Annotated in this window: 51 protein-coding genes and 4 tRNA genes (2 of these 55 only partly in view); 35 read left to right on the top strand and 20 right to left on the bottom strand. The window is 60.4% G+C overall.

The features are described from left to right. Nucleotides 1-387, top strand: partial view of a hypothetical protein gene (locus tag PQT43_RS19735; protein WP_375538621.1) — the 3' portion only. It extends 342 nt beyond the left edge of the window; only the last 387 of its 729 coding nucleotides appear in the window; its start codon lies off the left edge, out of view; the stop codon is at nt 385-387. A 16-nt stretch (nt 388-403) separates the two neighbouring features. Here PQT43_RS19735 and PQT43_RS19730 read toward each other — a convergent pair whose 3' ends face one another. Next, nucleotides 404-772, bottom strand: coding sequence for a PilZ domain-containing protein (locus tag PQT43_RS19730; RefSeq protein WP_267268943.1), 369 nt, complete (start codon nt 770-772; stop codon nt 404-406). A gap of 286 nt (nt 773-1058) precedes the next feature. Here PQT43_RS19730 and PQT43_RS19725 point away from each other — a divergent pair, with 286 nt between their 5' ends. The 3 genes from PQT43_RS19725 to yjiA all read left to right on the top strand — a co-directional run bounded on the left by PQT43_RS19725 (nt 1059) and on the right by yjiA (nt 4425). After that, nucleotides 1059-3125 carry a carbon starvation CstA family protein gene (locus PQT43_RS19725; RefSeq protein ID WP_102882272.1) on the top strand — a complete coding sequence of 689 codons (2067 nt, stop codon included), beginning with the start codon at nt 1059-1061 and terminating at the stop codon, nt 3123-3125. 16 nt (nt 3126-3141) lie between these two features. Continuing rightward, nucleotides 3142-3339, top strand: coding sequence for a YbdD/YjiX family protein (locus PQT43_RS19720; protein ID WP_007937254.1), 198 nt, complete (start codon nt 3142-3144; stop codon nt 3337-3339). A 114-nt stretch (nt 3340-3453) separates the two neighbouring features. After that, nucleotides 3454-4425, top strand: coding sequence for a GTPase (gene yjiA / locus PQT43_RS19715; protein ID WP_102865429.1), 972 nt, complete (start codon nt 3454-3456; stop codon nt 4423-4425). 23 nt (nt 4426-4448) lie between these two features. On the opposite strand, the gene PQT43_RS19710 is transcribed toward yjiA, so the two are convergent. The 5 genes from PQT43_RS19710 to PQT43_RS19690 all read right to left on the bottom strand — a co-directional run bounded on the left by PQT43_RS19710 (nt 4449) and on the right by PQT43_RS19690 (nt 12933). Then, a complete protein-coding gene (locus PQT43_RS19710; RefSeq protein WP_102865430.1) occupies nt 4449-5156 on the bottom strand; it encodes a GntR family transcriptional regulator in 708 nt (235 codons plus the stop codon). 37 nt (nt 5157-5193) lie between these two features. Continuing rightward, nucleotides 5194-5907: a FadR/GntR family transcriptional regulator gene (locus tag PQT43_RS19705; protein ID WP_102882271.1), complete on the bottom strand. Its 714-nt coding sequence runs from the start codon at nt 5905-5907 to the stop codon at nt 5194-5196. A gap of 79 nt (nt 5908-5986) precedes the next feature. After that, nucleotides 5987-7300, bottom strand: coding sequence for a C4-dicarboxylate transporter DctA (locus PQT43_RS19700; protein ID WP_102882270.1), 1314 nt, complete (start codon nt 7298-7300; stop codon nt 5987-5989). Nucleotides 7301-7652: 352 nt separating this feature from the next. Continuing rightward, complete coding sequence (gene glyA / locus PQT43_RS19695) at nt 7653-8906, bottom strand: serine hydroxymethyltransferase (protein ID WP_102882269.1); 1254 nt, start codon at nt 8904-8906, stop codon at nt 7653-7655. Nucleotides 8907-9084: 178 nt separating this feature from the next. Further along, nucleotides 9085-12933: a sensor domain-containing protein gene (locus PQT43_RS19690; protein WP_102882268.1), complete on the bottom strand. Its 3849-nt coding sequence runs from the start codon at nt 12931-12933 to the stop codon at nt 9085-9087. Nucleotides 12934-13215: 282 nt separating this feature from the next. Here PQT43_RS19690 and ettA point away from each other — a divergent pair, with 282 nt between their 5' ends. Next, the gene (gene ettA, locus PQT43_RS19685) at nt 13216-14880 is read left to right on the top strand and encodes an energy-dependent translational throttle protein EttA (protein ID WP_092309880.1); all 1665 of its coding nucleotides are present in this window, start codon (nt 13216-13218) and stop codon (nt 14878-14880) included. Between the two features lie 322 nt (nt 14881-15202). Beyond that, nucleotides 15203-16540 (top strand): NADP-specific glutamate dehydrogenase, encoded by a 1338-nt coding sequence (gdhA, locus tag PQT43_RS19680; protein WP_102882267.1) that lies wholly within the window; start codon nt 15203-15205, stop codon nt 16538-16540. A gap of 6 nt (nt 16541-16546) precedes the next feature. Here the strand turns inward: gdhA and PQT43_RS19675 are convergent, their stop codons facing one another. The 4 genes from PQT43_RS19675 to PQT43_RS19660 all read right to left on the bottom strand — a co-directional run bounded on the left by PQT43_RS19675 (nt 16547) and on the right by PQT43_RS19660 (nt 19778). Continuing rightward, nucleotides 16547-17038 carry a GreA/GreB family elongation factor gene (locus PQT43_RS19675; RefSeq protein WP_102882266.1) on the bottom strand — a complete coding sequence of 164 codons (492 nt, stop codon included), beginning with the start codon at nt 17036-17038 and terminating at the stop codon, nt 16547-16549. Nucleotides 17039-17110: 72 nt separating this feature from the next. After that, the gene (locus PQT43_RS19670; RefSeq protein ID WP_262925055.1) at nt 17111-17242 is read right to left on the bottom strand and encodes a hypothetical protein; all 132 of its coding nucleotides are present in this window, start codon (nt 17240-17242) and stop codon (nt 17111-17113) included. 101 nt (nt 17243-17343) lie between these two features. Further along, complete coding sequence (locus tag PQT43_RS19665) at nt 17344-19197, bottom strand: Lnb N-terminal periplasmic domain-containing protein (RefSeq protein WP_102882264.1); 1854 nt, start codon at nt 19195-19197, stop codon at nt 17344-17346. A gap of 92 nt (nt 19198-19289) precedes the next feature. Beyond that, on the bottom strand, nt 19290-19778 hold the full coding sequence (locus tag PQT43_RS19660) for a DUF3015 domain-containing protein (RefSeq protein ID WP_011063564.1): 489 nt from the start codon (nt 19776-19778) through the stop codon (nt 19290-19292). A gap of 276 nt (nt 19779-20054) precedes the next feature. On the opposite strand from PQT43_RS19660, the gene PQT43_RS19655 reads away from it, so the two are divergent. Then, the gene (locus PQT43_RS19655; protein ID WP_102865439.1) at nt 20055-22493 is read left to right on the top strand and encodes a Lon protease family protein; all 2439 of its coding nucleotides are present in this window, start codon (nt 20055-20057) and stop codon (nt 22491-22493) included. Between the two features lie 213 nt (nt 22494-22706). Continuing rightward, a complete protein-coding gene (locus tag PQT43_RS19650) occupies nt 22707-23048 on the top strand; it encodes a PA4575 family protein (RefSeq protein WP_102865440.1) in 342 nt (113 codons plus the stop codon). Between the two features lie 3 nt (nt 23049-23051). Here PQT43_RS19650 and PQT43_RS19645 read toward each other — a convergent pair whose 3' ends face one another. After that, complete coding sequence (locus PQT43_RS19645; protein ID WP_102882263.1) at nt 23052-24881, bottom strand: hypothetical protein; 1830 nt, start codon at nt 24879-24881, stop codon at nt 23052-23054. Between the two features lie 161 nt (nt 24882-25042). Between PQT43_RS19645 and PQT43_RS19640 the strand changes: the two genes are divergently transcribed. From PQT43_RS19640 to PQT43_RS19630, 3 genes are all read left to right on the top strand, one after another. Beyond that, nucleotides 25043-25531: a TIGR00645 family protein gene (locus PQT43_RS19640; protein WP_102882262.1), complete on the top strand. Its 489-nt coding sequence runs from the start codon at nt 25043-25045 to the stop codon at nt 25529-25531. Nucleotides 25532-25664: 133 nt separating this feature from the next. Next, entirely contained in the window at nt 25665-25970 is a 306-nt protein-coding gene (locus tag PQT43_RS19635) for a DUF6482 family protein (protein ID WP_102882261.1), read from the top strand. Nucleotides 25971-26096: 126 nt separating this feature from the next. Next, the gene (locus PQT43_RS19630) at nt 26097-26714 is read left to right on the top strand and encodes an FKBP-type peptidyl-prolyl cis-trans isomerase (protein WP_044465159.1); all 618 of its coding nucleotides are present in this window, start codon (nt 26097-26099) and stop codon (nt 26712-26714) included. A gap of 89 nt (nt 26715-26803) precedes the next feature. Here the strand turns inward: PQT43_RS19630 and PQT43_RS19625 are convergent, their stop codons facing one another. The 3 genes from PQT43_RS19625 to PQT43_RS19615 all read right to left on the bottom strand — a co-directional run bounded on the left by PQT43_RS19625 (nt 26804) and on the right by PQT43_RS19615 (nt 28703). Next, a complete protein-coding gene (locus PQT43_RS19625) occupies nt 26804-27073 on the bottom strand; it encodes a PA4570 family protein (protein WP_102865444.1) in 270 nt (89 codons plus the stop codon). A 205-nt stretch (nt 27074-27278) separates the two neighbouring features. Continuing rightward, complete coding sequence (locus PQT43_RS19620; RefSeq protein ID WP_016967028.1) at nt 27279-27620, bottom strand: zinc ribbon domain-containing protein YjdM; 342 nt, start codon at nt 27618-27620, stop codon at nt 27279-27281. A 114-nt stretch (nt 27621-27734) separates the two neighbouring features. Continuing rightward, nucleotides 27735-28703 (bottom strand): polyprenyl synthetase family protein, encoded by a 969-nt coding sequence (locus PQT43_RS19615; RefSeq protein WP_016967027.1) that lies wholly within the window; start codon nt 28701-28703, stop codon nt 27735-27737. Between the two features lie 263 nt (nt 28704-28966). On the opposite strand from PQT43_RS19615, the gene rplU reads away from it, so the two are divergent. From rplU to PQT43_RS19590, 5 genes are all read left to right on the top strand, one after another. Then, a complete protein-coding gene (rplU, locus tag PQT43_RS19610) occupies nt 28967-29278 on the top strand; it encodes a 50S ribosomal protein L21 (RefSeq protein WP_007924746.1) in 312 nt (103 codons plus the stop codon). Between the two features lie 35 nt (nt 29279-29313). Further along, nucleotides 29314-29571, top strand: coding sequence for a 50S ribosomal protein L27 (gene rpmA, locus PQT43_RS19605; RefSeq protein WP_003228360.1), 258 nt, complete (start codon nt 29314-29316; stop codon nt 29569-29571). Nucleotides 29572-29765: 194 nt separating this feature from the next. After that, complete coding sequence (gene cgtA, locus PQT43_RS19600; RefSeq protein ID WP_110596205.1) at nt 29766-30989, top strand: Obg family GTPase CgtA; 1224 nt, start codon at nt 29766-29768, stop codon at nt 30987-30989. Nucleotides 30990-31172: 183 nt separating this feature from the next. Then, complete coding sequence (proB, locus tag PQT43_RS19595) at nt 31173-32291, top strand: glutamate 5-kinase (RefSeq protein ID WP_047289314.1); 1119 nt, start codon at nt 31173-31175, stop codon at nt 32289-32291. A 19-nt stretch (nt 32292-32310) separates the two neighbouring features. Beyond that, a complete protein-coding gene (locus PQT43_RS19590) occupies nt 32311-32772 on the top strand; it encodes a CreA family protein (protein ID WP_102882259.1) in 462 nt (153 codons plus the stop codon). Nucleotides 32773-32882: 110 nt separating this feature from the next. Here PQT43_RS19590 and rpsT read toward each other — a convergent pair whose 3' ends face one another. Then, a complete protein-coding gene (rpsT, locus tag PQT43_RS19585; RefSeq protein ID WP_016967023.1) occupies nt 32883-33161 on the bottom strand; it encodes a 30S ribosomal protein S20 in 279 nt (92 codons plus the stop codon). A gap of 251 nt (nt 33162-33412) precedes the next feature. On the opposite strand from rpsT, the gene murJ reads away from it, so the two are divergent. The 6 genes from murJ to ispH all read left to right on the top strand — a co-directional run bounded on the left by murJ (nt 33413) and on the right by ispH (nt 40871). Then, nucleotides 33413-34951: a murein biosynthesis integral membrane protein MurJ gene (murJ, locus tag PQT43_RS19580; protein ID WP_102882258.1), complete on the top strand. Its 1539-nt coding sequence runs from the start codon at nt 33413-33415 to the stop codon at nt 34949-34951. A 129-nt stretch (nt 34952-35080) separates the two neighbouring features. Then, nucleotides 35081-36025 (top strand): bifunctional riboflavin kinase/FAD synthetase, encoded by a 945-nt coding sequence (gene ribF, locus PQT43_RS19575; RefSeq protein ID WP_272754452.1) that lies wholly within the window; start codon nt 35081-35083, stop codon nt 36023-36025. Nucleotides 36026-36038: 13 nt separating this feature from the next. Next, nucleotides 36039-38870, top strand: coding sequence for an isoleucine--tRNA ligase (ileS, locus tag PQT43_RS19570; RefSeq protein ID WP_102882257.1), 2832 nt, complete (start codon nt 36039-36041; stop codon nt 38868-38870). Beyond that, complete coding sequence (gene lspA, locus PQT43_RS19565; RefSeq protein ID WP_110652081.1) at nt 38863-39375, top strand: signal peptidase II; 513 nt, start codon at nt 38863-38865, stop codon at nt 39373-39375. Before ileS ends, lspA begins: the two co-directional genes overlap by 8 nt. Continuing rightward, nucleotides 39368-39820 carry an FKBP-type peptidyl-prolyl cis-trans isomerase gene (gene fkpB / locus PQT43_RS19560; RefSeq protein WP_102865451.1) on the top strand — a complete coding sequence of 151 codons (453 nt, stop codon included), beginning with the start codon at nt 39368-39370 and terminating at the stop codon, nt 39818-39820. The genes lspA and fkpB overlap by 8 nt, the downstream gene beginning before the upstream one ends. A gap of 103 nt (nt 39821-39923) precedes the next feature. Continuing rightward, the gene (ispH, locus tag PQT43_RS19555; protein ID WP_272754451.1) at nt 39924-40871 is read left to right on the top strand and encodes a 4-hydroxy-3-methylbut-2-enyl diphosphate reductase; all 948 of its coding nucleotides are present in this window, start codon (nt 39924-39926) and stop codon (nt 40869-40871) included. Here ispH and PQT43_RS19550 read toward each other — a convergent pair whose 3' ends face one another. Continuing rightward, a complete protein-coding gene (locus tag PQT43_RS19550; RefSeq protein WP_102865453.1) occupies nt 40872-41396 on the bottom strand; it encodes a GspH/FimT family protein in 525 nt (174 codons plus the stop codon). A gap of 390 nt (nt 41397-41786) precedes the next feature. Between PQT43_RS19550 and pilV the strand changes: the two genes are divergently transcribed. The 6 genes from pilV to thiO are packed head-to-tail and all read left to right on the top strand — an operon-like array spanning nt 41787 to nt 45486. Further along, nucleotides 41787-42218, top strand: a complete 432-nt coding sequence (gene pilV / locus PQT43_RS19545; protein WP_267268941.1) for a type IV pilus modification protein PilV — start codon at nt 41787-41789, stop codon at nt 42216-42218. A gap of 8 nt (nt 42219-42226) precedes the next feature. Continuing rightward, entirely contained in the window at nt 42227-42937 is a 711-nt protein-coding gene (locus PQT43_RS19540; protein ID WP_267268940.1) for a PilW family protein, read from the top strand. A 41-nt stretch (nt 42938-42978) separates the two neighbouring features. After that, nucleotides 42979-43419 (top strand): pilus assembly PilX family protein, encoded by a 441-nt coding sequence (locus PQT43_RS19535; RefSeq protein ID WP_110652084.1) that lies wholly within the window; start codon nt 42979-42981, stop codon nt 43417-43419. Next, the gene (locus PQT43_RS19530; protein ID WP_267268939.1) at nt 43406-43912 is read left to right on the top strand and encodes a hypothetical protein; all 507 of its coding nucleotides are present in this window, start codon (nt 43406-43408) and stop codon (nt 43910-43912) included. The genes PQT43_RS19535 and PQT43_RS19530 overlap by 14 nt, the downstream gene beginning before the upstream one ends. Before the next feature lie 15 nt (nt 43913-43927). Beyond that, nucleotides 43928-44329, top strand: coding sequence for a type IV pilin protein (locus PQT43_RS19525; protein ID WP_102882252.1), 402 nt, complete (start codon nt 43928-43930; stop codon nt 44327-44329). Nucleotides 44330-44385: 56 nt separating this feature from the next. Further along, a complete protein-coding gene (gene thiO, locus PQT43_RS19520; protein WP_110652086.1) occupies nt 44386-45486 on the top strand; it encodes a glycine oxidase ThiO in 1101 nt (366 codons plus the stop codon). Here thiO and PQT43_RS19515 read toward each other — a convergent pair. The 3 genes from PQT43_RS19515 to PQT43_RS19505 all read right to left on the bottom strand — a co-directional run bounded on the left by PQT43_RS19515 (nt 45483) and on the right by PQT43_RS19505 (nt 48342). Then, complete coding sequence (locus tag PQT43_RS19515; RefSeq protein WP_253085112.1) at nt 45483-46811, bottom strand: sigma-54-dependent transcriptional regulator; 1329 nt, start codon at nt 46809-46811, stop codon at nt 45483-45485. The two genes, thiO and PQT43_RS19515, sit on opposite strands and share 4 nt — an antisense overlap. A gap of 150 nt (nt 46812-46961) precedes the next feature. Further along, complete coding sequence (locus PQT43_RS19510) at nt 46962-47195, bottom strand: PP0621 family protein (protein WP_253085051.1); 234 nt, start codon at nt 47193-47195, stop codon at nt 46962-46964. 124 nt (nt 47196-47319) lie between these two features. Next, nucleotides 47320-48342 carry an outer membrane protein assembly factor BamD gene (locus PQT43_RS19505; RefSeq protein WP_102882249.1) on the bottom strand — a complete coding sequence of 341 codons (1023 nt, stop codon included), beginning with the start codon at nt 48340-48342 and terminating at the stop codon, nt 47320-47322. A gap of 150 nt (nt 48343-48492) precedes the next feature. On the opposite strand from PQT43_RS19505, the gene rluD reads away from it, so the two are divergent. From rluD to PQT43_RS19470, 7 genes are all read left to right on the top strand, one after another. Next, nucleotides 48493-49455, top strand: a complete 963-nt coding sequence (rluD, locus tag PQT43_RS19500) for a 23S rRNA pseudouridine(1911/1915/1917) synthase RluD (RefSeq protein WP_102865461.1) — start codon at nt 48493-48495, stop codon at nt 49453-49455. Continuing rightward, on the top strand, nt 49452-50177 hold the full coding sequence (gene pgeF / locus PQT43_RS19495; RefSeq protein WP_267268938.1) for a peptidoglycan editing factor PgeF: 726 nt from the start codon (nt 49452-49454) through the stop codon (nt 50175-50177). The genes rluD and pgeF overlap by 4 nt, the downstream gene beginning before the upstream one ends. Nucleotides 50178-50307: 130 nt before the next feature. Continuing rightward, complete coding sequence (gene clpB, locus PQT43_RS19490; protein ID WP_267268937.1) at nt 50308-52872, top strand: ATP-dependent chaperone ClpB; 2565 nt, start codon at nt 50308-50310, stop codon at nt 52870-52872. A 295-nt stretch (nt 52873-53167) separates the two neighbouring features. Beyond that, nucleotides 53168-53243 (top strand) — tRNA-Asn (locus PQT43_RS19485). A gap of 9 nt (nt 53244-53252) precedes the next feature. Next, a tRNA-Pro gene (locus PQT43_RS19480) sits at nt 53253-53329 on the top strand. Nucleotides 53330-53334: 5 nt separating this feature from the next. Beyond that, nucleotides 53335-53410: transfer RNA gene (locus PQT43_RS19475), tRNA-Lys, on the top strand. A gap of 93 nt (nt 53411-53503) precedes the next feature. Next, nucleotides 53504-53580 (top strand) — tRNA-Pro (locus PQT43_RS19470). Nucleotides 53581-53678: 98 nt separating this feature from the next. On the opposite strand, the gene PQT43_RS19465 is transcribed toward PQT43_RS19470, so the two are convergent. Next, nucleotides 53679-55452, bottom strand: the final stretch of a protein-coding gene (locus tag PQT43_RS19465; protein ID WP_336314624.1) for a transporter substrate-binding domain-containing protein. Its footprint extends 1874 nt past the window's final position; 1774 of the gene's 3648 nt are visible here — the last part of the coding sequence; its start codon lies off the right edge, out of view; it ends in the stop codon at nt 53679-53681.

The following is a 55452-nucleotide window of genomic DNA, read 5'->3' as shown; positions in this document are numbered from 1 at the left end:
CCGCTCAACGGCCTGCCATCGCCGGCGTTTTTCCTCACTGTCGACCAGACCGCCCCCATGGGCAGCTACAGCGGTCCGGCCACACAAGTGCTGATGCCGCAGCAGAGTCAGCTGGACTCGGTGCTCTATCTGGGGGAAGAAGGGGAAAGGCAGCCGCTGGTGTTCGCCCAGACTGGCAAGGCGGCGTGGCGGATCGTGCCGTCCCGGGAGGGGGGCACCGAAAGCATCCAGCAGGTGTCATCGGCGTCGTCGATGGAGAACGAAGAGTTCATCACCACCTATCGCACCTTCCGTTATGTCGACGGCCAATGGACAGTATCGTCACGGCAGCAAGCGGGTTACTGGGACATGGAAAGCGACTTTCCCGAACCCGCGCTGTTCCCCTGAATACTGGTGCCTTTGATCAAATACTGATCAGCGCACCCAGTTCCCGCTCCAACTCCTCGGGGTCCCCCAGGTTCAGCTCGATCAACCTCCTGAGGTGTTCGATGGACTCCAGGCCGATGTGCAGGCAGACGAAGCCCAACTGACCGTTATGGTCGTGGGCCAGTTGCACATTCATACGCACGTCGGCATCGAGGCCCAGGTGAATATCGGCTTCGAAGGGGCGGCTGGGATCTCCGAGCCAGGGATCGGGGCGTTCGATCAACAGTCCCTTGAGGGACAGGTCCAGCAGCCGCACCGGCCAGCGGTGGGTGCCTTGACTCAGTTCAGTCGTGGCATCGAAGGCGATGCGTTTGAAGCGTCGGCGTTCGGCGTGTTGCTCGCTCATGGGCTGGCCCTCTGCGTGGTGCACTGACTATAGACCCCGGTTTATTACTGTCGCTACAAAGCCATCGGACCGCAAAAAAAATGCAATGCCGCCGTGCTCGCGGCTTGCCGGACGAATGGGGCTGATTCAGGGTTTTGTGGCGGTGCGCCTGGCGCAGAAAAATTTCCAAAAAAATGCCGCTCATAAGATAAAAGAAGGCTCTAGACCAACGTGGGGGGTGGTCTTTGAGAACAGTAGCGCTACACTCGAAATGCTGTTTTTCTATCCCCCTGGCCGGAATAAAAAAATGAAAAATAATAATAGCCTGCTGCGCCATGTCCCTTGGCTGCTGCTGGCAATCGTAGGAGCGTGCGCCCTCGGCGTAGTTGCATTGCGTCGCGGCGAGGCGATCAACGCCTTGTGGATTGTGGTGGCCGCGGTGGCCATCTATCTGGTGGCGTACCGGTACTACAGTCTGTTCATTGCCAATAATGTGATGCAGCTGGACCCGCGTCGGGCCACTCCCGCCGTGCTCAACAATGACGGTCTGGACTATGTGCCGACCAACAAACACATTCTCTTCGGTCACCACTTCGCGGCCATTGCCGGCGCCGGCCCTTTGGTGGGCCCGGTCCTGGCGGCGCAGATGGGCTACCTGCCCGGCACCCTGTGGCTGATTGCCGGGGTGGTCCTGGCCGGTGCGGTTCAGGACTTCATGGTGCTGTTCCTGTCCACCCGGCGTAACGGCCGTTCCCTGGGCGACATGGTCCGTGAGGAAATGGGGCGTATTCCCGGCACCATTGCGCTGTTCGGCTGCTTCCTGATCATGATCATCATCCTCGCGGTGCTGGCGCTGATCGTGGTCAAGGCCCTGGCCGAGAGCCCGTGGGGCATCTTCACGGTGATGGCGACCATTCCGATCGCGGTGTTCATGGGCGTGTACATGCGCTACATCCGCCCGGGCCGCATCGGCGAGATTTCGTTGATCGGCGTTCTATTGCTGCTGGGTTCCATCTGGCTGGGGGGGCAGGTGGCCGCCGATCCGGTCTGGGGCAAGATGTTTACCTTCACCGGCATCCAGATCACCTGGATGCTGATCGGCTACGGTTTTGTCGCCGCGGTGCTGCCGGTGTGGCTGATCCTGGCGCCCCGTGACTATCTGTCGACCTTCCTCAAGATCGGTACCATCATCGCCCTGGCGATTGGCATCCTGATCACCATGCCCGAGCTGAAAATGCCGGCCCTGACCCAGTTCACCGATGGCACTGGCCCGGTATGGAAAGGCGGCCTGTTCCCGTTCCTGTTCATCACCATCGCTTGTGGCGCGGTGTCGGGCTTTCATGCGTTGATCTCCTCGGGGACCACGCCCAAGCTGCTGGATAACGAAACCAACGCCCGCTACATCGGCTACGGCGGCATGCTCATGGAGTCCTTCGTGGCGATCATGGCCATGGTCGCGGCTTCGGTGATCGAGCCTGGCGTTTACTTCGCCATGAACAGCCCGGCGGCCATCGTCGGCGGCGACGTGGTGGCCGTGGCCCAGACCGTCAGCAGCTGGGGCTTTGTCATCAGCCCGGAACAATTGCAGGCGGTGGCCAAGGACATCGGTGAAAACACCATCCTGGCCCGTGCCGGTGGGGCACCGACCCTGGCGGTGGGTATCGCGCAGATCCTCCACCAAGTACTGCCGGGTGAGAACACCATGGCGTTCTGGTACCACTTCGCGATCCTGTTCGAAGCCCTGTTCATTCTGACCGCTGTGGATGCCGGTACCCGTGCCGGTCGTTTCATGCTCCAGGATTTGCTGGGGTCTTTCGTTCCAGCGCTCAAACGCACTGAATCCTGGACCGCCAACCTGATTGCTACCGCCGGTTGCGTGTCCCTGTGGGGCTACCTGCTGTACCAGGGCGTGATCGATCCGCTGGGCGGCATCAACACCTTGTGGCCGCTGTTCGGCATCTCCAACCAGATGCTGGCCGGTATTGCCCTGATGCTGGGCACCGTGGTCCTGATCAAGATGAAGCGCCAGCGCTACATCTGGGTCACCCTGCTGCCGGCTGTCTGGCTGCTGATCTGCACCACGACTGCGGGCTTCATCAAGCTGTTCGACGCCAACCCGGCGATCGGCTTCCTGTCGCTGGCGAAGAAATACAGCGATGCGATGGCCAATGGTCAGATCCTCGCTCCGGCCAAGGACATCACGCAGATGCAGCACGTGATCTTCAACGCCTACACCAACGCGACCCTGACTGCCTTGTTCCTGCTGGTGGTGTTCAGCATCCTGTTCTACGCGCTCAAGGTCGGTATCGCGGCTTGGGGCAGCAAGGAGCGTACGGATAAAGAATCGCCCTACCAGGCTGTGCCTGACGCGTAACCCGAGGATTGCAACCATGTTCAATGACCTGAGTCGCCTCGGTAAATACCTCGGTCAGGCCGCGCGCCTGATGGTCGGCATGCCCGACTACGACAACTACGTCGAGCATATGCAAACCAAGCACCCGGACAAGCCAGTGATGTCGTACGAGGCGTTCTTCCGTGAACGCCAGGAAGCCCGGTACGGCGGCAAGGGCGGTCCGAAGTGCTGTTGAAGTACAGCGTGTAAGCCACACCCATGTAGGAGCCGGCTGCTCGGCGATAGCGCTCTGATTGACGCCATCGTCGGCCAGCCGGCTCCTACGTTTTTATGCGTGGGAGATCCTGTTTTGCAAAATCCTATTCCCGTCACCGTGCTCAGCGGTTTCCTCGGCGCCGGCAAGACCACTTTGCTGCGTCATCTGCTCAAGGCCGAGCACGGTTTGAAGATCGCCGTGATCGAGAATGAGTTCAGTGATGCCGGTATCGACACCCAGCTGCTGGGGGACGAGCCGGTCCAGGTCATGACCCTGTCCAATGGCTGTGTCTGCTGCACCATCCACACCGACCTGACCAAGGCCCTGTATCTGCTGCTGGAGCGCCTGGACAGTGGCGAGATCGCCTTTGATCGACTGGTGATCGAGTGCACCGGATTGGCCGACCCGGCTCCGGTGGCGCAGACCTTTTTCATTGATGAAGAGTTACGTGAGCGCTACATCCTCGACGGCATCATTACCCTGGTGGATGCCAAGCACGCCGAGTTCCACCTGACCCAGACCATCGCCCAGGCGCAGATCGGCTTTGCCGACCGGCTGCTGGTGAGCAAGCGCGACCTGGTGGATGAGCAGACCTTCGAGGCCCTCAGCCAGCGCCTGACGCGGATCAACCGCCGGGCGCCGATTCGCCTGGTGGAGCACGGCCGGATCGATCTGGCGGAACTGCTGGATGTGCGGGGCTTCAACTTGAATGCTGATCTGGGCGGCGGCATCAGCCTGCGTCCGGTGAGCCCGGCACCCTCGGTGGATCGGATTTCCAGCCTGGTGCTGCGCACTGAACAGGCCCTGGACCTGGATCGCCTCAGCGAGTTCATGAATGAGCTGCTGGAGGATCATGGCAAGCAATTGTTGCGTTACAAGGGCGTGCTGAACGTGATCGACGAGCCACGGCGCATGGTGTTCCAGGGCGTGCTCAAGCTTTACGGCTTTGACTGGGATACCGAATGGGCTGAGGGCGAGGCGCGGGAGAGTGTGATGGTGTTCATTGCCGACGATCTGCCGGAAGAGAAGATCCGGCAGGGCTTCGAGAAGATGCTGGGGGGCTGAAGTCCTCGCTGGCCAGTCGACTCCTACAGGTCGGCGGGCGCTGTGCCTAGCAGGCGTTGTTCCAGGTGATCCAGGTGGCGGTTCATCAGGGCTTCGGCCTTTTCTACATCAGCCGCCTGTAGCGCATCGATGATCGTCGCGTGCTCTTGCCAGGCGCAGCAGTGGCGGGCGCGGCCTTCAAACTGGGCGATGGCCAGGGAGGTCAGCGGCACCAGGCTGCCGAGAAACTGCGCCAGTGGGGCGTTGCCGGCCACTTCAGCCAGTTGCAGGTGGAACTCCCCGGACAGGCGAATGGCCGGGCCGCGTTGGTCGCGCTCAATGGCTTCACGTTCCCGGGCGATCAACTGTCGCAGGGACTGCAACTGGCGTCGGGGTTGCTGGCAGGCCAGGCGCACCAGGGTGATTTCCGTCAGGCGCCGGGCGTGCAGGATCTGCCGGGTCTGTTCCAGGTCAGGAGCCGCGACCTGGGGGCGGTAATTGGGCCGCAGGATCACCACTTGCTGGTGGGACAAGCGCGCCAGAACCTGGCGGATGATGCTGCGGCTGACGCCGAAGGCCTGCCCGAGGCTGTCTTCGGTGAAGCGGCTGCCGGGGGCGATGCGCTGCTCGAGAATGGCGTCGAAGATCTGCGGATAGACATCATCGACCAGCAGTTTTTTTTCGCCGCACTGACGCCGAGGCAGGCTGGCCACCAGGGTGAAGGGGTTGTTTTTCAGGGCGTAGCTGACCATGGCCTGTCTCCAGTCCAGTTGCTGACTCGGGGGTTGATTACAGGGCGTTGGAGCCCAGGTGATCGTCCGGAATATTCAGTTCGATGCCCATGCGCTGGCCTTCCTGGAGGATGTGCCGACGCATCTCGGCGCTGGCCAGGGCGCTGTTCTTGTTGCGGATCGCCCGCACCACGGCTTCATTCTCTTCCAGGCGTTCGGCCAGGTGCTCCGGCGAATTACGCAGGATCTGCGCACTTTGCTTGAGGGCATTGCTGGTCTGTTGCACCACGTTCTGGAAGATCGGGTTGCTGGTCAGGGTGAACAGTTCCTCGTGGAAGGCGATGTAGGCATTGACCCCGGCTTCGCTGTCATTGGCCTCTAGGGCTTCGCGCATGTCCATCAGGGTCAGGCGCAGCTGGCCGACTTCCTTGCTGCTGATGGATTGCGCCACCAGCCCGACGATGAAGGGCTCCAGGGTGTAGCGCAGTTGCAGCACGTCCTCGAGGCTGGCGCCGGCCACGCTGCGCTCGGCACCCTGGGCTTCGCCCTGGGGCGCATCCAGCACCACCACGCCCTTGCCAGGCATGGAGCGCACCAGGCCCAGGGTTTCCAGGACGATCACCGCTTCGCGCAGGCTGGGGCGGCTAATGCCCAGTTGCTCGGCCAATTCACGTTGCCCGGGCAGCATGTCGCCGGAGCGCCACTGGCCTCGGGCAAGGGCCGCCCGGAGCTTTTCTACCACTGAATTCACAACCGTTGACGAGCTGATCACTGTTGACTCCATGAGCTATCGGTAGCGCGCTGTTGCCGCGCTGATTGTTGTGCCTGCCGTCGGCAGGCACAAGGTTGGATCAAAATTCCTGCTGGTGGGCACCGGCCACCGGTTTTCGCGCCTGGAAGGTATAGCCCTGTTGACCACTGAGCACCTTGTTGGCCCGTTGCACGTCGATGTCCTTTTCCCAGCGGGCGATGGCCACGGTGGCCACGCAGTTGCCGATCAGGTTGGTCAGGGCGCGACCGATGCCCATGAACCAGTCCACTGCCAGCACCAGCACCAGGCCCACCACCGGAATTGCCGGGATCGCGGTCAGGGTCGCCGCCAGGATCACCAGGGCCGAACCGGGAATGCCATGGGCGCCCTTGGAGGTGATCAGCGACACCAGGAGGATGGTCAACAGGTCCGACATGGACAACGGCGTGCCGGTGGCATTGGCGATGAAGACGATGGCCAGGGTCAGGTAGATGGAGAAACCATCCAGGTTGAACGAGTAGCCGGTGGGAATCACCAGGCCCACGGTGGAGCTGCCAATGCCCAGGTGCTCCAGCTTGCGCATGATCTGCGGCAGGACGGCGTCGGAGGAGGCGGTGCCGAGAACGATCAGCAACTCTTCGCGCAGGTATTTGAGGAAGGGCAGCATGCGCAGGCCCGACAGACGCATGACCAGGCCGAGGATCAGCGCGACGAAGGCGACGCAAGTCAGGTAGAACAGGCCCACCAGGCTGCCCAGGTGCTGCAGCGAATCCAGACCGTATTTGCTGGTGGTGAAGGCGATGGCGCCGAACACACCGATGGGCGCCAGGCGCACGATCATGCCCATGATGCGGAAGATCACGTGGCTCAGTTCATTGATCAGCCGGGAGATGCCCGAGGCGGCTTCGCCTACCAGGTTCAGGGCACTGCCGAACAGCACCGAGAACAGCAGCACCTGGAGGATATTGTTCTCGGCAAAGGCACCGATCACCGAGGTGGGAATCAGGTCCATGAGGAACTGGGTGGTGGTGTGCATGTGCTGGCCGCGTTGGGCGATATCGCCCATGTCGGCGGTGGACAGCTGCTCCAGGTGAATATTGGCGCCGCTGCCGATGCCGGTGCTGAAGGCCATGACCAGGCCGATCACCAGGGCGATGGTGGTGAGTATTTCGAAGTAGATCACTGATTTGAGGCCGATGCGGCCGACCTTCTTCAGGTCGCCGGCGCCGGAGATGCCGCTGACCACCACGCAGAACACGATCAGGCCGATGAGCATCTTGATCAGCTTGATGAAGCCGTCGCCCAGTGGTTTGAGTTGTGAGGAGTATTCGGGGAGGGTGAGTCCGCACACGATGCCGAGCATCAGTCCGAGCACAACCTGGAGGAAAATCGAACGCGAGCACCATCTGAGCATGGGGAGGAATCCTGGTCGGTGTCCTGTCTGCCGTGTGCGGGGGAGCACAGCGGATGGAGGACTTAATTATTGTGGTCTTACCGGTATGTCCAGTGCAGGCGCAGTCTACGCTCGGGTTTTATGGGTTTACAAGATGCTGAACGAAAATTGGCTTTACCGGTCTGACCAGTGGTTTTTCCTCCCCAGGCCACTGTAGCCGCTGCCGTAGGCTGCGATCGGCCGGAACGGCCGCCCGAGTATCTTGCGTTCGCAAGACCTCGCAGGCTCCTTTCAGCGCCTGGTGCGGCGGCCATCCAGGCACAAAAAAGCCCGGCGCTGGGCCGGGCTTTTTCTGTTGCGGTCTGCGGGCTGATTAAGCGCCGTACACCGGCAGCTTCTTGCAGATGGCCTTGACCTTCTCACGCACGGCGTCGATCACCGCTTCGTTGTTCAGGTCCGCCAGGATGTCGCAGATCCAGCCGGCCAGTTCCTTGCACTCTGCTTCCTTGAAGCCACGGGTGGTCACAGCCGGAGTACCGAAGCGCAGGCCGGAGGTGACGAACGGGGAACGTGGATCGTTAGGCACGGAGTTCTTGTTCACGGTGATGAACGCTTTGCCCAGAGCGGCGTCGGCGTCTTTACCGGAGATGTCCTGCTTGATCAGCGACAGCAGGAACAGGTGGTTCTTGGTACCACCGGAAACCACGTCGAAACCGCGGGCGATGAACACTTCGGCCATGGCTTGGGCGTTCTTCACCACTTGTTCCTGGTAGGCCTTGAACTCAGGCTGCAGCGCTTCCTTGAAGCAGATCGCTTTAGCGGCGATCACGTGCTCCAGCGGGCCACCCTGGGCGCCCGGGAATACCGCGGAGTTCAGCTTCTTCTCGATGTCGGCGTTGGCGCGAGCCAGGATCAGGCCGCCACGTGGACCGCGCAGGGTCTTGTGGGTGGTGGTGGTGACCACGTCGGCGAATGGCACTGGGTTCGGGTAGACGCCAGCGGCGACCAGACCGGCCACGTGGGCCATGTCGACGAACAGGTAGGCACCGACCTTGTCAGCGATTTCGCGGAAACGCGGGAAGTCGAGGATCTGCGAGTAGGCGGAGAAACCGGCCACGATCATTTTCGGCTTGTGCTCGACGGCCAGGCGCTCGACTTCGTCGTAGTCGATCAGGCCGTTGGCGTCGATGCCGTACTGAACAGCGTTGTACAGCTTGCCGGAGGAGGAAACGGCAGCACCGTGGGTCAGGTGACCACCGTGGGCCAGGCTCATGCCCAGGATGGTGTCGCCGCCTTGCAGCAGGGCCAGGTAGACCGCTGCGTTGGCTTGGGAGCCGGCGTGTGGCTGGACGTTGGCGTAGTCGGCGCCGAACAGCTCCTTGGCGCGATCAATGGCCAGTTGCTCAACCACGTCGACGTATTCGCAACCGCCGTAGTAGCGCTTGCCTGGGTAGCCTTCGGCGTATTTGTTGGTCAGTACCGAGCCTTGAGCTTCCATCACCGCTGGGCTGGTGTAGTTTTCCGAAGCGATCAGCTCAATGTGCTCTTCCTGACGCTGAGCTTCTTGCTCCATGGCGGCAAAGAGATCGGCGTCGTACTTGGCAATAGTCAAATCACGGCTGAACATGGCGGTCCTCAAGGATCGGGGGGCAGAAAGGGGAGGCATTCTAACCCAATGGGTTTTAGATGGCATATGAAAGGACATCATGTCGCATAGAAGCAGCGTTCAAGTGACGAGCAGCAAGCCGCAAGCAGAAAACCGCCATGCTTTCTTGCCGCTGGTCGCTTGAAGCTTGCCACTGCTTCTAGTCGAACATGAACAGGGCGTCGTTGCTGAACTGCGCTTCGAAGCGGTTGGCTGGCATCGGCCGGCCGAACAGGTAGCCCTGGACCTCGTCGCAGCCGTGTTCGCGCAGGAACTCCAGCTGCTCGTGGGTTTCCACGCCCTCGGCGATTACCGCCAGGTTAAGGCTGTGGGCCATGGCGATAATGGCGCGGGCGATCTGCGCATCCTGCTCGCCGGACGGCAGGCCGTCGACGAAGGTGCGGTCGATCTTCAGCACGTCGATGGGGAACTGCTTGAGGTAGTTCAGCGATGAATAGCCGGTGCCGAAGTCGTCCACCGCGATGCTCAGGCCTAGATTCTTCAGGCCGTCGAGAATCTGCATCGCCTCGCTGACTTCGCGCATCAGGATACTTTCGGTGAGCTCCAGCTCCAGGCACGCCGGCGGCAGGCCGGTGTCCTTGAGGATGGTGGCGATGCGCATGCCCAGCTGGCCGTCGGAGAACTGCCGCGCGGAAATGTTCACCGAGACCTTCGGCACCCGCACCTTGGCCTGGTGCCAGGACTTGAGCTGGCGGCAGGCTTCGCTGATTACCCAGTCGCCCACATCCACCACCAGGCCCAGTTCTTCCAGGACCGGAATGAAATCGCCCGGCGGCACCAGCCCGCGGCGCGGATGACGCCAGCGCAGCAGCGCCTCGGCACCGGTCAGGCGTTTGCCGTCGCCGCTGAACTGCGGCTGGTAATAGAGCACGAACTCTTCCTGTTCCAGGGCGTGGCGCAGGTCGCTTTCCAGCTCCAGGCGCTCCAGGGCACTGGCGTTCATGTCGGCCTGGTAGAACTGGAAGTTGTTCTTGCCGCGCTCCTTGGCGTGGTACATCGCGGTGTCGGCGTTCTTCATCAGCTGGCTCAGTTCTTTGCCGTCCTGAGGGCTCAGGGCGATGCCGATACTGGCGGTGACGAAGAACTCCCGACCTTCGAGGACGAAGGGCTTGACCAGGCTGGCGAGGATCTTCTCGGCCACATTGATGGCCCGGTTCAGGGCGATCTCGCGGCTGGCGCGCGGTTGCAGGAGCAGGGTGAATTCGTCGCCACCCATGCGCGCCACGGTGTCGTCATCGTCGACGCAACCCAACAGGCGGGTGGCCATTTCCTTGAGCATGCGATCGCCCGCCGCGTGGCCCAGGGAGTCGTTGATCGGCTTGAAACGGTCCAGATCGAGGAACATCAGCACCACCCAGGACTTCTGCCGCTCCGCCGATTGCAGCGCGGTGTGCAGACGGTCCTGGAACAGGGTGCGGTTGGGCAGGTGGGTCAGGGCGTCGTAGTAGGCCAGGCGGTGAATCCGCTGTTCACTGGCCTTGCGCTCGCTGATGTCGCTGAAGAAGCATACGTAGCTGGCCAGGTCGCCTTCATCGTCGAGCACCGCAGTGATGCCGACCCAGGCCGGGTAGTGCTCGCCATTGCGGCGCTTGAGCCAGACTTCGCCTTCCCAACTGCTGTGCTGGTGCAACTGCTTGAGCACATAGCGCAGGTGGGCTTCCTGCTGGTCGTCGACGGTGAGCATGTTCGGCAACTGGTCAAGCACCTGGGACACCGCGTAGCCGCTGACCCGGCTGAAGGCTTCGTTGGCCTGGACGATGTAGCCGGCAGGGTCGGTGATCAGGATCGCCGAGGTCGAGTGCTCGAATACCGTGGCCGCCATGCGCAGGTCTTTTTCCGCCCGGCGTTGCTGGCTGATATCGCGGCCAACCCCGAGCACGCCCTCGAAGGCGCCGTGTTCGTCCCACACCAGGACCAGGCGCAGTTCGATGGGGATCTTGCGCCCATCGGCTCGCAGGCAGTCGAACAGGAACAGCTGGGTCTGCACCTGGCTGCGCAATTGCGCCAGTTGCTCGGGTTTGTCCAGGGCCTTGCTGACCCGGTCCATCAGGGTGTAAATGCCGGCCAGTTGCTGTGGGTTGGCGATGGTGGACTGCCAGCCATTCTGGAAGATCCACTCCACGTCGTAGCCGAGCACCGCATGCACCGAGGGGCTGACGTAGTTCAGCGACAGCTTGTTGTCAGTGGAGAAGATCACGTCGCTGATGCTTTCGGCGAGCATGCGGTAGCGCTGTTCGCTGTCACGCAGCGACTCGCTGGCCTCGATCTGGTCGGTGATGTCCTTGGCCACGCCGATGATTCGCGTCACCTGGTCGTAGCGATCCCGGGCCAGGGCCTGTTCGCGGATCTCGAAGCGCCGCCACTGGCCGCTGCGGTGGCGAAAGCGCAGTTGGCATTGCAGGAGCTGGGCGTAGGCCGAGTGGCGCTGTTCCTGGCGCAGGCGGTGATAGAGGTCGGCGTCTTCCGGGTGCAGGAGGATTTCCCAGAAGTACTCGCCCATCTGGTGCAGTTCGGTCTTGTTGTAGCCGAGGGTCTGGCCCAGGTGGTGGTTGCTGAAGATCATCCGTTGGCTGATCACGTCCTGCACATACAGGTGATCGGGCACGGTGCGCACCACGTCCGACCAGAAACCTTCGCGCTCCAGCAGCGACAGCTCGATCAGCTTGCGGCTGGTGATGTCGCTGATGCTGAGGATCACTGCGCTGTAATCCTCAGTCGCTTCCGGCAGGCGCAGCACCAGCCATAGATGCTGGTCATTGCCCTGGGCGTCGCTGAGCTTGATCTCCAGTTCCAACTGTTTCTGCTGGTTGACCACGGCTTCCAGTAACTGGCCGCCGATGGCGTTGCCGTTCTTCGGGCAGCCTTCGATCAGTAGCTGCCAGGCCTGGTCGCTGGATTCGACATTGAGCAGGCGCAGCGCCACCTGATTGACTTCGGTGATGCGCAATTCTTTCAGCAACTGGCGACGGTGGTCCGGATGGCTGGATTGCCAGCGCTTGAGCTGCTCGCTGTTGTGTAAATGGTGTTGGCCGAGCAGGTCCGGGAGCCCGGAGATATCCAGGACGCAGAGGGCGACCCCTGTGCCCTCGAAAATATCCTGATAGCGTCGCCGGCCCTCGTGGAGCTGGCGTTGGCGCCGACGCATGTTGAGCAGGGCAATCACCGGCAGCAGGGAGAACGCCAGGCCCAGCAGGCACTTGCCGATAAAGGCCGGCAGCAGTTCCTCGATCACCGCCCGTTGGTCGAACAGCCCGCGCAGTTGCCAGTCGCTATTGTTCAAAGGCACCAGCAGCACACTGCTGGCCATCTCGTCGGGGTCCAGCATGCCTGGGGTCGGGGCGCTGCGTTCGTCGCGCTTGATCACCTGTCGGCTCAGGCGATTCTCGATCACCCAGGTCGGCTTGAAACTTTCCTCGCTTTGCCGCACCAGGGTCTGCAGGAAACTGGGGGACATGCGCAGTATCCAGAAACTGCGAGTCGAGCCACTGGCCTGGTGCAGCAAGACATGCACCACTGAACCGTCGGCAGGATTGCTGTAGTAATAGCGCTGGGAACGGCTGCGCTGGACCAGTTCGGCGAGCCAGAGAGCATCCTGACTGTCGGTGGCGCTGTCGCTGAGGATCTGCCCCTGGCTGTCCAGCAGAGCGAAACTGCGGACGTCCGGCAGGGAGCGCTTGAGCTTTTGCAGCAGTTGCTGTTGTTGCTGGCTGTCTTGGGGGGCTTCGACGGTCGGTAGCAGATTGAGGGCGATCTGGGCATTGAGCGCCAGGTTCAGGCTCAGGTGGTCGGCCAGATCGGCGCTGTAGTCGATGGCGTGCTGGCGCTGGTCCTTGCGGGTTTGCTGCAGTTGATCGAGCAGTTGCCAGAACAACAGGGCCAGGAGCAATAGCACCAGCGTCGCCAGTGCGCCTTTGAGTGTGCCCCGCAAAGGAAGGGCCGACGCGGAGGCTTTAGCGCGCGCGGGCTGTGGCGAAATGACGTTGGACAAGCTGTGATCCTGCGGTTTGGCTGGGCTGGCGCGACGTGCACTATAAGCCGGACGCCCGAAGGGCGGCTAGCATGCCTTGAGTTGTGGCAAAGTGCCAGTCCCGCTTGGCTGGACCTGGATCGTGCATTGAGGTAGTTTTGCCGGTTACGCGGGAGCGTTCCAGCTCCAAACAATCAGGCTTTTTCCGCCCGTCGGTATTGATCATGGTCAATGCCGGTGCCGCGCATGGCCTGGCCCGGGCCCGGCCCGTTCTATTCATCTGTCACTGACGCTAGGTTCACCATGGCTCAATACGTCTTCACCATGCATCGGCTGGGCAAAGTTGTTCCGCCGAAGCGGGAAATCCTGAAAAACATCTCCCTGTCTTTTTTCCCTGGCGCCAAGATCGGCGTACTGGGCCTCAACGGTTCGGGTAAGTCCACGCTGCTGAAAATCATGGCCGGCGTCGATACCGAGTTCGAAGGTGAAGCCCGTCCGATGCCGGACCTGAATATCGGCTACCTGCCTCAGGAACCACAACTGGATCCAACCAAGACTGTGCGTGAAGTGGTCGAGGAAGCGGTGAGCGTGATCAAGGACGCCCAGGCACGCCTGGACGAAGTCTACGCCGCCTACGCCGAGCCGGATGCCGATTTCGACAAGCTGGCCGCCGAGCAGGCCAAGCTGGAAGCCATCCTGCAAGCCAGCGACGGTCATAACCTGGAGCGCCAGCTGGAAGTGGCCGCCGACGCCCTGCGCCTGCCAGCCTGGGACGCCAAGGTCGAGCACCTGTCCGGTGGTGAAAAGCGTCGTGTGGCCCTGTGCCGCCTGCTGCTGTCCGCCCCCGACATGCTGCTGCTCGACGAGCCAACCAACCACCTGGATGCCGATTCCGTGGCCTGGCTGGAACACTTCCTCCACGACTTCCCAGGCACCGTGGTCGCGATTACGCACGACCGTTACTTCCTGGACAACGTCGCCGGTTGGATTCTCGAACTCGACCGCGGCGCCGGTATTCCTTACGAGGGCAACTATTCGGGTTGGCTGGAAGCCAAGTCTGCGCGTCTGGCCCAGGAATCCAAACAGCAGTCGGCCCATGAAAAGGCCATGAAGGAAGAGCTGGAGTGGGTGCGCAAAGGCGCCAAGGCCCGCCAGTCGAAATCCAAGGCTCGTCTGCAACGCTTCGAGGAAATGCAGTCCCAGGAATTCCAGAAGCGCAGCGAAACCAACGAGATCTATATCCCGGCCGGTCCGCGCCTGGGTGACAAGGTCATCGAGTTCAAGAACGTCACCAAGGGCTACGGCGACCGCGTGCTGATCGACAACCTGTCGTTCTCCATGCCCAAAGGCGCCATTGTCGGCGTGATCGGTGGTAACGGTGCCGGTAAATCGACCCTGTTCCGCATGCTCATGGGCAAGGAAACCCCGGATTCGGGCAGCATCGAGATCGGTGAAACCGTGCAGCTTGCCTGCGTGGATCAGAGCCGTGAGGACCTGGACGGCAGCAAGACCGTGTTCCAGCAGATTTCCGACGGTTCCGACCAGATCCGCATTGGTAACTACGAGATCCCGTCGCGTACCTACGTCGGTCGCTTCAACTTCAAGGGTGGCGACCAGCAGAAGTTCGTCAAGGACCTGTCCGGTGGTGAGCGTGGCCGTCTGCACCTGGCCCTGACCCTGAAAGAGGGCGGCAACGTCCTGCTGCTCGACGAACCGTCCAACGACCTCGACGTCGAAACCTTGCGTTCCCTGGAAGAGGCCCTGCTGGACTTCCCGGGCGCCGCCATCGTGATTTCCCACGATCGGTGGTTCCTGGACCGGGTGGCCACTCACATCCTGGCGTACGAAGACGATTCGCAAGCGGTGTTCTTCGAAGGCAACTACACCGAGTACGAAGCCGATCGCAAGAAGCGCCTGGGCGAAGCCGCAGCGCAACCGCACCGTGTGCGGCACAAGAAGCTGGCCTGATCGGCTCGCTGCTTGAAACAAACGGAGCCTTCGGGCTCCGTTTTTTTTGTTCGCCGGTAAGCCGGCGCCTACAAAAATACTGCCGTTGCGGTAGGCGTCGTCTGACCGGCGAAGGGTTTTCTGCGACTCCCCAAAAACGTGCAGGCCATGCAATTTGTGCCACCAAATCCGTGCACAAAATCCCTGAAAATCGTCGTCATTTATATCTAATGCACCATTTAAATTCATATCTGCGACATTTTGCGCTGTCGCGGTGCGAGTTGAATTGATAAAGTCCCGGGCAAATCTCCCCTTAACGACAATAAATTTGCCGAGACTTCCCATGATCGAATCCGTCGAAGATTTCCTCGCCCGCCTGAAAAAGCGCGATCCGGACCAACCTGAGTTTCATCAGGCGGTGGAAGAGGTCCTGCGCAGCCTTTGGCCATTTCTCGAGGCCAATCCGCACTATCTGAGCTCCGGTATTCTCGAGCGAATCTGCGAACCGGAACGCACTGTGGTGTTTCGCGTGTCCTGGGTCGACGATCAGGGCAAGGTTCGGGTCAATCGCGGTTTCCGCATCCAGATGAACAGCGCCATCGGTCCCTACAAGGGCGGCTTGCGCTTCCATCCGTCGGTCAATATGGGCGTGCTGAAATTCCTCGCCTTCGAGCAGACCTTCAAGAACTCCCTGACGTCCCTGCCCATGGGCGGCGGCAAGGGTGGCTCCGACTTCAATCCCAAAGGCAAGAGCGATGCTGAAGTGATGCGCTTCTGCCAAGCCTTCATGACCGAGCTGTACCGGCATATCGGTGCCGATGTGGACGTGCCTGCGGGCGATATCGGCGTCGGAGCCCGGGAAATTGGCTTCCTGTTCGGTCAGTACAAGCGCTTGAGCAACCAGTTCACCTCGGTATTCACTGGCAAGGGCATCAGCTACGGCGGCAGCCTGATCCGTCCGGAAGCCACGGGGTTCGGTTGTGTGTACTTCGCCGAAGAAATGCTCAAGCGTCGTGGTGCCCGGGTTGAAGGTCAGCGAGTGGCGATTTCCGGTTCCGGTAACGTGGCGCAATACGCGGCCCGCAAGGTCATGGACTTGGGCGGCAAGGTGATCTCCCTGTCGGACTCCGAAGGCACCCTGTACTGCGAGTCCGGCCTGAGCGAAGAACAATGGCTGGCGGTGCTGGAACTGAAGAACGTCAAGCGTGGACGCATCAGCGAACTGGCGACTCAATTCGGCCTGGAGTTCCGCGCCGGGAAAACCCCATGGGACTTGCCCTGCAATATCGCCCTGCCATGCGCCACACAGAACGAACTGGATGCCGAGGCTGCGCGTACCCTGCTGCGCAACGGCTGCATCTGCGTCGCCGAAGGCGCCAACATGCCGACCACTCTGGAGGCTGTGGATATCTTTATCGAGGCCGACATCCTGTTCGCCCCGGGCAAGGCATCCAATGCCGGCGGAGTGGCTGTGAGCGGGCTGGAGATGTCGCAGAACGCCATGCGCCTGCTCTGGACTGCCGGTGAAGTGGACAGCAAGCTGCACGCCATCATGCAGTCGATCCACCATGCCTGCGTGCACTACGGCGAAGAGAACGGCCGGATCAACTACGTCAAAGGGGCGAACATCGCCGGCTTCGTCAAGGTTGCCGATGCCATGCTGGCCCAGGGCGTGGTCTGAGCCGTCTCAGGCCAGTTCGATTCGGATGATTTCGATCAACTGATCCCCAGCCGGCCGTTGCCACAGGACTTCGTCACCGGGTTGTGCCCCCATCAGGGCACGGCCCAGGGGCGAGGCCCAATTGATCAGGCCTCTGGCGGCATCGGCCTGATCCTCACCGACCAACTGCACGCTCTGTTGCTGATCCTGTTCATCGGCGAAGGTCACGCGGCTGCCGATCTGCACCTTGTCGCAGGTGCTCGCATTGACCACCTGGGCGCTGTGCAGGCGTGACGAGAAATAGCGCAGGTCCCGTTCCAGTTCCGCCACCTGCTGTTGGTCTGCGGCGTCCCCCAAGTCGGTTTGTGCCGAGTGCTGGCTGTGCAGTTCTGCCACCTTGGCCTGCAACTCGGCAAAACCCAGGGGCGTGACGTAGTTGGGCAGGGTGCTGATCTGACGTTCCACGGGTTGCTCGACCTGGGCTGCGGCCAGATCTTCATTGACGAAAGCGCGGCTCATGGTTGTTCTCCTTAAAGGGAGGGATGGACCATGGTTGCAGGCTTTTGACCCGGGCGGTTAGCTAAAAACGACTTACTGCGAGCGATAAGTCCGAGCCGCGTCACGGTCCTTCTCCTGCTGCCAGGCACGTTCCCGTTCGTCCCAGTGACGTTCCCGGTACTCATTGCGCTCCTGGTTCTCCAGCATGCCCAACCATAACGCCACATCGAGTCACTCCCAGGCTTCACCTGAGTGAAGTCTAGAAGGGCGATTGTCGGCGATGCGTGAAAACCTTGTCGCTGGCAACTTGAGGCTTGCAGTTGTTCTTAATAGTGGTACCACTTGAGTTCGAGCATGACTTCGTTGACCGGGCTAGCCAATTGGCTGAACTCGCGCTGCGCGCTCAGGCGCAGGCCCAGGTTGCGGGACAGCTCCCATTGCTGGTTGAGGCTCAGGCTGCGGCGGACTTCGCCGTTGGTGAAGTAGTCGCCCTTGGCTTCGAGGCTGAAGTTGCCCAGTGGGTTCTTCCACAGCAGCCCGGAGTTGAAGCCTGCCGCCGGGGCGATGAACCCGGCGAAGTCGGCGTTGTGTTCTACCCGCACGGTACCCAGGACAAAACCCAGGGTGTCCTCGCCCAACTGCCAGGTACCGCCGGCGCCGCCGTTGACGTGGCTGACCAGGGTTTCATCGTCGTGCTTGCCAGGCACCCGCTCCAGGCCGCCAGTGACCTGCCAGGACCAGGGTTGCAGCAGCTCGTTGCGTGGAGTCAGGGAGCGGATGGTCGCCAGGTCCAGTTGTTGCAACTGCCAGCGGTTGCCTTCGTACTGGCGCAGTTTCATCTGCAGGATTTCGATCTGCGCCCCTAATGGGAAACCCTCGGCGTTGTCATTGAGGTCGTGGTAGGCCATGCGCAGGCCGTATTCGGCAAAGGCCTTGTCGTCCCGGGTTCCGAGCCCCAGTTGCCAGGTACGGGACTGGTGACCATCTTCCGGCAGGCCAGGGCGTTCGATCTGCAGTTCCGGCGCGGGGTTCTGGTTGATTGCCCGCAACAGTTCGAAGCTGCGCTGGGAACGCTCGGTATCGCGCTCCAGCCCGTTGGCCCGATAACGCTCAAGGCGGTAGGCGGCGTCGACGATCAAGGCCTGGCGAGCCCGCGGCAGGGCCTTGAACTCGGCGCCCTGCAGTTGTTTCTGATCGGCGCTGACCTTGAGCACCCATTGCTGTTCGTCGTGGCTCAGGGGCTGGGCGCGGCTGAGCAGCTCCCGCTCCCGGGACGGGCGATAGTCGATGCGCTCCACCAGCCCGGCGTCCTTGACCGCCTTCACCGTGTCGGTGGGAATGGCGGTCAAGGGGAATTGTCCGGTCAGGCGTAGGCTGGGCCTGGCGACTTGTAGCAACTCCAGCAGGCGGTAGGAGCAGTTCTCATCGAAGAAGAAGTAGTCGAACTTGATCTGCTTGAGCTCCCAGACGTGCTCCACCATGCGCTCGGTTTCAACTGGCGTCAGGTTCAGGCGGTACTCCCACAGGTCGCGGTTTTCCAGGCTGCGGTACTCCGAAAGCTTCTCCTGGTAGGGCACCAGGGCAAACAGTCCGGGGTAGCCGCCCATCAGGCCTTTCCACGCGTAGAGGATGCTGTTGTCCGAACCTTCGATATAGGCACCGAAGTTGATCGCGTAGCTCAGCAGGGCCGTGTTGTTGCTTTGTACGTCGGCCTGGTCGATGCGTAGCAAGGTATGGCCGAACATCGAGGAGGGGCTGTTGAGGTAGGCCGCAGGGAAAATCATCACGGTGCTGTGGGGCGAGACATCCTTGAACCATTGTTTGAATTCGCTGCACTCGACTTGGGGCAAGTCATTCAGCCCCAGTTGTGCCTTGAGCCAGCGGGTGCGGGACGGATAGACGCACTGCGCATGCCGGTCACCGGCGTCGGGGGCAGCGTAGAGGGCGTTCAGCGTCGCGCTCAGCTCGGCGTCAGGATGGTGGGCGCCATCGGTTGCGAGGAAGAACTTCGGATCACTGACATAACTGCGCCAGCCGCCCAGCTTGGCGGTTTCATAGTGTCCGATGGAAATCCAGAACGGGTCATTGGCCAGTTGCTGCAAACGTTGGGGATCGATGTGGGGCGCGGCATACAGCGGGGCGCAGACAAAGAGCGCCAGGTAGGCAAGGCGTTTGAGCATGGTGGGCAACTTAAGTCGGAAATACAAAGACCCAAGATGGGCAAGGTCAAGAAGACAAAACCCGCTCCCCGGGGGGAGCGGGCGGGTCGAGCTTAAGCTGGAGTGGCGTATTTCGCCAGGCGCGCATCGTTCTTCAACACGGCCAGGGTATTGGTGTGCACATCTTCCGCGGTCACGTCAGCCTTGCTGAAGATCTGTTGGAAGTGTTCGTGGGTGACCGCAGCAAAGTGCGCACGGTCTTCAGGGGCGACACCGAGTACCACGGCGTAGGTGGTCAAGGCTTCGCCTTGGCCCTTGGCCATGTCTTCGGAGAGCTCGTTCATCATGCCGTTCATGGCGAACCAGGATTTACCACCGTAAGTCAGTGATGCATTGGTGGAGCAGCCGTTGGTGCCGGAAGTCATGCCGAAGGTCGCGTTACCGGAGGTGCCGTTGGTGGTGGAAGCCAGGAAGTGCGCTGGAGTACCACGCTGACCTTCGAACAGCATGTTGCCCCAGCCGCAATCCGGACCGCCTGGCGCCTGAGCCATGGCGTTGAGGGATACAGCGGTGAAAAGAGTACCGAGAAGAATCCGTTTCATAGCGTTGTTCTCTTTGTGTGCATACCAATGGACAGGGAGACTGGCGCTGATTGGCGCCAGTGGGCCGGTTATCTATCCAGCCGCGCAGTTTGGAGTTTAGGCAGGTTCCATGGGTTCCGTAGATTTTTACAAAACAATGCCTGAAATAGCTGGTTTTACATGGGGCGGGTAGCTGTATCCGCCTTGTCTATGCTTTCCCCTGAGGCGCGCCTTGCCAGCCGGGCATACCCGGCGCCAGAATGCCGCCATCTGCCCCGCCTGATGTAAGGAAGCCCGATGCCTGATCCTGTTGCTGCCAGCCTGCGTCTTGCGCCTGAAGCGCTGACCCGTCCTTTCTCTGCTGAACAGTTCAGCTTCTCGACCACCAATGATTTGGAGCCCTTTCGCGGTGTGCTTGGCCAGGAACGTGCGGTCGAAGCCTTGCAGTTCGGCGTGGCCATGCCACGCCCCGGTTACAACGTGTTTGTCATGGGGGAACCCGGCACGGGGCGCTTTTCTTTCGTAAAGCGTTACCTGAAGGCTGAAGGCAAGCGCCTGCAGACCCCGTCTGACTGGGTCTATGTCAACAATTTTGACGAGCCCCGGGAGCCTCGGGCGCTGGAACTGCCGGCCGGTGCCGCGGGCAGTTTCATCAGCGACATCAACGGTTTGATCGATAACCTGCTGGCGACGTTCCCGGCGGTTTTCGAGCATCCGTCCTATCAGCAGAAGAAGAGCGCCATCGACCGCGCGTTCAACCAGCGTTACGACCGCGCCCTGGACGTGATCGAGCGCCTGGCCCTGGAAAAGGACGTGGCGCTGTACCGCGACAGCAGCAATATCGCCTTTACCCCGATGCTCGATGGCAAGGCCCTGGACGAAGCCGAGTTCGCCCAACTGCCGGAGGCTGATCGCGAGCGTTTCCATGAGGACATTTCCGCTCTGGAAGAGCGCCTTAATGAAGAGCTGGCGAGCTTGCCGCAGTGGAAGCGCGAGTCGAGCAACCAGTTGCGTCAGCTCAATGAAGAAACCATCACCCTGGCCCTGCAGCCGTTGTTGGCGCCACTGTCCGAGAAGTACGCGGAAAACGCTGCGGTCTGCGGTTACTTGCAAGCCATGCAGGTCTATCTGTTGAAGACCGTGGTCGAGCAACTGGTGGACGACAGCAAGACCGATGCGGTGGCACGCAAGCTGTTGGAAGAACAGTACTGCCCAAGCCTGGTGGTGGGCCACCCGGCCAGTGGCGGCGCGCCGGTGGTGTTCGAGCCGCATCCGACCTACGACAACCTGTTCGGCCGGATCGAGTACAGCACCGACCAGGGCGCGCTCTACACCACGTACCGGCAGTTGCGTCCCGGTGCACTGCATCGAGCCAATGGTGGTTTCCTGATTCTGGAAGCCGAGAAGATGCTCAGCGAACCCTTTGTCTGGGACGCCCTGAAGCGTGCCCTGCAATCGCGCAAGCTGAAGATGGAATCGCCTCTGGGCGAGATGGGGCGTCTGGCTACCGTGACCCTGACGCCGCAGATGATTCCGCTGCAGGTCAAGGTCATCATCATTGGTGCTCGCCAGTTGTATTACACGCTGCAGGACCTGGATCCGGACTTCCAGGAAATGTTCCGGGTACTGGTGGACTTCGACGAAGACATCCCGATGGTGGATGAAAGCCTGGAGCAGTTTGCCCAGTTGCTGAAAACCCGCACCTCGGAGGAGGGCATGGCCCCGCTGACCGCTGATGCGGTGGCGCGCCTGGCCACCTACAGCGCGCGTCTGGCGGAGCACCAGGGGCGTCTGTCGGCGCGGATCGGCGACCTGTTCCAATTGGTCAGCGAGGCCGACTTTATCCGCCACCTGGCTTCCGACGAAATGACTGACGCTGGACATATCGAAAGGGCGCTGAAGGCCAAGGCGACGCGTACCGGTCGGGTATCGGCACGGATTCTCGATGACATGCTCGCCGGCATCATTCTCATCGACACTGATGGTGCGGCCGTGGGCAAGTGCAACGGCCTGACGGTACTGGAGGTGGGGGATTCGGCGTTCGGCGTGCCAGCGCGGATTTCCGCCACGGTCTACCCCGGTGGCAGTGGCATCGTCGACATCGAGCGCGAGGTCAATCTTGGCCAGCCCATCCACTCCAAGGGGGTGATGATCCTGACCGGTTACCTGGGCAGTCGCTATGCCCAGGAGTTCCCCCTGGCGATTTCCGCGAGCATTGCCCTGGAGCAGTCCTACGGCTACGTGGATGGCGACAGTGCTTCGCTGGGGGAGGCCTGCACGTTGATTTCGGCGTTGTCGAAAACTCCACTCAAACAGTGTTTCGCCATCACCGGCTCGATCAACCAGTTCGGCGAGGTGCAGGCTGTGGGCGGAGTCAACGAGAAGATCGAAGGCTTCTTCCGCCTGTGCGAAGCCCGCGGCTTGACCGGAGAGCAAGGCGCGATCATTCCTCAGGCCAACGTGGCCACTTTGATGCTCGACGAGAAGGTGCTGCAGGCCGTACGTGCTGGACAGTTCCATGTGTATGCGGTGCGTCAGGCTGATGAAGCCCTGAGCCTGCTGGTGGGCGAGCCGGCTGGTGAACCGGATGCCGAAGGTCAGTTCCCCGAAGGCAGCGTCAACGCGCGGGTGGTGGAGCGCCTGCGGGTCATTGCCGAGATGATCAGCGAAGAAGACCTGAAAGAAGCGGAAAAGGAACTGGCGCAAGAGGCGCTGACAGAGGCCAAGCCGGCGTGACAGTGGCCGCTGGCGAGGGCTTTGTCCCTCGCCAGCGGCGTCAGTGGGCTGACGCCAATTTCTCAAAATAGACCATTCGGCGCCTGTTGGATCGGTCAACTTTGTTTATCAGGCTTTTCTTCTATTCTCAGGGCAAGGAGAACGACAGTCGTCGCTGGATCGAAACAGTCCTCTACTGAAGGCTGAACAGTGGTTCTACCGAGGGTCGCCGCCATGTCGCGCAACCTTTGCCTCACCCGCCAATGTCTTGGCTTGGTCACCCGTATCGAATGCAGCGTCCGCCCACTGGCGGGGGACAACGGTATGTGGACCCTTCTCTTCGCCGCCGGAATGGCGGGTGAACAACCCTCAGCGATCAAGTCCCAAGGCCCGTTCTGTGGGCCTGTAGTGGCGGAGTCCATCCTTGATTCGATTGTTGAAAGCCTGACCACCCATGGCTATCAGCTGGCCGATGATCCACAGATCTGGTGCCTGCATCTGCAGGCCCAGTTACGTCAGATCAATGGTGAGCGGGGACGTCATGCCGGTGATTTCCAGTTCCATCCCGAACACTGACCCCTAGGGGGCCGGGGGCGCCGACTCGGCTTTGTCGAGCTTGACCTCAAAGCCGTATTGCACAGTGTCGAGTGTGCTGCGGGTGTAGCTTTCCAACTGGCTGGGCTCGCCGTAGAAGTAGTGCACATCGAATAACGCCGTACCGTCGGCCGAGGCACTGTGGCTGCTTGCAAGAATCTCCTTCAGGTATTGGCCGCTGGCGTCCTTGGCAAAGAAGCGCCAGGCGTCTGCAGGAAAGAGTTTCTGGTCGACGATCAAGGCGTTGCCCCTGAGTTCTAGGCCTTTGGGCAGCTGTTGAGCGTTGATGCTGCTCTTCTCGATGGTGGCCAGGAACAGAGGAATGGAGCCTACGGCGTAGGCGGGGGTTTCCGGGAAAAGGTTGAGGTCGTAGGTGATGACGCCCCGCAACGGGTCGATGTCGAAGGCCTCGTCCGGCAGTTCGATCGGTTCACCCCGTTGGCCCTTCTCGTTCTGGGTGAAGAAAGTCAGCGGGGTATCGTTGGTGCTGAACTCTGAGCCCAGCAACTCATCATTGAAGGTCCGCGGGTGGCTGAACTCGATGCGCGCTGCGCTGGCATCTTCCACCGACTGGCTGATAGTCACGGATTTTTTCAGTGACTCTTCGTCCAGCTGTGCGCCCTTGAGGTAGTGGGGGGCTTGATCGTCATAGACCACCACCGGCATTGGCAGCGGTTGGATGTTCCTGTCGGTGGTATTGCTGTCGAAACGATGTACCGGCAGGTCCAGGTCCTTGCGCGTGACGCTGGCCTGGGAGAAATCCAGTACTGCGACTTCCAGCCGATCCACCAGGCCATTGAAATACACCTTGGCGTAATGATTGGTGTGTTGCTGGTCGAAGGCCTTTTGCTCGTCCTCCAGTTGTTTCTCGAATGCCTCGCTCCACGCCTTCTGCTTTTGCATCTCGGCCAATTGCTGTTGGTAGAAGGCGATCTGTTGGGCACTTTCGTTGATCGAGCCTGCGCGGGACAGAATCTGCCCCTTGCTGTCACGGGCCTGGGCCAGCAAGGGATTGAGGGAGGCATCATTGGCTTCTTCGGGCAGGGGGGCGCTATTGCTCAGCTCGATCTCGGCAACGTTCCTGTCCAGCGTCAACAGAGTCAGGCGGATATTGCCGTCCTGACGCGGTTTACCGATGTCGGCCTTGGTCAGTTCAAAAGCGAGCACCCGACCTGGGGCTATCACCTCCAGCTTGCCTTGTAGGGAAACCGGCTGCGGCTGATTCTTGTTGTCCACCTCCAGGCCCTCGATAAAGGGGTAGGTGATGGTCAAGTCATCCGGATTGGTCAGGTTGGAGCTGGAGGGGCTGAGCTGGATGCCCGGATCGGTCTCCGACCATTCGGCTTGGAAGGGAATGACTTTTTTGTTGCTGAGGGTGACCGACTGCCATTCCAACCCGTGGGGAAACGGGAACTGTGTGGGCATGTTGAAGCTGAAGGGGAAGACGGGCTGCAGATCGGTCAGGTAGTCGGAATTGGAGGATTTGCGCAGTACGAACAGGCCGTTGACGTAGGTGTCCACCAAGGCTTGGGCAGTGGGATAGTGCTTGAGCAGGGCCAGGCTGTCGTCGCCGTATTCGGTTTCCAGCGGCTTGCTGTCAAGTTTGAGCTGTGCTCGTTCCAGCAGCAGGAGGGAGCCACCAAGATTGGCAATGGCGTCCTTGAGCTTCGGATCCTGGATGGCGTCCAGCGACTGTTCAAACTGTACGGTTTTCTCTTCGAGGCTCGCCTGTTTCTTTTCGTCGCTGGGGGAACAGCCGCTGATCAGCAGCGCCAGACCAAGGCCGACACTGGCCAAAGGCAATCGCACATCCATTTCCAGTCTTCCTGTCCAATGTCGGTGAGCGTGAGCAATGGCTTCGACACTAGCAGAAAATACGCCCGGAAAAACCCGTGGATCAGGTGATTGTCTGTGGTTTATGGGGGGTTCGGGCGCTGATATACTCGCCGCCGTTTTTACACCGGGTGCGAGATTCAATGGAACGTTTTATCGAGAATGCAATGTATGCCTCACGCTGGCTGCTGGCGCCGATCTACTTCGGTTTGTCTCTGGGCTTGCTGGCACTGGCATTGAAGTTCTTCCAGGAAGTCTTCCACGTCATTCCCAATGTGTTTTCCATGGCCGAGTCCGACCTGATCCTGGTGCTGTTGTCGTTGATCGACATGGCGCTGGTAGGTGGCCTGCTGGTGATGGTGATGATCTCCGGTTATGAGAACTTCGTGTCGCAACTGGACATCGACGAAGACAAGGAGAAGCTCAGCTGGTTGGGCAAGATGGATTCTTCGTCGTTGAAGATGAAAGTGGCCGCGTCCATCGTGGCGATTTCGTCGATCCACCTGCTGCGAGTGTTCATGGATGCCAAGAACATCCCTACCGAGTACCTGTTGTGGTACGTGGTGATTCACATGACGTTCGTGATTTCGGCGTTTGCCATGGGTTACCTGGACAAGCTGACCAAGCACTGACAGGTTTCGCTGCGTGAATGAATGCCGCCCGGCCGTTGCGAAACGGACGGGCGGCGTTGTTTGTGGCTTGTGCTTTTCCTGGCTGGGGCATATGCCTGTAGCTGTCAGGGCTGTAAAAGCACGAGGTGCTCTCATGAATCTGCAAGAAATGAATGCCTACGCCATTGCCGGAAAAGTCGACGAATTGAACCTGATCTCCCTGGAGGGCGGAATCTATCTGCTTGAGGCGCGCATGCACGGGGCGGCTTATCCACTGAGCGATGCCCAGGGCCAGATGTTTCATCTGCGCTCCGTGGAGCATGCTCGTGAGGTCCTGCAGTCCTTTCCCAAGTTGCCGTTCAATCTGATTCACACGTCAGTGCATGACGAGATGTGCGGCTTGTCCGCGGGTGTCGAGGAAAGCTTGAAAGTGCCCATCACTTTGCACTCGGGTGGCTGAGGCCTGCACGGCGATGATCCGTGCCGGGCTTCTGTGCTAGTCTGCTCGCCCTTTTGATTCCGGGCGCTCCGGGAGGCGCTGTGTTCCTGCGGCCTTTCCGAGCCGTCCGCACAGCGGAGCAGTGTCATGTCCGAAGTAAATCTGTCCACCGACGAAACCCGCGTCAGCTACGGCATTGGCCGTCAGTTGGGCGACCAACTGCGCGACAACCCTCCACCGGGCGTTAGCCTGGACGCGATCCTGGCGGGTCTGACCGACGCTTTCGCCGGTAAGCCAAGCCGTGTGGGTCAGGAAGAAATGTCCGCGAGCTTCAAGGTCATCCGCGAAATCATGCAAGCTGAAGCCGCTGCTAAAGCCGAAGCTGCTGCGGGTGCCGGTCTGGCTTTCCTGGCGGAAAACGCCAAGCGTGAAGGCATCACCACTCTGGCTTCCGGTCTGCAATTCGAAGTGCTGACCCAGGGTGACGGCGCCAAGCCATCCCGTGAAGACAGCGTGCGTACTCACTACCACGGCACCTTGATCGACGGCACTGTGTTCGACAGCTCCTACGAGCGTGGCCAACCTGCTGAGTTCCCGGTAGGCGGCGTGATCGCCGGCTGGACCGAAGCGCTGCAATTGATGAACGCCGGTAGCAAATGGCGTCTGTACGTGCCGAGCGAGCTGGCTTACGGCGCACAAGGCGTGGGCAGCATCCCGCCGCACAGCGTTCTGGTGTTCGACGTCGAGCTGCTGGACGTTCTGTAACCCGGTAGGGGTCAGATGGCTGGCGATGACGGCCGCGCACGCGCGGTCGGTTCATCCTCGGCCAACTTGCCCCTTTCGCGGTTTTGGTTTCATAGACGAATTTTTGCGCCCAGGCTGTGGCCATCGGCGCCGGTTGGCCGCAAGGCTCTGGCGTAGCAGAACAAAAACAGGTTGCGCACCAATTCCTTGAGAACCAGCGGTTCGCTGGAGCTCAAGCCGATCAGGTCCAGATCTCCCTGGTCCTGCAGCTCGCTCAGGGCTTCCTCTTCCAGCACAGCACAGACTTCCCCGGTTTCCCGATGCAGGATGCGCAGGTAGGGGTGTGGGCGGTCCAGCCAGGCATCAATCAAATAAGTCATGAGTGTCATCTCCTTGAATGGGGGTTCAATGAGAATAATTCTTATTCAATGAATAGCAAGTACCTATTGGCGGTTTCTGCTTTTTTCTGTGTGGAAATTGTTTTCGATCAAATCGGCTGGCTTTTCGCTAGCAGGTGTGTGGATCAAGCATGGCGGGGGGATAGGCGGGATACCCTCTCGCGGCAGGCGCGAGAGGGTGCAGGCGTCAGACCTTGCGGACGAACTCGGATTTGAGCTTCATCGGGCCGATGCCGTCGATCTTGCAGTCGATGTCGTGGTCGCCATCGCACAGGCGGATGTTCTTGACCTTGGTGCCGACCTTGACCACCAGGGAGGTGCCCTTGACCTTGAGGTCCTTGATCACGGTGATGGTGTCGCCGTCTTGCAGCACGTTGCCCACCGAATCTTTCTTCACGGCTTCATCGGATGCGGCTTCGGCTTCGCCGCTGGCGGACCACTCGTGGGCGCACTCGGGGCAGATCAGCTGGGTGCCGTCCTCGTAGGTGTATTCGGAATTGCATTTTGGGCAGGGTGGCAAAGTGCTCACTTAAGCTCCTCAAAGTCAGGATGGCTAAAAAGCGCACATTGTATAGGGTTTTTTCGGGGAGGGGGCGCTGGGGAGTTGCGTCGGCTCCTGGCAATCGGCAGGAGCCGGTGCGGTTTAGTGGGTGCGAGCGACGGCGAATTCGCTCAACTCCACCAGAGCGTCGCGGTATTCGCTGGGTGGCAGAGCTTCCAGGCAGGTGATGGCGCGAGCTACGTAGTCGCGGGCCAATTGCGCGGTGTAGTCCAGGGAGCCCGAAGCCTCAACGGCGGCGCGGATGCTTTCCAGGTCTTCGATACCGCCTTTCTGGATGGCCTGGCGCACCAGGGCTGCCTGCTCTGGGGTGCCTTCGCGCATGGTGTAGATCAGCGGCAGGGTGGGTTTGCCTTCCGCGAGGTCGTCACCCACGTTCTTGCCCAGGGTTTCGGCGTCGCCACGGTAGTCCAGCAGGTCGTCCACCAGTTGGAAGGCCACGCCCAGGTGATCGCCGAAGGTGCGCAGGGCTTCGGCCTGTTCCGGTGTGGCGCCGGCCAGGGCGGCTGCGCTGTGGGTCGAGGCTTCGAAGAGCATCGCGGTCTTGCCGCGTATGACTTCCATATAGGTTTCTTCGGTGGTACTGGCGTCGCGCACCTTGGACAGTTGCAGGACTTCGCCTTCGGCGATGATCCGCGTGGCCTGGGACAGGATGCGCATGACCGGCATCGAGCCCAGTTCAACCATCATTTCGAACGAGCGGGAGTACAGGAAGTCTCCCACCAGTACGCTGGGCGCATTGCCCCACATAGCGTTGGCGGTCGAACGGCCACGGCGCATGCCGGACATGTCGACCACGTCGTCATGCAGCAGGGTGGCGGTGTGCAGGAACTCGATGGTGGCGGCCAGCAGGCGCAAATCGTCGCCTTCGCGCCCCAGCGCCTTGCCACACAGCAGCACTAATAAAGGACGCAGGCGCTTGCCTCCGGCCGAAGTGATGTAGTCGCCGATTTTTGAAACCAGCGGCACTCGGGAAGTCAGCTGTTTCTTGATGATGCCGTCGACGGCGCTAAAATCGTCCGCCACCGCGCGGTAGAAAGCTTGGGGTTGCATCAGCGACAGGTGCTCCAGAAGGGTTGCGCGGCATGCTAGGACCCGCGTCCGCAGGTGTCAAGGCGCGCTCCGGGCAGGACTCCGCGCCGCCTGAACGGCACTTGCATCGCTATTGTGCCTTGCGTACAATCGCGCACCCTGAACTTCCTGGGCAGCACCTGCCTTACGCAATTGCACTTGGGCCGTTCCAGCCCCATGCAGCCATGCCAGCCAATACCTCTTCTTATAAAGAGCTGGGTGAGCAGGATTATCGGAGAAATACCATGTACGCAGTAATCGTTACCGGCGGTAAGCAATACAAGGTCGCTGAAGGTGAATACCTGAAGATCGAAAAACTGGAAATCGCCACTGGCGAGTCCGTGACTTTTGACCGCGTTCTGTTGGTTGCCAATGGCGACGACGTGAACATCGGCGCACCTGTTGTTGCTGGCGCAACCGTCAAGGCTGAAGTGATCTCCCAAGGTCGTCACGATAAAGTCCGCATCATCAAGTTCCGTCGCCGTAAGCACCACATGAAGCGTATGGGCCACCGCCAGTGGTTCACCGAGATCAAAATCACCGGTATTCAGGCTTAATTTCAGCCTAATTCCTCACTAGGAGAATTGAACTCATGGCACACAAAAAAGCTGGTGGTAGTACCCGTAACGGTCGCGACTCAGAAGCCAAACGCCTTGGCGTGAAGATGTATGGCGGCCAGGTCATCAAGGCCGGCAACATCATCGTGCGTCAGCGCGGCACCCAATTCCACGCTGGCTACGGCGTTGGCATGGGTAAAGATCACACCCTGTTCGCGAAAATCGAAGGCGTGATCAAGTTTGAAGTAAAAGGCGCCTTCGGTCGTCGTTACGTGAGCGTCGTTGCGGCTTAATTGCGCGATCGCTGGAAAAGCCCTGTCTCGCGACGGGGCTTTTTCGTTTGTGGGATGAGTCTCTTGCAAAACTGTTTGTACGAGCTGGCAGCGTTGGATGTTTCGGTCGTTGATTGAGGTCGCTGCGCTCATTTTTGCAAGAGTCTTATGTCTTGGTTTCTTCAGCTCGCCCGTGCGGTGAGAGGCGTTTGATCATGAAGTTTGTTGATGAAGTTTCGATTCGAGTAAAAGCTGGCGACGGCGGCAATGGCTGCATGAGTTTCCGTCGGGAAAAATTCATCGAGAACGGTGGTCCCAACGGCGGTGATGGTGGTGATGGTGGCTCGATCTATATGGTCGCTGACGAAAACCTCAACACCCTGGTGGACTACCGTTATACCCGGCACTTCGATGCTGAGCGCGGCTCCAATGGTGGCAGCACCGACTGCACCGGCAAGAAAGGCGAGGATCTGGAGCTGCGGGTTCCGGTCGGTACCACCATCATTGATGCCGGTACTCAGGAAGTCATCGGCGACCTGACCAAGGCTGGTCAGCGCCTGATGGTGGTGCAGGGTGGCTGGCACGGCCTGGGTAACACCCGGTTCAAGTCCAGTACCAACCGTGCGCCGCGACAGACCACTCCGGGCAAGCCGGGTGAGCAGCGTGATCTCAAGCTGGAATTGAAGGTGTTGGCGGACGTCGGCCTCCTGGGTTTGCCGAATGCCGGTAAAAGTACCTTCATTCGCTCGGTTTCCGCCGCCAAGCCGAAAGTGGCTGACTACCCCTTCACCACGCTGGTGCCCAACCTGGGCGTGGTCAGTGTTGACCGCTGGAAGAGCTTCGTAATCGCCGATATTCCAGGTTTGATCGAAGGGGCTTCCGATGGCGCTGGCCTGGGGATTCGCTTCCTCAAGCACTTGGCGCGTACGCGCATCCTGCTGCATCTGGTGGACATGGCTCCGCTGGATGAAACCAATCCGGCGGATGCCGCAGAAGTGATTGTCAACGAGTTGGTCAAGTTCAGTCCGTCCCTGGCTGAGCGTGAGCGCTGGCTGGTGCTGAACAAGAGCGATCAGATTCTTGAGGAGGAGCGTGAGGAGCGCGTCAAGGAGATCGTTGATCGTCTGGAGTGGACGGGTCCGGTGTACGTGATCTCGGCCATCTCCAAGGATGGTACCGAGCGTCTGAGTCGCGACATTATGCGTTATCTGGAAGATCGTGCTGATCGCCTGGCAGCCGACCCGGCCTATGCCGATGAGCTGGCCGAGCTGGATCAGCGCATCGAAGATGAGGCGCGTGCCCAGTTGCAGGCGCTGGACGATCAGCGTGCCCTGCGCCGTAGCGGCGTCAAGAGCGTCCATGACATCGGCGACGATGATTGGGATGAAGAAGATGTGGATGATGAGGATGGCCCGGAAATCATCTACGTCCGCGACTGATCCTGTGGTGCGGGCTTGCCCGCGAACACGGTTTATCTGGGTGGGCGCGGTGTTATCATCGCTGCCAGCCAGCTCTCAAGGCGCCGCTCATTCGAGCGGCGTTTTGGTATCTGCAAGGCTTAAATACGAATAACCCCATGAGTGGCGCTCGGTCGCGCTGCTCGCTGGCAAAGGTTGAATAAGATGCGGAGCAAGGTGACGGGTGCGCAGCGCTGGGTCGTGAAGATCGGCAGTGCATTGCTGACGGCGGACGGCAAGGGACTGGATCGCGCGGCAATGGGCGTGTGGGTCGAGCAGATGGTGGCCTTGCATGAGGCGGGTGTCGAATTGGTACTGGTCTCTTCGGGTGCTGTGGCGGCCGGAATGAGTCGCCTTGGCTGGACCGCACGACCGAGTGCGATGCATGAGCTGCAGGCGGCTGCGGCCATTGGCCAGATGGGCTTGGTGCAGGCCTGGGAGTCGAGCTTTGCCGAGCATGGCCGGCATACGGCGCAGATTCTCCTGACCCACGACGATCTGTCGGACCGTAAGCGTTACCTCAATGCTCGCAGTACTTTGCGGGCGCTGGTGGAGCTCAAGGTGATTCCGGTGATCAATGAAAACGACACCGTGGTGACCGATGAAATCCGCTTCGGCGATAACGACACCCTGGCGGCGCTGGTGGCCAATCTGGTGGAGGCGGACCTGCTGGTTATCCTCACTGATCGCGATGGCATGTTCGATGCTGATCCGCGCAACAATCCCGATGCGCAGTTGATTTACGAGGCGCGGGCCGATGATCCGGCGCTGGATGCCGTGGCTGGCGGTACTGGCGGGGCGTTGGGGCGTGGTGGTATGCAGACCAAGTTGCGAGCGGCGCGCCTGGCGGCGCGCTCCGGTGCGCATACCATTATTGTTGGTGGGCGTCTGGAGCGGGTGCTGGATCGCCTGAAAGCGGGGGAGCGCATTGGTACCTTGCTGTCGCCGGAGCGTGGCATGCTGGCGGCGCGCAAGCAGTGGCTTGCCGGACATCTGCAAACCCGCGGTACCCTGGTGCTGGATGAGGGGGCTGTGTCGGCCCTGTCTCAGGGCAACAAGAGTCTGTTGCCAGTGGGGGTCAAGCAGGTCCAGGGTGGTTTCCGTCGCGGTGAAATGGTGGTGTGCGTGGCGCCTGATGGGCGTGAAATTGCCCGCGGCCTGGCCAACTACAGCGCCCTTGAGGCGCAGAAAATCATCGGTCAGCCCTCTGATGCGATTGTCGGTGTCCTGGGTTACATGGCTGAGCCGGAATTGGTTCACCGCGATAACCTGATTCTGGTGTAAGTGACCTAAGGAAAAGCGAATGCGCGTAGCAAAAGGATTGTTGGGGCTGCTCTTGGCGATGCCGTTCATGGTGTCGGCCGAGGAGATTGGCCAGGTGTCCACGGTGTTCAAATTTGTCGGGCCTAACGACCGGATCGTGGTCGAGGCCTTTGATGACCCCAAGGTGGATGGTGTGACTTGTTATCTGTCGCGAGCCAAGACGGGTGGTCTCAAGGGTGGCTTGGGTTTGGCTGAGGATCGTGCTGAGGCGTCCATTGCCTGTCGCCAGGTGGGGCCGATCGCCTTCAAGGGCGAGCTCAAGGATGGTGACGAGGTCTTCAAGGAGCGCACCTCGCTAGTGTTCAAGACCATGCAGGTGGTGCGCTTCCTCGACAAGAAGCGCAACACCCTGGTGTATCTGGTCTATAGCGATCGTGTGATCGAGGGTAGTCCGCAGAATGCGGTAACGGCGATCCCTATTCTGCCTTGGCCTCATCAATGACCTGTTGAGAATTGCCGGGCCGGCCCCTGATGGGGCTGGCTTGTTGCGGCGGGTAAATTGCAGGCAATAAAAAACCGACCCTTGGGTCGGTTTTTTAACAAGCGTGTCGCTTAGGCTGCAGCAGCAAGGTTCAGAGCCTTGATGTGGCCATTCAGACGACCTTTATGACGAGCAGCTTTGTTCTTGTGGATGATGCCTTTATCGGCCATGCGGTCGATAACTGGCACGGCCAGAACATAAGCGGCTTGCGCTTTAGCAGCGTCTTTGGCGTCGATGGCCTTAACTACGTTCTTGATGTAGGTACGAACCATGGAACGCAGGCTGGCGTTGTGGCTGCGACGCTTCTCAGCCTGTTTTGCACGTTTTTTGGCGGAAGGTGTGTTGGCCACCGTCGAGCTCCTCGAAAGACTTTTTGGGAAATAGCAAACAAAATAGGCCGCGAATCATGCCGATGAGTTGAAGTCTTGTCAAGGGCAGCTGATGCGTTCCGCTGAGTGGTCGATCTGAAGAGGCGGGATATTTATTTCCGGCGCTTGACCTGTAAACTCGCGAGCTTTGGCTCTGTGCTGTTGCGGCGCGGAGTATCGCATAAGTGGGCGTCTTTTCGCCTGCTGTTTATCTACAGGCAAACAACCTTTTCATGAACCTGCTCAAGTCATTGGCCGCGGTCAGCTCTATCACGATGCTTTCCCGGGTACTGGGGTTTGTCCGCGATACCATCATCGCGCGCACGTTCGGCGCCGGGATGGCTACGGATGCCTTCTTCATTGCCTTCAAGTTGCCCAACCTGTTGCGGCGAATCTTTGCCGAGGGAGCCTTTTCCCAAGCCTTCGTGCCGATTCTGGCGGAGTACAAGAGTCAGCAGGGGGAGGAGGCGACTCGGACCTTCATTGCCTATGTCTCGGGCTTGTTGACCCTGGTTCTGGCCCTGGTCACTGCCCTGGGCATCATCGCTGCACCCTGGGTGATCTGGGCTACGGCACCGGGATTTGTCGACTCCCCGGAAAAATTCGCCCTGACTTCCGATCTGCTCCGGGTGACCTTTCCTTATATATTGCTGATCTCGCTGTCCTCCCTGGCCGGGGCGATTCTCAATACCTGGAACCGCTTCTCGGTGCCGGCGTTCGTGCCGACTCTGCTCAACGTCAGCATGATCATCTTCGCGCTGTTCCTTACGCCCTACTTCGATCCTCCAGTGATGGCCCTGGGCTGGGCAGTGCTGGCAGGGGGCTTGGCGCAATTGCTCTATCAGCTGCCGCATTTGAAGAAGATCGGCATGTTGGTGCTGCCTCGACTGAATGTGCGTGATACCGGTGTCTGGCGGGTGATGAAGCAGATGTTGCCGGCGATCCTCGGGGTGTCCGTCAGTCAGATCTCGCTGATCATCAACACCATCTTTGCTTCCTTCCTGGTCGCGGGCTCTGTGTCCTGGATGTATTACGCCGACCGTCTTATGGAGCTGCCTTCCGGTGTGCTGGGCGTGGCCCTGGGCACTATTTTGCTACCGACCCTGGCCAAGACCTACGCCAACAAGGATCGCCATGAGTACTCGCGGATTCTCGATTGGGGGTTGCGTCTGTGCTTCATCCTGGTGCTGCCATGTTCCCTGGCGCTGGGGATACTTGCTGAGCCGTTGACGGTGTCGCTGTTCCAGTACGGTGAGTTCAGCGCTTTTGACGCCTCTATGACTCAGCGTGCGTTGGTGGCTTACGCCGTGGGCTTGCTGGGGATCATCGTGATCAAGGTGCTGGCGCCGGGTTTCTACGCACAGCAGAACATTCGCACACCGGTGAAGATCGCCATCTTCACGCTGATCGTCACCCAACTGCTCAACCTGGCCTTTATCGGTCCCTTGAAGCACGCTGGCCTGGCTTTGGCCATCAGCGCAGGGGCCTGTATCAACGCTGGGCTGTTGTTCTACCAATTGCGCAAGCAGCAGATGTTTCAGCCGCAGCCGGGCTGGGGGCTGTTTGCCTTGAAGCTGATCGTGGCTGTGACGGTGATGTCGGCGGTATTGCTGGGGCTGCTGCACTTTATGCCGGCCTGGGACCAGGGGCACATGCTCCAGCGTTTCCTGCGCTTGGGCGTGCTGGTGGTGGCTGGGGTGGTGGCGTATTTCGGCATGTTGGCCCTGCTGGGCTTCCGTTTGCGCGACTTCAATCGCAAGGCCTTGAACTGACGGCTGTTTAGTCGTTGGTGCGAGGCAACTACCGGTTTTGTCGGTTCGATCAATTTGGGTGACGGTGCTGCCTGTCGTCGGCCGTCGGGTGTGGTTATAATCGACCACTTTATGAGCAAGAAGCGCGTTATGCAGCTGGTTCGAGGCCTCCACAATCTGCGCCCCCAGCATCGGGGCTGCGTCGCCACTATTGGCAACTTTGACGGTGTTCACCGTGGTCACCAGGCCATTCTGGGCCGGCTGCGTGTGCGTGCGCTCGAGTTGGGCGTGCCCAGCTGTGTGGTGATTTTCGAGCCCCAGCCGCGGGAATTCTTTGCCCCCGAGACGGCGCCGGCGCGCCTGGCCCGCCTGCGTGACAAGCTGCAACTGCTGGCCCAGGCCGGTGTCGATCGGGTGTTGTGCCTGGCGTTCAACCAGCGCCTGAGCAAACTCAGCGCCAATGAATTTGTCGAGCGGATCCTGGTGGATGGCCTGGGCGTGCAGCATCTGGAAGTCGGCGACGATTTCCGTTTTGGTTGCGACCGGGTTGGCGATTTCGAGTTTTTGCAGCAGGCTGGCGCCAACCACGGCTTTACCGTCGAAGCGGCGCAGACCGTAGAACTGGATGGTTTGCGTGTGAGCAGCACCCAGGTCCGTAATGCCTTGGCCGCAGCAGATTTTGAACTGGCCGAGCGTCTGCTTGGTCGGCCGTACCGGATTGCCGGGCGGGTGCTGCACGGGCAGAAACTGGCGCGCCAGTTGGGTACGCCCACTGCCAACGTGCAATTGAAGCGCCGGCGCGTGCCACTTTCCGGGGTTTACCTGGTAAGTGTCGACATTGCCGGCAAGACCTGGCCGGGGGTCGCCAATATCGGCGTTCGGCCAACGGTCGCAGGTGATGGCAAGGCCCACCTGGAAGTTCATCTTTTAGATTTTGCCGGCGATCTGTATGACCGGCGTTTGACGGTGGTTTTCCACCACAAGCTGCGTGAAGAGCAGCGTTTCGCCTCCCTGGAGGCGTTGAAGACGGCGATCAATGCGGATGTTGCCGCCGCCCGTGCCCAAGTGGCACGTATCCATAGCGCCAATCGCTAATGAAGAGCCTTAAATGACCGACTATAAAGCCACGTTAAACCTTCCGGACACCGCCTTCCCAATGAAGGCCGGCCTGCCTCAGCGCGAACCACAGATTCTGCAGCGTTGGGACAGCATTGGCCTGTACGGAAAGTTGCGCGAGATTGGCAAGGATCGTCCGAAGTTCGTTCTGCACGACGGTCCTCCTTATGCCAACGGCACTATTCACATCGGTCATGCGCTGAACAAAATTCTCAAGGACATGATCCTGCGCTCGAAAACCCTGTCGGGGTTCGACGCACCTTATGTTCCGGGCTGGGACTGCCACGGCCTGCCGATTGAGCACAAAGTCGAAGTGACCTACGGCAAGAACCTGGGCGCAGATAAAACCCGCGAACTGTGCCGCGCCTACGCCACCGAGCAGATCGAGGGGCAGAAGTCCGAATTCATCCGTCTGGGCGTTCTGGGCGAATGGGACAACCCGTACAAGACCATGAACTTCAAGAACGAGGCCGGAGAAATCCGCGCCTTGGCCGAAATCGTCAAAGGCGGCTTCGTGTTCAAGGGCCTCAAGCCTGTGAACTGGTGCTTCGACTGCGGTTCGGCCCTGGCCGAAGCGGAAGTCGAGTACGAAGACAAGAAGTCCTCGACCATCGACGTGGCCTTCCCGGTCGCCGATGAAGACAAGTTGGCCACCGCCTTCGGCCTGGCCAAACTGGCCAAGCCCGCGGCTATCGTGATCTGGACCACTACCCCGTGGACCATCCCGGCCAACCAGGCGCTGAACGTCCATCCGGAGTTCAACTACGCCTTGGTGGACGCCGGCGAGCGCCTGCTGGTGCTGGCCGAAGAGCTGGTTGAGTCCTGCCTGGCTCGCTACAACCTGGAAGGTTCGGTGATCGCTACCGCCCCGGGTTCTGCCCTGGAACTGATCAATTTCCGTCATCCGTTCTACGATCGTCTGTCGCCGGTGTACCTGGCCGAGTACGTGGAACTGGGGGCTGGCACTGGCGTGGTTCACTCGGCCCCGGCCTACGGTGAAGACGACTTCGTGACCTGCAAGCGCTACGGCATGGTCAACGACGACATCCTCAACCCGGTACAGAGCAACGGCGTCTACGCGCCATCGCTGGAGTTCTTCGGCGGCCAGTTCATCTGGAAGGCCAATCCGCTCATCGTCGATAAGCTGAGTGAAGTGGGTGCGTTGCTGCACACCGAAATCATCAGCCACAGCTACATGCACTGCTGGCGCCACAAGAGCCCGTTGATCTACCGTGCCACCGCGCAATGGTTCATCGGCATGGACAAAGAGCCGGTCAGCGGTGACACCCTGCGTGCGCGCTCGCTCAAAGCGATCGAAGACACCAAGTTCGTCCCCGCCTGGGGCCAGGCGCGCCTGCATTCGATGATCGCCAACCGTCCGGACTGGTGCATCTCCCGCCAGCGCAACTGGGGCGTGCCGATCCCGTTCTTCCTGAACAAGGAAAGCGGCGAACTGCACCCACGCACCGTCGAGCTGATGGAAGAAGTCGCCCAGCGTGTTGAGCAGGAAGGCATCGAGGCCTGGTTCAAGCTGGACGCCGCCGAGCTGCTGGGCGACGAAGCGCCGCTGTACGACAAGATCAGCGACACCCTCGACGTGTGGTTCGACTCCGGCACCACTCACTGGCACGTACTGCGCGGTTCGCACCCAATGGGCCACGTGAACGGCCCACGTGCCGACCTGTACCTGGAAGGCTCGGACCAACACCGTGGCTGGTTCCACTCGTCGTTGCTGACCGGTTGCGCCATCGACAACCACGCGCCGTACCGCGAACTGCTGACCCACGGTTTCACCGTCGACGAGACGGGCCGCAAGATGTCCAAGTCGCTGAAGAACGTGATCGAGCCGAAAAAGATCAACGACACCTTGGGTGCCGACATCATGCGTCTGTGGGTGGCGTCGACCGATTACTCGGGCGAAATCGCCGTGTCGGACCAGATCCTGGCCCGCAGTGCCGACGCCTACCGCCGTATCCGCAATACCGCACGCTTCCTGCTGTCGAACCTGAGCGGTTTCAACCCGGCCACCGACATCCTGCCGGCCGAGGACATGCTCGCCCTGGATCGTTGGGCCGTGGACCGTACCCTGTTGCTGCAGCGCGAGTTGCAGGAACACTACGGCGAATACCGCTTCTGGAACGTGTACTCGAAGATCCACAACTTCTGCGTGCAGGAGTTGGGTGGTTTCTACCTCGACATCATCAAGGATCGCCAGTACACCACCGGCGCCAACAGCAAGGCACGTCGTTCGGCGCAGACCGCGCTGTACCACATCTCTGAAGCGCTGGTGCGCTGGATCGCGCCGATCCTGGCCTTCACCGCTGATGAACTGTGGGAATACCTGCCGGGCGAGCGTAACGAATCCGTGATGCTCAACACCTGGTACGAAGGCCTGAGCGAATTGCCCGCTGACTTCGAGCTGGGCCGCGAGTACTGGGAGGGCGTGATGGCGGTCAAGGTTGCAGTGAACAAGGAACTGGAGGTTCAGCGTGCGGCCAAGGCCGTCGGTGGCAACCTGCAAGCCGAAGTCACCCTGTTTGCCGAGGATGGCCTGAGCGCCGACCTGGCCAAGCTGAGCAACGAACTGCGTTTCGTGCTGATCACCTCGACCGCCAGCCTGGCACCGTTTGCCCAGGCACCAGCGGATGCCGTGGCTACCGAAGTACCGGGCCTCAAGCTCAAAGTCGTCAAGTCGGCCTTCCCTAAGTGCGCCCGCTGCTGGCACTGCCGTGAAGACGTCGGCGTGAACCCTGAGCACCCGGAAATCTGCGGTCGTTGTGTGGATAACATCAGCGGCGCGGGCGAGGTTCGTCACTATGCCTAACGCCGCAGGCCGTTTCGGCCGTCTGGGCTGGCTGTGGTTGAGCTTGCTGGTCCTGGTCATCGACCAGGCCAGCAAGATGCACTTTGAAAGCTCGCTGACCATGTACCAGCAGATCGTAGTGATCCCCGAGTACTTCAGTTGGACCCTGGCTTATAACACCGGCGCAGCCTTCAGCTTCCTCGCTGACAGCTCTGGCTGGCAGCGCTGGCTGTTCGCCCTGATCGCGATTGTGGTCAGCGCCGTGCTGGTGGTCTGGCTCAAGCGCCTGGGGCGTAACGAAACCTGGCTGGCCATCGCTCTGGCCCTGGTACTGGGCGGTGCCTTGGGCAACCTGTATGACCGCATTGCCCTGGGCCATGTGATCGATTTCATCCTGGTGCACTGGCAGAACCGCTGGTACTTCCCGGCATTCAACTTCGCCGACAGTGCTATCACCGTTGGCGCGGTGATGCTGGCCCTGGATATGTTCAAGAGCAAGAAAACCGGAGAAGCCGTTCATGACTGAACAGGTATTGACTGAGCAACGCATCGGTCAGAACACGGAAGTCACTTTGCACTTCGCATTGCGCCTGGAGAACGGCGATACCGTAGACAGCACTTTCGACAAGGCCCCGGCGACCTTCAAGGTCGGTGACGGCAACCTGCTCCCCGGGTTCGAGGCCGCGCTGTTCGGCTTCAAGGCCGGTGACAAGCGTAGCCTGACGATTGAGCCGGAAAACGCCTTTGGCCAGCCGAACCCGCAGAACGTGCAGGTCATCCCGCGTTCGCAGTTCCAGGACATGGAGTTGTCGGAAGGTTTGCTGGTGATCTTCAATGACGCGGCCAATACTGAGCTGCCGGGTGTGGTCAAAGCCTTCGATGATGCTCAAGTCACCGTCGACTTCAACCACCCGCTGGCCGGCAAGACCTTGACCTTCGACGTGGAAATCATCGACGTCAAAGCGCTTTAACAGCATCGCCGGCATGCCGTGCCCTATTCTGTAGGGGCTGGTTTGCTGGCGATCCGCTGTCTATAACGATCTAACTTCTTGCGCGCAAGACACGAGGCACAGCATGCAAATCAAACTCGCCAATCCCCGTGGCTTCTGCGCCGGTGTGGACCGGGCGATTGAAATCGTCAATCGCGCCCTGGAAGTCTTCGGGCCGCCGATCTACGTCCGGCATGAAGTGGTGCACAACAAATTTGTCGTCGAAGACCTGCGCAATCGTGGTGCGATCTTCGTCGAAGAGCTGGAGCAGGTGCCGGACGACGTCATCGTTATCTTCAGCGCCCACGGTGTCTCCCAGGCTGTACGCACTGAAGCGGCCGGTCGCGGTCTCAAAGTGTTCGATGCCACTTGCCCGCTGGTGACCAAGGTGCATATCGAAGTGGCGCGCTACAGCCGTGATGGTCGTGAGTGCATCCTCATCGGACACGCCGGCCACCCTGAAGTCGAAGGCACCATGGGTCAGTACGACGCCAGCAACGGCGGCGCCATCTACCTGGTGGAAGATGAAAAGGATGTAGCCGAGCTGCAGGTGCAGAACCCTGAACGCCTGGCGTTCGTGACCCAGACCACCTTGTCCATGGACGATACCAGCCGGGTGATCGATGCCCTGCGCACGCGTTTCCCGGCCATTGGCGGGCCGCGCAAGGACGATATCTGCTACGCCACGCAAAACCGCCAGGACGCGGTCAAGCAACTGGCTGACGAGTGCGATGTAGTGCTGGTGGTGGGCAGTCCCAACAGCTCGAACTCCAACCGCCTGCGCGAGCTGGCCGAGCGCATGGCCACTCCCGCCTACCTGATCGACGGTGCCGAGGACCTGCAGCGCAGCTGGTTCGACGGTGTCGAGCGCATTGGCATTACCGCCGGCGCTTCGGCTCCTGAAGTGCTGGTGCGTGGGGTGATCCAGCAGTTGCAGGCCTGGGGCGCCACCGGTGCCGACGAGTTGGCCGGCCGCGAAGAGAACATCACCTTCTCCATGCCCAAAGAGTTGCGGGTTCGCTCCCTGCTCTGATCAGTCCACTCCCATGCAAAGGGCCTGCTCGGCGGTTTCGCTGCGCAGGCTGACCCGCCCGCTGCGCGACAGCACCACCTGGTGGCGGCTGTGTTCCTGGTCGGCCTGGCAAATATGCAAGGTGCCGGCCTGGAAGGCGCCACTGGGCAGCAACGGATTGCCCTGGGCACTGAAGCGCACGAAGTGTTGTACCGGACGATTACCCACAATCAGCACTTGCCCACCGCTCTGACGCTCGATCAGCAGCGGATTCTCTGGATCCTCCCAACCCTTGCCACTGACATCCAGAATGATGCGCCAGCCCTGGCTCCAGTCGTCGTTCAGACTATGTATCAGCGCGGTGCGCTGGTGCAGGATGGCCGCCGCCCGTGCATTGCGCAGGCCGCTGGCGAGCATCTGCGCCGCTTCCTGCTGTCGATTGGTGCGCAATAGTTCACTGAGCGCAGCCGTGGACAGCGGCAGCAAAAGTGCCAGCAAGGCCAGCGCGATCAGCAGTTCAATCAGGCTGAAGCCCTTTTCATGCATGGTGTCTCCTCCCTGGAGATGAGGCGTTCACGCTATCCGTATGCAGGCGCTGAGCAGATGACCAACTTGCCGGTCTGGGATGGGGCGAGTCGCCGCCCGTTATAGCCGATGCCTGTTCCAGGGTGGGTGGTGTATTTGCGTACAAAGGGTTTCACCCGATTGAAACGGCCCGGCGCCTGGGCCCTTGCGGCTCGGCCTCAAGGGAGAGGTAAGGGGGCTGTGAGCAATGTATTGCGGGTTGTTCCGAGAGGCGGCCCGGGGCTGACTCTGGCACTAACCTTTGAAGTCGAGAGCAGTGGTTTCCATCGTTTCTGTGGGCTCACACGAGCCTGCTTCATCGGAGATCGTTGGTTGTCTGCATGGGCTTGGGAGCGTGACGGAGATTGGAACATGAGGGAGCAGCATGCACAGGACGGCATGACCCTGATCGAGGTGCTGGTGGCCCTGTTGATTCTCGCGGTGGGGCTGCTGGGGGCCGCGGCGGTCCAGATCAAGGCCTTGCAGTACACCGACAGTTCACGGATGAGCACCCAGGCCAGCTTTATCGCCTACGACATGCTTGACCGGATCCGTGCCAATACGGCGGCCGACTATGGTGTTGCCACGCCCGCCGCTGGCAGCCCGGGCAATGTGCGGGATCAGGACCTGCATGATTTCGCCAGCAACGTGGCGAACTTCGGGGGGGCCAGCGCCAAGGGCAGTATCAGTGTCAATCAGCAGGTCTATACCATCCGCATCACGTGGGACGATTCCCGGGCCGAGGGGCATTCGCGCAGTCAGCGCGCTCTGGTGCTCAGCAGCCGCGTGGCCGTGGATTCGTGAGGGGCGCGATGAGGCAGGGCAGCCAAGGCTTCGGGCTGGTAGAGATAATGCTGGCACTGGCTTTGAGCCTGGTGCTGGTGTTGGGTGCGGCTCAGGTGTTTATCGCGGCGAAGGCTACTTACCTTAGCCAGAACGCCTCGGCCTACCTGCTGGAGGATGCGCGTTTTGTTCTGAGCAAGATGCTCCAGGAAATTCGCATGGCAGGGCTTTCCGGTTGCCTGCGCACCGTCAATGATCGCAGTACGGCTAAGGAGTTTTCCCGCTACGCGGCCACCCCGATTCAGTGGAGCAATGTCGAGCGCAAGCTGACCTTGATCACCGCCGACATCGGTGATTATGGCGGGACGCCGACCTGGAGCCTGGTCACCGACTGTCGGCGCAGCGCCGTGGTCTATTCGGGTGCTCATCAAGGGGAGGGCGGACAGCAGGTCCTGGCCTTGCGCCGGCTGTTCTATAGCCTCCAGGACCACCAATTGATGCTGGGCAACGGCTTGGGCAAGCAGCAGGCGGTGCTGCTGGATAATGTCGAGGCCTTCGACGTGAGTTTCGGCATGGCCCGTACCGCAACGGATAGTGCCGCTTCCAGCTACAGCCGCAACCCGGGAGATCCGGCACGTATTCGCAGCGTGCGGTTGCAGCTGACATTGGCCGATCCCCAACAGCGTGTGCGCCCGCAGCGCTTTACGCTAGTGGCGGCCTTGCGTAACAGGTTGCCCTGATGCCTGGCATCAATCGCGCAGGGCCCACCAGGGAGAGAGGCATGGCGCTGTTGATGAGCCTGGTGTTCTTGTTGCTGCTGACCATGATCGGCCTGTCATCGCTGCAGAACGCCATGCTCCAGGAAAAGATGAGCGCCAGCCTGACCTTGAACAACCGCGCATTCCAGGCTGCAGAAGCGGCCTTGCGCCTCGGGGAAAACGCGGTGCGCATGGATGACTATCGTTTGTCGGTATGCGCCAATCCTTCTGAATGTGCCCCTCCCGCTGAGTCTGCAGCGGTCAGCAGCGCGGGCTTCAACAGTGTTTCCGCCGTGACCTGGATCGCCACTGGAGAGGGTTTCTATGGGGTGCAGAACCTGGGGGCTTCTACGGATGCGGTCAACCTGCCGATCAATACCGTCGCCACCTTGTATCGAGTGACTGCCGTGGGTTTGGCCGGTCATTCGCGCAGCGTCTTGGAGAGCATTTATGCCAAATACTGAACCTGATTCGAAAGGTAGCCGGCTTTTGCTCGTCGTTGCCGCTACGTTGCTGGGCAGTTTGTGGCAAGGGGGCCCGGCCCAGGCGCGCGGTCCCGCCAACAGCCTACTCCCAGGCGCTGTTGCAGCAGCGCCTGAAGTGATAACCAGCACTCCTTATATTCTGCCCTTTGTACGCGGACAGGTCTTGCCTTGTGCAGCGATGGGCAGTGCCGGCCAGCCCATGGGTGTGGTTCCGTGGCGGCCGGTGCATGTTCGTGACGCTAGGCGGGTGTCCTGCGACCTTCTGCCGTTCAAGATCGATGGCTCCGACTCAAACACTGGTAGTGGGAAATTGATCGAGCTGCAAGCGTTCAGCGGTAAGATGCTCGACGCTGCGGTTGCGCACACCCATGGCACTGGCAAGATCATCCGCGATTCCAGTGGCGGCATCAGCCCCCGGGTGGACAAAAACGACGGTGGCAGCCGGCGCATCCTGTGGCGACAAATTCAGTAAGCGAGATTCTTGACCATGCGCAGATCCAACCAAGGGTTCACCCTGATCGAAATCATGATCGTGATTGCGATCATCGGTCTGGTCCTTACCTTGAGCCTTCCCAGCATCACCGAATACATGAAGAAGCCCCATCGCAGTGAAATCGCCGTGCTGCTCACCGAGCAGGCGCAGCAACTTGAGCGCCACTTCTCCAAGACCGGTGCCTACAGCAACGCCCCGGATCTGAGCACCGGCAATGAGTACTACAGCATCACCCCGACTCTGAGCGACAGCGGGTTCTCGCTGACCGCGACGCCAAAAGCCGATGGGATGATGGCGGGGGACAAATGCGGCAGCTTCAGCATCGATCAGACAGGTGCCACCAGCATCAGCGGTCAAGCCGACGGGCTGGCGGCTAAGGATTGCTGGGGACGCTGAGTCTCTGTATCGGGGAGCTGCGGCGCCCACTGTCTTTCTCATGATTGGATCGAATTATGGTCAAGCAACAGCAAGTGCTGGTGGTGGGCGGCGGAGTGATCGGCCTGCTCACGGCTTTCAATCTGGCGTCCCGGGGCCAGCAGGTGCGGCTTGTAGAGCGTTCGGAACTGGGGCGTGAGTCGTCGTGGGCTGGTGGAGGCATCGTCTCGCCGCTGTACCCTTGGCGCTACAGTCCGGCAGTCACGGCGCTGGCCCATTGGTCCCAGGACTTTTATCCACAGCTGGCGGAGCAACTGCTGAGTGCTACCGGGGTTGATCCCGAAGTGCATACCACCGGGCTCTACTGGCTGGACCTGGAGGATGAGGCCCAGGCCCTGCAATGGGCGCGGCGCGAGGGGCGGCCCCTGAGCGCTGTGGATATCTCGGCGGTACATGATGGGGTGCCGGTGCTGGGAAGCGGCTACCAGCGGGCGATCTACATGGCCAATGTGGCCAATGTGCGTAATCCGCGGCTGGTCAAATCCCTCAAGGCCGCTTTGCAGGCTTTGCCCAACGTGCACATCGACGAGCAGTGCAGCGTCAGCGGCTTTATTTGTGAAGGCCGGCAGGTGGCAGGCGTGCACAGTTCGCTGGGTGAGATCCGCGCCGATCAGGTGGTGCTCTGCGCCGGGGCCTGGAGTGGCGAGTTGCTGGGCAGCCTGGGGCTTGTACTGCCGGTGGAACCGGTCAAAGGGCAGATGATCCTGTACAAATGCGCTGCCGACTTCCTGTCCTGCATGGTCCTGGCCAAGGGCCGTTATGCGATTCCCCGGCGTGACGGACACATCCTGGTGGGCAGTACCCTGGAGCACGAAGGGTTCGACAAGACGCCGACTGCATCCGCTCTGGAAAGCCTCAAGGCTTCTGCTGTCGAGCTGATCCCGGCACTGGCGGACGCTGAGGTCGTGGGGCATTGGGCTGGGCTGCGTCCGGGGTCGCCGGAGGGCATTCCCTACATCGGGCCAGTTCCCGGCTTTGCCGGTTTGTGGCTCAACTGTGGGCATTACCGTAACGGCCTGGTGCTGGCGCCTGCTTCCTGCCAGCTTTTTTGCGACCTGCTGCTGGGACAAGCGCCGATCATCGATCCGGCGCCCTATGCGCCCGAAGGTCGAATTTAATTCAGGCCAAGCTTCTTCATGCGGTAACGCATCGAACGCAAGGACAGGCTCAGCCGTCGGGCCGCCACCGTGCGGTTCCAGCGGCTTTCCTCCAGGGCCTGGAGCAGTAAATGGCGCTCCACCTGTTGCAGGTGCAGCGCGAGGTCCAGGTTGGGAGGGAGCGAGGGGGAGGGGACGTCCTGGTGTTCACTGACAGGCAGATGCAGGTCGCTCAGCTCGATCCACGGACCCTCGCAAAGGGTCTGGGCCCGCTCCAGCAGGTTCTCCAGTTCACGTACGTTGCCGGGAAAGTCGTAGCGCTCCAGGGCTTGCAGAGCTTGCGGGCTCAGTTGGGTGGCAGGCTTGTCGCCGGATTTGGCCAGGCGTTGCAGAATATGCCGCGCCAGTATCTCGATATCTCCTGGACGCTCGCGCAGCGCGGGGACTCGCAGTTCGATCACATTCAAGCGGTAGTAGAGATCTTGGCGAAAGCGGCCGGACTCTACCTCACACTTCAGATCCTTGTGAGTGGCACAGAGAATCCGCACATCGACGGCTCTTTCCTCCTGGCTGCCCACCGGGCGCACAGACCTTTCCTGCAGTGCACGCAGTAGCTTCACCTGCATGGCTAGAGGCAGGTCGGCGACCTCGTCGAGGAACAGGGTTCCCCCCTCAGCGGCCTGGAACAGTCCAGGCTGATCAGCAAGGGCGCCACTGAAGCTGCCTTTGCGGTGACCGAAAAACTCACTCTCCATCAGTTCGCCAGGAATGGCACCACAGTTGACCGGAATGAAGGGCGCCCTGGCCCTTGGACCCAACTGGTGGATCAAACGCGCCACTCGTTCCTTGCCACTGCCGGATTCGCCGCTGATGTAGACCGCCGCCAGGCTGGGGGCCAACTTGTCGATGTGTTGGCGCAGGTTGTCCATGGGTGGTGAATGTCCCAACAACTGATGGTCGGGTAGGTTTTTTGTGGTGGTGGGCAGCCGCTTCAGTCTGCTGCTTATCCATTCTCGAAGGCGCATGGGGTGTAGAGGCTTGTGCAGCAGGTCGCAAGCCCCGACTTCCAGGGCGCTGGCCTGCGTGCCTGGGTCATTGCTTAGAAGTGCGACCGGCAATTGAGGGTGGCATTGGCGAATATGCAGCAGCAGGTCCAGTCCGCTGCCATCCGGCAAATGCAGGTCTGTCAGGCACAGGTCGAAGCGCTCCCGGGCCAGGTGAGTCCGAGCTTCCTGCAAGGTGCGGGCACTTTGGGTGTGCAGGCGCATGCGGCCGAGGGTGATTTCCACGAGGGCACGGACTTCCATGGCCTCATCGACCACCAGCACCCTGGGCATTGGGTTCATGGCGGCTGCCGTTTTCATGGGTCAGTCAACAGCGGGCAATAGCGCCCGTGTTGGGGGGCGAGAGCTCAGTCTAGGCCCTTGGGATGGGCGGCGCAGGGTGCCGGGGGCGGGTTATTTTGTCGCCAATTGTGCGGACGATGGGTGTAGGGCTCAGCGATCCTGGCTGCCCGGGCCCTGCTCCAGATGGGCCTGGCTGCAGTACCACTGTTGTGACAGGCTCAACGCCCGGTCCTGAGGCAGGTGTACGCCGCAGTGAGCGCAGCGCACCATTGGCGTACTCGTCGGCTCGTGGGGTGTGCGGGGAGTTGCAGCGGGGCGCTTGAATTTGCGCCAGAACCATACCGCAGCGGCAATCAGAGCGATCCAGAACAGTAGACGAACCATGGTGACCAGCTTTATGGGGAAAAGAGGGAGCAGTTTATCCAAGCGCCCGGCGGGCGCACAGGCCCATCAAGCTGCGGGCATGAAAAAGGGAGACTTGAAGTCTCCCTTTTTTACTGCGGCGCTATCAGTCGAACACGCCGAAGGTCATGTAGCTGAACCAGGAGCGGTCACTGTTGTTGCCAGTGGCCTCGTGCTCTTCTTCCTCGACCACGTCGCCGTTGCTGTCTTTAGGCTTGAGCTCCGACGGGATCGCGTCCTTGGCATCCTGATACTGCTTCATCACGTCCTGATTGGCGCGGGTTTCTCCCGGCGGCAGCGGTGGACGGGACTCGATAAGGCCCAGGGTGGCCTTGCTCAGCCAGGAGCGGTTGTCGGCTTCGGCCACCCGTGGCACGAACTGACCATCAACCAGGCTTGGGTGGTCAGGGTAGTTGAGCTTCAGGGTTTCCAGGCTGGTGGCAGCCAGTTCGTCCAGGTGCAGACGCTGGTAGGCCTCGGTCATCACCGCCAGGCCGTCACCCACGGAAGGGGTTTCCTGGAAGTTTTCCACCACGTAGCGGCCACGGTTGGCGGCGGCGACATAGGCCTGACGGGTCAGGTAATAGTCGGCCACGTGGATTTCGTAGGCGGCCAGCAGGTTGCGCAGGTAAATCATGCGCTGCTTGGCGTCCGGGGCGTAGCGGCTGTTGGGGAAGCGGCTGGTGAGCTGGGCGAACTCGTTGTAGGAGTCGCGGGCGGCACCCGGGTCACGCTTGGTCATGTCCAGTGGCAGGAAGCGCGCCAGCAGGCCGACATCCTGATCGAAGGAGGTCAGGCCCTTGAGGTAGTAGGCGTAGTCGACGTTCGGGTGTTGTGGGTGCAGGCGAATGAAGCGCTCGGCGGCGGATTTCGCAGCCTCTGGCTCGGCATTCTTGTAGTTGGCGTAGATCAGCTCGAGCTGTGCCTGATCGGCGTAGCGACCAAAGGGATAGCGCGATTCCAGGGCCTTGAGCTTGGCGGTGGCGCTGGTGTAGCTGTGGTTGTCCAGGTCGGTCTGCGCCTGCTGGTACAACTCGACTTCGCTCAGGTTTTCGTCAACGACTTCCTTCGATGAGCAAGCAGCGGTCAGTGCGAGGATGGCGATCAGCAGCAGGTGTTTCACTTGCATGGCGGCTTGCGTCCCTATGACGGCCGCTGTCTTGGGCGGGGCCGTCCTGTTATGATGAGCGCCCCGTTGAAAGCCTCGGGGCAAAAGACGCCGTATTTAACCACAAGCGCGCAGCCGAAACCAAAGGCTGTGCCGACGCCCAGTCCGAGCATGTCCGATAAAATTGAACTTCGCGCAGAGGTGCCGTCCGAACTGGGCGGTCAACGCCTCGATCAAGTCGCCGCACAACTATTCGCTGAGCATTCGCGCTCGCGCCTTTCCGCCTGGATCAAAGACGGCCGCCTGACTGTTGACGGAGCGGTGATCCGCCCTCGGGACATCGTGCACGGCGGTGCCGTTCTCGAACTGACCGCCGAGCAGGAGGCTCAGGGTGAGTGGATCGCCCAGGACATCGAGCTGGACATCGTCTATGAAGACGATGACATCCTGGTGATCAACAAGCCTGCGGGCCTGGTGGTGCACCCGGCTGCCGGCCATGCCGATGGCACGCTGCTCAATGCCCTGCTGCATCACATCCCCGACATTATCAATGTGCCGCGTGCGGGTATCGTCCACCGTCTGGACAAGGACACCACCGGTCTGATGGTGGTGGCCAAGACCATTCAAGCGCAGACCCAGTTGGTGGCTCAGTTGCAGAGCCGCAGCGTCAGCCGCATCTATGAATGCATCGTGATCGGTGTAGTGACTGCTGGTGGCAAGATCAATGCTCCCATTGGTCGCCACGGCCAGCAGCGCCAGCGCATGGCGGTGATGGAGGGTGGCAAGCAGGCTGTCAGCCACTACCGCGTTCTGGAGCGTTTCCGTTCCCACACCCATGTACGGGTCAAGCTGGAAACCGGTCGTACTCACCAGATTCGGGTGCACATGGCCCACATCAACTTCCCGCTGGTGGGCGATCCGGCTTACGGCGGTCGCTTCCGCATTCCGCCGGCGGCCAGCCAGACCATGGTCGAGTCGCTGAAAAACTTCCCGCGCCAGGCCTTGCATGCGCGTTTCCTGGAGTTGGACCATCCGACCACTGGTCAACGCATGAGCTGGGAATCGCCGCTGCCGGATGACTTCGTCTGGTTGTTGTCGCTGCTCAAGCAGGACCGTGAGGCGTTCATCGGATGAGTGGCTGGCTGATTCCTGACTGGCCCGCGCCGGCTGGGGTCAAAGCCTGTGTTACTACCCGCGATGGCGGCGTCAGCCTGGCGCCGTTTGACAGCCTCAATCTGGGCGACCACGTTGAGGATCGGCCTCAAGCGGTGGCCGAGAATCGCCGGCGCCTGACCGAGCACTTCGATATTGCCCCGGCCTGGTTGCAACAGGTGCACGGGATTGCTGTGGCTCACGCCGATCCTGGCGTAGTGGCCAGCGCCGATGCCAGTTGGTCCGCCACGCCAGGCATTGCCTGTGCGGTGATGACCGCCGACTGCCTGCCTGCGTTGTTCTGCAACCGAGCCGGAACCCGGGTCGCGGCAGCCCATGCCGGTTGGCGCGGGCTGGCAGCCGGAGTGCTGGAAGCCACTCTCGACAGCCTGGATGTCCCCGCCGCTGAGGTCTTGGTATGGCTGGGGCCCGCTATAGGTCCACAGAGTTTCGAAGTGGGTGCGGAGGTCCGTGAAGCTTTCGTTGCTCAATTGGCGGCCGCGAAGCAAGCCTTTGTCCCTAGCGTCAATGCCGGGCGCTTCATGGCTGACATCTACCAGTTGGCGCGCCTGCGTCTGGCCACCCGGGGTGTGACGGCGGTCTATGGTGGTGGCTACTGCACCGTGACCGACCCACGCTTCTTCTCTTATCGGCGCAGCCCACGTACCGGGCGTTTTGCCTCCCTTATCTGGCTTGAACGCTAGACTAATCTGACTTGCGTCAAGCAGCTGACGCTTGAATCTCCCAGAATCGACCGCATCTAGAGAATCATCTGGCAGGTTTCTCTATTTAGGTGTGTCCATCGCTCCGGCCTGCTCAAAAGGAAGGTGACTAATGCGTATAGACCGATTAACCAGCAAATTGCAGCTGGCCTTATCCGATTCTCAATCCTTGGCCGTTGGCCTCGATCATCCGGCCATTGAACCTGCGCACCTGATGCAGGCGCTGCTGGAACAGCAAGGCGGCTCGATCAAGCCACTGCTGATGCAGGTGGGCTTCGACGTCAACAGCCTGCGCAAGGAACTGAGCAAAGAGCTCGACCAACTGCCAAAAATCCAGAACCCCACTGGCGACGTCAACATGTCCCAGGATCTGGCGCGCCTGCTCAACCAGGCCGATCGCCTGGCCCAGCAGAAAGGCGACCAGTTCATTTCCAGCGAGCTGGTACTGCTGGCCGCCATGGATGAAAACAGCAAGCTCGGCAAGTTGTTGCTGGGTCAGGGCGTGAGCAAGAAAGCCCTGGAAAACGCCATCAATAACCTGCGCGGCGGCGAGGCGGTGAATGACGCCAACGTCGAGGAGTCGCGCCAGGCCCTGGACAAGTACACCGTCGACCTGACCAAGCGCGCCGAGGAGGGCAAGCTTGACCCGGTGATCGGGCGTGACGATGAAATTCGCCGGACCATCCAGGTGCTGCAACGCCGGACCAAGAACAACCCGGTGCTGATCGGTGAACCTGGCGTGGGTAAAACCGCCATCGCCGAAGGCCTGGCCCAGCGGATCATTAATGGCGAAGTGCCTGATGGCCTGAAAGGCAAGCGCCTGCTGTCCCTGGACATGGGCGCGCTGATTGCCGGTGCCAAGTACCGTGGCGAGTTCGAGGAACGCCTGAAATCCCTGCTCAACGAGCTGTCGAAGCAGGAAGGTCAGATCATCCTGTTCATCGACGAGCTGCACACCATGGTCGGCGCCGGTAAAGGCGAAGGCTCGATGGATGCGGGCAACATGCTCAAGCCGGCCCTGGCCCGTGGCGAGCTGCATTGCGTCGGTGCCACCACGCTCAACGAGTACCGCCAATATATAGAGAAGGATGCAGCCCTTGAGCGGCGCTTCCAGAAAGTGTTGGTGGACGAGCCGAGCGAGGAAGACACCATCGCTATCCTGCGCGGCCTGAAGGAGCGCTATGAGGTGCACCACAAGGTAGCCATCACTGACGGTGCGATCATTGCCGCGGCCAAGCTCAGCCATCGTTACATCACTGATCGGCAACTGCCGGACAAGGCCATTGACCTGATCGACGAAGCTGCCAGCCGCATCCGCATGGAGATCGACTCCAAGCCGGAAGTGCTGGATCGTCTGGAGCGGCGCCTGATTCAGCTCAAGGTTGAATCCCAGGCGCTGAAGAAGGAAGACGACGAGGCAGCGATCAAGCGCCTGGAAAAACTCCAGGAAGAGATTGTCCGCCTGGAGCGTGAGTACGCTGACCTGGAGGAAGTCTGGACCTCGGAGAAAGCCGAAGTGCAGGGTTCTGCGCAGATCCAGCAGAAGATCGAGCAGTCGCGTCAGGAGCTGGAAGCGGCCCGGCGTAAAGGCGACCTGAACCGAATGGCCGAGCTGCAGTACGGGGTAATCCCTGATCTGGAGCGTAGCCTGCAGATGGTCGACCAGCACGGCCACAGCGAGAACCAGTTGCTGCGCAGCAAGGTCACCGAGGAAGAAATTGCCGAAGTGGTGTCCAAGTGGACCGGCATCCCAGTGTCGAAAATGCTCGAAGGCGAGCGCGACAAGCTGTTGAAGATGGAAAACCTGCTGCATCAACGGGTGATCGGCCAGAACGAAGCCGTGGTGGCGGTATCCAACGCAGTGCGCCGCTCCCGGGCTGGCTTGTCCGATCCGAACCGGCCAAGTGGCTCGTTCATGTTCCTCGGCCCAACCGGGGTGGGTAAGACTGAGTTGTGCAAGGCCTTGGCGGAGTTCCTCTTCGATACCGAGGAAGCCATGGTGCGGATCGACATGTCCGAGTTCATGGAGAAACACTCCGTGGCTCGCCTGATCGGTGCGCCGCCAGGCTATGTTGGTTATGAAGAAGGTGGCTACCTGACCGAAGCCGTGCGTCGCAAGCCGTACTCGGTCATCCTCCTGGACGAAGTCGAGAAGGCGCACCCGGATGTGTTCAATATCCTGCTGCAGGTTCTGGAAGATGGTCGCCTGACGGACAGCCACGGACGTACCGTGGACTTCCGCAACACGGTGATTGTCATGACCTCCAACCTGGGCTCGGCACAGATCCAGGAATTGGTAGGGGATCGCGAGGCACAACGTGCAGCGGTGATGGATGCGGTGTCCACCCACTTCCGGCCGGAGTTCATCAACCGGGTCGACGAAGTGGTGATCTTCGAGCCTCTGGCACGGGATCAGATCGCTGGCATCACGCAGATCCAGTTGGGGCGCCTGCGCAGCCGTCTGGCGGAGCGCGAGCTGAGCCTGGAACTGAGCGACGAGGCCTTGGACAAGCTGATCGCCGTGGGTTACGACCCGGTGTATGGCGCACGGCCGCTGAAGCGTGCGATCCAGCGCTGGATCGAGAACCCGTTGGCCCAGTTGATCCTGTCCGGTGGCTTCCTGCCAGGAGCAACAGTCACTGCGTCGGTGCGGGACGATGAAATCGTCTTTGCCTGATCGCTCAGTGGCGTATTGATGAAAAGGCCTCGCATGGCGAGGCCTTTTTTTTCACTAGGGCGTTGAACTGAAAGGAAAAGGCTTGTAAAGTGCGCCCCGCAGTCAGTCACCCCTAGGTTTTTTCTGATGTAGAAGAAACCGGCAATGAAGTCGCAAATCATTGTCTTAAAAGCAATTTAAGGGGTTGACAGGTAGTTTGAAGATTGTAAAATAGCGCGCCTCAGAGGCATGAACGTAGCGATACGGGAAAGCCGAAGAGGATGAAGTAAAAACGTTGTAGCTTGAAATATGTAGTTCCGTGATAGCTCAGTCGGTAGAGCAAATGACTGTTAATCATTGGGTCCCAGGTTCGAGTCCTGGTCACGGAGCCAATTTCAAACCGGGGTATAGCGCAGTCCGGTAGCGCGCCTGCTTTGGGAGCAGGATGTCAGGAGTTCGAATCCCCTTACCCCGACCATTTTTGGGTCGTTAGCTCAGTTGGTAGAGCAGTTGGCTTTTAACCAATTGGTCGTAGGTTCGAATCCCACACGACCCACCATTTTTGAGACCAGTTCGCTGGAATCGAATCTTAAGATCAGACGCCAAAAGCTCTGTTCGCAGAAGGCGCCTTTTAAAGGTGCCTTTTTTTTACCGGGGTATAGCGCAGTCCGGTAGCGCGCCTGCTTTGGGAGCAGGATGTCAGGAGTTCGAATCCCCTTACCCCGACCATATTCACGATAAAAGGCACCTCTAGAGGTGCCTTTTTTCGTTTGTCTGCAAAAAAGCGCTGAGGTCGAGGGGCAGCCCGGGAGGCGAGCCTCTTGTTGTCAGTCGATAGGCAGTTCTTCCCAGACCCTACGTTGTTCAAACAGGCGCTGTTCGAGGGTGATGATGGCCTGTTTCACCTGTTCCACGCATTCCTTGATCATGTTCAGGGACAGGTCGGGGCTCAGGCAGGCATCTTCCAGCTGACGACAACTCTCTACCAATTCTTCGCCTTTGACCACGCGCGCAGCGCCCTTGATACGATGCGCCAACTCTGCCAACTCAGCTGTTGCCTGCTCTTGAAGCAAGGTGTCGAGGCTCTGCATGTCCATGCGATTGTTACTGAGCAACTCACTCAAGATGTGATGCAACATCGTCGGCTCGCTGCCCACCAGGGTATGCAATGACTCCAGGTCGAATACCCGAGGAGAGCGGGGGCTGGTGGGCTTCGTGGGGATGAGGTTCTCACGTTCGCTCTCATCGGCCTGTCCCATGGCCAGCAGACGTTCTTCCAACTCATCCAGGCTGATGGGTTTGATCAGGCAATCATTCATTCCCGCCTGGATGCAACGTTCCACTTCTTCCTGCTGGGCGTCGGCGGTCAGGCCGATGATCATCATTGGTTCGCAGGCCTTGTCCCGCTCATCCTGGCGGATCGCCCGGCTCATCTCGGCGCCGTTCATGATGGGCATGTGGCAGTCGGTGATGATCACGTCAAAGTCCTGCTCGCGCCAGAGATGCAGTGCCTCCAGGCCGTTCTCCGCTTCGAACACGTCATGTCCGAGAAAGCACAGCTGCTGCTGCAGGACCTGGCGGTTCACCGGATGATCGTCTACCACCAGAATCTGCAAACGGTGCGTGTAGCGCCTCTTGACCTGAGGCGGACGCTCAGAGGTGGCCGTGCGCTCCAGTACTTGCAAACGCAGCGCCACATCCACCCGGGTGCCATGCCCCAGGGTGCTGCTCATCGACACCTGGCCACCCATCATTTCGCACAGGGAACGACAAATCACCAGGCCCAGCCCCGTGCCCTCGATGTTCTGCACGTTGCGCTCTACCTGTGCGAAAGGTTGGAACAGGCGTTGCTGGTTGCTGGGGGAGATACCAATTCCCGAGTCTTCGACACTGAGCTCGACCCGCAGCACAGCGTTTTCCACTAGCTCGCCGGAAATGGTCACCTTGATAAAACCGGCTTCGGTGAACTTGATGGCATTGCTCACCAGATTGGACAGGATCTGCTTGAAACGCATCCCGTCCACCAGCACATCGCCGTTGATGCTGGAGTCGATCTCGAGGATCAGGCTCAGGCATTTCTGCCGGGCCAGCCCCTCGAACACTCTAGCCACTGATTCCACCAGTTCGCGCAGGTTGGCGCGTTTGGGCGAGAGGCTCAGGCGTCCGGACTCGATGCGGGCAATGTCGAGGATATCGCCGATCAGCTCCAGGAGGCTCTTGGCCGAACTGTAGGCGATTTCAATGCTGGAGCGCTCGATCCGATCGCTGTCGGCGCGTTTGAGCGCCAGTTCCAGAATGCCGATGATGGCGTTCATTGGCGTGCGTATTTCATGGCTCATGGTGGCCAGGAAGGTGGTCTTGGCCCGGCTGGCCTCATCGGCGAGATTCTTCGCCTCCTTCAGTTCCTGAACCAGATGACGGTGCTTGGTTATGTCCAGCCAGCCGCAGATCACGCCCTTTGTGACACCGGTGGCGTCCTGGAATGGCTGAATCCAGTGCTCGATCCAGACGTCCTTGCCCTGCAATTGCACGGCATATACCGAGGTAATGGTCTTGCCGTTATTGATCGCTTGCAGGTAGTTCTGGTGCAGGTCGGGCCCT

It is taken from the genome of Pseudomonas sp. BLCC-B112 (assembly GCF_028550695.1).
Classification (GTDB): domain Bacteria; phylum Pseudomonadota; class Gammaproteobacteria; order Pseudomonadales; family Pseudomonadaceae; genus Aquipseudomonas; species Aquipseudomonas danubii.
Note: the sequence above shows the minus strand (reverse complement) of the source record. Positions and strands in the feature narration are given on the sequence as shown.

What these genes read in the sequence shown, in the direction of transcription:
- pgeF (WP_267268938.1), top strand. Translation starts at nt 49,452, where the DNA reads ATGAGTGGCTGGCTGATTCCTGACTGGCCCGCGCCGGCTGGGGTCAAA.
- fkpB (WP_102865451.1), top strand. Translation starts at nt 39,368, where the DNA reads ATGACTGAACAGGTATTGACTGAGCAACGCATCGGTCAGAACACGGAA.
- PQT43_RS19710 (WP_102865430.1), bottom strand. Translation starts at nt 5,156, where the DNA reads ATGGTCAGCTACGCCCTGAAAAACAACCCCTTCACCCTGGTGGCCAGC.
- cgtA (WP_110596205.1), top strand. Translation starts at nt 29,766, where the DNA reads ATGAAGTTTGTTGATGAAGTTTCGATTCGAGTAAAAGCTGGCGACGGC.
- glyA (WP_102882269.1), bottom strand. Translation starts at nt 8,906, where the DNA reads ATGTTCAGCCGTGATTTGACTATTGCCAAGTACGACGCCGATCTCTTT.
- PQT43_RS19645 (WP_102882263.1), bottom strand. Translation starts at nt 24,881, where the DNA reads ATGGATGTGCGATTGCCTTTGGCCAGTGTCGGCCTTGGTCTGGCGCTG.
- ribF (WP_272754452.1), top strand. Translation starts at nt 35,081, where the DNA reads ATGCAGCTGGTTCGAGGCCTCCACAATCTGCGCCCCCAGCATCGGGGC.
- PQT43_RS19675 (WP_102882266.1), bottom strand. Translation starts at nt 17,038, where the DNA reads ATGAGCCGCGCTTTCGTCAATGAAGATCTGGCCGCAGCCCAGGTCGAG.
- PQT43_RS19630 (WP_044465159.1), top strand. Translation starts at nt 26,097, where the DNA reads ATGTCCGAAGTAAATCTGTCCACCGACGAAACCCGCGTCAGCTACGGC.
- PQT43_RS19650 (WP_102865440.1), top strand. Translation starts at nt 22,707, where the DNA reads ATGTCGCGCAACCTTTGCCTCACCCGCCAATGTCTTGGCTTGGTCACC.
- PQT43_RS19525 (WP_102882252.1), top strand. Translation starts at nt 43,928, where the DNA reads ATGCGCAGATCCAACCAAGGGTTCACCCTGATCGAAATCATGATCGTG.
- murJ (WP_102882258.1), top strand. Translation starts at nt 33,413, where the DNA reads ATGAACCTGCTCAAGTCATTGGCCGCGGTCAGCTCTATCACGATGCTT.
- lspA (WP_110652081.1), top strand. Translation starts at nt 38,863, where the DNA reads ATGCCTAACGCCGCAGGCCGTTTCGGCCGTCTGGGCTGGCTGTGGTTG.
- PQT43_RS19635 (WP_102882261.1), top strand. Translation starts at nt 25,665, where the DNA reads ATGAATCTGCAAGAAATGAATGCCTACGCCATTGCCGGAAAAGTCGAC.
- pilV (WP_267268941.1), top strand. Translation starts at nt 41,787, where the DNA reads ATGAGGGAGCAGCATGCACAGGACGGCATGACCCTGATCGAGGTGCTG.
- PQT43_RS19515 (WP_253085112.1), bottom strand. Translation starts at nt 46,811, where the DNA reads ATGAACCCAATGCCCAGGGTGCTGGTGGTCGATGAGGCCATGGAAGTC.
- rplU (WP_007924746.1), top strand. Translation starts at nt 28,967, where the DNA reads ATGTACGCAGTAATCGTTACCGGCGGTAAGCAATACAAGGTCGCTGAA.
- PQT43_RS19640 (WP_102882262.1), top strand. Translation starts at nt 25,043, where the DNA reads ATGGAACGTTTTATCGAGAATGCAATGTATGCCTCACGCTGGCTGCTG.
- thiO (WP_110652086.1), top strand. Translation starts at nt 44,386, where the DNA reads ATGGTCAAGCAACAGCAAGTGCTGGTGGTGGGCGGCGGAGTGATCGGC.
- PQT43_RS19615 (WP_016967027.1), bottom strand. Translation starts at nt 28,703, where the DNA reads ATGCAACCCCAAGCTTTCTACCGCGCGGTGGCGGACGATTTTAGCGCC.
- PQT43_RS19510 (WP_253085051.1), bottom strand. Translation starts at nt 47,195, where the DNA reads ATGGTTCGTCTACTGTTCTGGATCGCTCTGATTGCCGCTGCGGTATGG.
- PQT43_RS19665 (WP_102882264.1), bottom strand. Translation starts at nt 19,197, where the DNA reads ATGCTCAAACGCCTTGCCTACCTGGCGCTCTTTGTCTGCGCCCCGCTG.
- PQT43_RS19530 (WP_267268939.1), top strand. Translation starts at nt 43,406, where the DNA reads ATGCCAAATACTGAACCTGATTCGAAAGGTAGCCGGCTTTTGCTCGTC.
- PQT43_RS19725 (WP_102882272.1), top strand. Translation starts at nt 1,059, where the DNA reads ATGAAAAATAATAATAGCCTGCTGCGCCATGTCCCTTGGCTGCTGCTG.
- clpB (WP_267268937.1), top strand. Translation starts at nt 50,308, where the DNA reads ATGCGTATAGACCGATTAACCAGCAAATTGCAGCTGGCCTTATCCGAT.
- PQT43_RS19625 (WP_102865444.1), bottom strand. Translation starts at nt 27,073, where the DNA reads ATGACTTATTTGATTGATGCCTGGCTGGACCGCCCACACCCCTACCTG.
- rpmA (WP_003228360.1), top strand. Translation starts at nt 29,314, where the DNA reads ATGGCACACAAAAAAGCTGGTGGTAGTACCCGTAACGGTCGCGACTCA.
- PQT43_RS19660 (WP_011063564.1), bottom strand. Translation starts at nt 19,778, where the DNA reads ATGAAACGGATTCTTCTCGGTACTCTTTTCACCGCTGTATCCCTCAAC.
- PQT43_RS19590 (WP_102882259.1), top strand. Translation starts at nt 32,311, where the DNA reads ATGCGCGTAGCAAAAGGATTGTTGGGGCTGCTCTTGGCGATGCCGTTC.
- PQT43_RS19700 (WP_102882270.1), bottom strand. Translation starts at nt 7,300, where the DNA reads ATGCTCAGATGGTGCTCGCGTTCGATTTTCCTCCAGGTTGTGCTCGGA.
- gdhA (WP_102882267.1), top strand. Translation starts at nt 15,203, where the DNA reads ATGATCGAATCCGTCGAAGATTTCCTCGCCCGCCTGAAAAAGCGCGAT.
- rluD (WP_102865461.1), top strand. Translation starts at nt 48,493, where the DNA reads ATGTCCGATAAAATTGAACTTCGCGCAGAGGTGCCGTCCGAACTGGGC.
- proB (WP_047289314.1), top strand. Translation starts at nt 31,173, where the DNA reads ATGCGGAGCAAGGTGACGGGTGCGCAGCGCTGGGTCGTGAAGATCGGC.
- ispH (WP_272754451.1), top strand. Translation starts at nt 39,924, where the DNA reads ATGCAAATCAAACTCGCCAATCCCCGTGGCTTCTGCGCCGGTGTGGAC.
- ettA (WP_092309880.1), top strand. Translation starts at nt 13,216, where the DNA reads ATGGCTCAATACGTCTTCACCATGCATCGGCTGGGCAAAGTTGTTCCG.
- PQT43_RS19655 (WP_102865439.1), top strand. Translation starts at nt 20,055, where the DNA reads ATGCCTGATCCTGTTGCTGCCAGCCTGCGTCTTGCGCCTGAAGCGCTG.
- PQT43_RS19540 (WP_267268940.1), top strand. Translation starts at nt 42,227, where the DNA reads ATGAGGCAGGGCAGCCAAGGCTTCGGGCTGGTAGAGATAATGCTGGCA.
- PQT43_RS19730 (WP_267268943.1), bottom strand. Translation starts at nt 772, where the DNA reads ATGAGCGAGCAACACGCCGAACGCCGACGCTTCAAACGCATCGCCTTC.
- PQT43_RS19505 (WP_102882249.1), bottom strand. Translation starts at nt 48,342, where the DNA reads ATGCAAGTGAAACACCTGCTGCTGATCGCCATCCTCGCACTGACCGCT.
- ileS (WP_102882257.1), top strand. Translation starts at nt 36,039, where the DNA reads ATGACCGACTATAAAGCCACGTTAAACCTTCCGGACACCGCCTTCCCA.
- PQT43_RS19535 (WP_110652084.1), top strand. Translation starts at nt 42,979, where the DNA reads ATGGCGCTGTTGATGAGCCTGGTGTTCTTGTTGCTGCTGACCATGATC.
- PQT43_RS19720 (WP_007937254.1), top strand. Translation starts at nt 3,142, where the DNA reads ATGTTCAATGACCTGAGTCGCCTCGGTAAATACCTCGGTCAGGCCGCG.
- PQT43_RS19550 (WP_102865453.1), bottom strand. Translation starts at nt 41,396, where the DNA reads ATGCATGAAAAGGGCTTCAGCCTGATTGAACTGCTGATCGCGCTGGCC.